Source organism: Vibrio sp. Vb1554, assembly GCF_033344235.1.
The window spans coordinates 1-48,949 of record NZ_JAWPOJ010000032.1; the positions used below are offsets into that span (position 1 = coordinate 1).

The following is a 48,949-nucleotide window of genomic DNA, read 5'->3' on the forward strand; positions in this document are numbered from 1 at the left end:
ATGCCAGGCGACAACGTACAGATGACTGTAGAGCTAATCGCACCAATCGCAATGGACGAAGGTCTACGTTTCGCGATCCGTGAAGGTGGCCGTACAGTAGGTGCTGGTGTTGTTGCTAAGATCTTCGACTAATTCATAACGAATTAAACGAAATCTTGCACTGTTCTTCTTTTTGAAGAAAGCGCATCGAAAAGGGAAGCTTAGGCTTCCCTTTTTCATTTCTAGATTACATTTAGTTATAAGTGTTGAAATAAAAGACGTCACTTTTTCGATTTAAAAACAGAGTTTTACCGACTTTATTTCTTAACGCTTTTACTCACCCCTCTTAACCCTTTGATCTTTTCCTGCAGCGGTAAAATCGTTATAACCAAATATTCTGAGCGGACACCATAATGCGACTGGTAACAAGAACTATTCTTGTTTATATTGTTTGTCACAGATTAGTTTTATAGGTTTTTTGAGTATGTACGTTTGTCTTTGCCATGGTGTCTCCGACAAAAAAATCAGGAAGTTGGCGATAGATGAAGGCGTAACAGATATTAAAGGAATCAAAAAGTGCACGGCATTGGGCAGCCAATGTGGTAAGTGCATCAGACAGGCCAAGGAAATTTTAGCGGAAACTAGTTACACGGAATTTAAACAAGCCAGCTAATTGCTGTAAGTATGCAGTAATTATTTGCCTTACATTTTGACACCTTCTCATTTGCTTCTACATTTAAATGAAGCCAAAGAGGAGGGTTTTGTCATGAAAGGCGATCCAATCATCATTCAACATCTCAATAAAGTGCTCGGTAACGAGCTCGTCGCTATTAATCAGTATTTTCTTCATGCCCGAATGTATAAAGACTGGGGCTTAAAGCACCTAGCAGACAAGGAATATCACGAATCTATCGATGAGATGAAGCATGCCGATCATCTAATTGAGCGTATTTTGTTCCTTGAAGGCTTACCGAACCTACAAGATTTAGGTAAGTTGATGATTGGTGAAGATACCAAGGAAATGCTCGAGTGTGACTTAAAGCTTGAAATGGCGGCTATTCCAGATTTAAAAGATGCGATTGCCTACGCTGAAGACATTCGAGATTATGTGTCTCGAGATCTCTTCCAAGATATTCTTGAAGATGAAGAAGAACATGTTGATTGGCTAGAGACGCAACTTGGCTTGATTGAAATGTCTGGTATTGAGAATTATCTCCAAGCGCAATACGTGGACGAAGAGTAACGATACTTTCTGAGTTTGCATACTCCAATAATAGTAAGAAGAAAGAGCACCTGACTCGAAAATCGGGTGCTTAACCCCGTTATCTGGTCTAATCTCTTTTATTATCGGCTTTTTAAGGATATTGCTCGCAATCTTGCCTATGAAGTTTGATTTCTATCCGATAGAATTTATGCCCCCTTACCTAAAAATAAAAAAGAGAAACGTCCATGTCTGAAGACAACCACCAAGCAGCCACTCCAGAAGAAGAACATCGCCAAAAAGCATTGGATTACCATGCTTATCCAACTCCAGGAAAGATTGCTGTCGAACTGACAAAGCCTGCGGAAACGGCGGGTGATCTTGCCCTTGCATACAGCCCTGGTGTTGCAGAGCCAGTGCGTGAAATCGCACAAAACCCGGATAACGTGTACAAGTACACTGCAAAAGGGAACATGGTTGCTGTTATTTCTAACGGTACCGCTATTCTAGGTCTAGGTAACCTAGGTCCACTTGCATCTAAGCCTGTGATGGAAGGTAAAGCGTTACTGTTTAAGCGTTTTGCTGGTCTTGACTCTATTGATATTGAAGTTAAGCACCGCACGATCGATGAATTTGTGGATACTGTTGCGAGCATTGCAGACACTTTTGGCGGTATCAACCTTGAAGATATTAAAGCACCAGACTGTTTTGAGATTGAAAAACGTTTGATTGAGCGTTGTGATGTACCAGTATTCCACGATGATCAACATGGTACTGCTATTGTAACGGCAGCGGGTATGCTGAATGCAATCGAACTTCAAGGTAAGAAACTTGAAGATTCAACAATTGTTTGTCTTGGCGCTGGCGCTGCCGCTGTAGCGTGTATGGAGCTTCTGATCAAATGCGGTGCAATGCGCGAAAAAATCTACATGCTAGATCGCAAAGGTGTGATTCACACTCGTCGTGATGACCTTAATGAATATAAGCAGTTATTTGCGAACAATACAGATAAGCGCACACTAGAAGACGTAATTGAAGGTGCAGATCTGTTCCTAGGTGTATCTGGTCCAAACCTGTTGCCAGCGGAAGCGTTGAAGTTGATGGCTGATAAGCCAATCGTGTTCGCATGCTCTAACCCGGATCCTGAAATCAAGCCGGAACTTGCTCACGCAGTTCGTGATGACTTGATCATGGGTACTGGCCGTAGTGATTATCCTAACCAAGTTAACAACGTATTGTGTTTCCCATTCATTTTCCGTGGTGCTCTTGATGTGCGTGCAAGTGAAATCAATGATGAAATGAAACTTGCAGCCGTTGAGGCGATTCGCGAGCTAGCAAAAGAGCCTGTACCTGAAGCCGTATTGAAGGCTGCAGGTGTTGATAAGCTAGAGTTTGGTGCGGACTATATTATTCCAAAACCAATGGATTCACGTTTGCTACCGCGTGTTGCAAAAGCGGTTGCTCAGGCGGCGGTTAATTCAGGTGTAGCTCGTATCGAGATGCCTGAAAACTACATGGCAGAGTAATATATCTTTCAGGTGTGATACACAAAAATGGGACGCTATTGCGTCCCATTTTTTATGTCATTCATTTGGCTCGAGGCAAGAGTCATTACCTGAAACCTCTTATCAGGCTTTTTTATTCTTCGTCGAATGACTCAAATTCGATGCCCATTTCCGTCATCAGCGCTTTTACTTCTGTTGGAATATCATCAGGACGGTCTTTACGAAGGTCTTCATCTGTCGGAAGTGGCTGACCTGTGTACGCGTGCAAAAATGCCTCGCATAGCAATTCGCTATTGGTTGCATGGCGTAAGTTATTGATCTGACGGCGAGTACGCTCATCAGTTAGCACCTTTAAAACTTTTAGCGGGATAGAGACGGTAATTTTTTTTACTTGTTCGCTTTTTTTGCCGTGCTCTGCATATGGGCTAATGTATTCGCCATTCCAGTCAGCCATTGCACACCTTCATTTATGTAATCGGTTAAAAATAATTTAGGTGCTGATTTTAGCTGCATTTACCGCCATAAGCAAAGACATATAGACGTCTAGAAGTGTTGACGTCTCATTTTTTGACGAGTAAAGTGAACATAACAGCAAAGGAAGCGTGTTGATCACTTTATGTTACTCATTAGATATAGCGCATTCCTATTTAGAAGTCATTACCCGTGAAAGGATACACCCATGAGCACTCGCAAACCTGCGACCATTGCAGTACGCACTGGTATTGAATCAGACAGCCAATATCATGCTGTCGTTCCACCTATTTATCTTTCCACTAACTATGGTTTTCCTGCTTTTGGTGAAGTGCCCAAGTATGATTACACACGATCTGGTAATCCAAACCGCGGACTGTTGGAAAGTGCGCTATCTGAACTTGAGTCTGGAAAAGGAGCGGTTGTTACTAACTGCGGTACGTCGGCATTAAATTTATGGGTTTCCGCTTTTCTCGGCCCAGATGATCTCATTATTGCTCCTCACGATTGTTATGGTGGTACCTATCGTCTTTTTAATACCCGAGCTAACAAAGGCGATTTTAAGGTTCAGTTTGTCGATCAATCAGACGAACAGGCTTTAGATGCTGCATTGGCACAAAAACCAAAACTCATTTTGCTAGAAACTCCGTCAAACCCTCTGGTTCGCGTAGTGGATATTGCAGCTACTTGTGAAAAAGCGAAACAAGTCGGCGCGTTAGTTGCGGTGGACAATACCTTTTTGACACCCGTGTACCAAAAACCTTTAGAGCTAGGTGCGGATTTTGTTATCCACTCCACAACAAAGTACATCAACGGTCATTCGGACGTAATTGGTGGGGTAATCATCACCAACACAGAAGCGCATGCAGAAGAGCTTGCATGGTGGGGCAATTGTATTGGTGCAACGGGCACACCTTTCGATAGTTATATGACGCTGCGAGGTATTCGTACGCTTGGTGCTCGTATGAAAGTACATGAAGAGAGCTCACAGCAGGTACTGGCTTACCTACAGAAACAAGCGTTAGTTAAAACTATCTATCATCCAAGCCTGCCGGAACATCCAGGTCATGACATCGCTAAAAAGCAGCAAACGGGCTTTGGCTCTATGTTGAGTTTTGAGTTTGCTGGTTCGTTTGAACAGTTAAAGGTGTTTGTGAAAGAGCTCCAACTGTTTTCATTAGCAGAGTCATTAGGTGGTGTAGAAAGTTTGATTTGCCACCCAGCATCCATGACGCACCGTGCAATGGGTGAGGAGGCGCTGGCGGAGGCTGGGGTCTCTCATCAACTATTGCGTTTGTCTGTCGGTTTGGAAGATGCACAAGACCTCATCACAGATTTAGAACAAGCGTTCGCTAAAGCTACCCAGTAATAGGAGACGATAACAATGACTGTACAACGTCAGCTGCATAAGTTTGGTGGCAGTAGCTTAGCAAACCCAGAATGCTACTTACGCGTTGTGGGTATTCTCAAGGAGTATTCGACAGAAAATGATCTGGTGGTCGTCTCTGCTGCAGGAAAAACCACTAACCGCTTGATTGAGTTTTTGGAAGGGTTAAATAAAGATGGCCGAATTGCGCATGAAGCGCTTCAAAGCTTAAGACAGTTTCAAACTGAGCTAATAGAAAGCTTGTTGGAGAGTGAAGCAAAAGAAGAGCTGTTAGCTTTATTACATGATGAGTTCAGTACTCTCTCGGAGCTGACTGCACCACTCACTAATGCGCAAAAATCTGCGGTACTGGGACACGGAGAAGTATGGTCTGCTCGCCTATTGGCCGCGTTATTATCTCAACGTTCTATCCCTGCGGTTGCACAAGATGCACGAGCGTTTTTACGTGCAGAAGCGGGAACTCAACCAGAGGTTGATCGCGCTCGTTCATACCCTTTAATTAAAGAGATCCTCGCGCAGCATAACCATAAACGTGTGGTAATTACTGGATTTATGGCTCAGAACGAGGCAGGAGAAACCATTCTACTTGGTCGTAACGGCTCTGACTATTCTGCAACGGTCATAGGCGCGCTTGCTGAAGTCAGTACTGTCACGATTTGGAGTGATGTTGCTGGTGTCTATAGTGCCGATCCACGTTTGGTGTCTGACGCTTGTTTATTACCGTTACTTCGATTGGATGAAGCCAGTGAACTTGCTCGCTTAGCTGCCCCAGTGCTACACAGTCGTACGCTTCAGCCTGTGGCGCAAAGTACCATGGACCTTAATCTCAAGTGTAGCTATCTGCCAGAGTCGGGTTCTACTCGTATTGAGCGTGTATTGGCATCTGGTCGTGGCGCTAAAATTATTACTTCACTGGATGATGTTTTATTGGTGCAATTGTCTTTCATGCATGGGCACGACTTCGAAAAAACACAGAGTGATGTATTACAAGCGTTGCAGCGCGCGCAATTAGAGCCACTGGCATTTGAAGCTCAATCCGGTCAGCACACGCTACGCTTGGCTTACACCGCAGAAATCGCCGGTGGTGCATTGAAACACTTGCAAGAGCTTGCGGTAGAGGCAGAAATTAAGCTAAAAGAAGGTTACTCGCTCTTAGCTGCGGTAGGTGCAGGCGTTACGAAAAACGCCAATCATTGCTTTGGCTTTTATCAGAAGCTAAAGCACTCTCCGGTAGAATTTATCTCTGAAACAGACTCAGGGCTGAGCCTAGTCGCTGTTTTGCGCCGTACTGATACCGAGACGTTGGTTCAAACGATTCATAGCCAGTTGTTCCAAGCGCAAAAACGCGTGGCAGTGGCTTTATGTGGCAAGGGTAATATTGGTTCTAGTTGGTTAAATTTATTTGCGACGCAAAAAAGTGAGCTCGAAAAACGTCATGGTATGAGCTTTGATCTTGTCGCGGTTGTGGATAGCCAAACCTATTGGTTCGATGAGCAAGGTATTGAGGCGGCGAGTGTTGCTGAACGATTTGATGATGAAAGCATAGCCAACAATGGGGATTGGCTGGCACGTTTGGGAGCGCTTAAAAGCTATGATGAAGCCGTCGTGCTTGATGTTACCGCGAGTAAAGAGTTAGCTCAGCGCTACGTAGAAATCGCACAGCAAGGCATTCATTTGATTTCCGCTAACAAAGTGGCCGGTTCCGCAGATAGTCAGTACTACCATCAGGTTCAAGATGCATTCGCTAAAATTGGTCGTCATTGGCTATACAACGCAACGGTTGGTGCTGGGTTACCGATAAACCATACCGTGCGAGATCTTCGTGAAAGTGGGGATGAAATCGTCGCTCTATCGGGTATTTTCTCGGGGACGCTATCATGGCTGTTCCAACAGTTTGATGGTTCTGTGCCATTTAATGATTTAGTCGATCTTGCTTGGCAGCAAGGTTTAACCGAACCTGATCCTCGTTCTGATTTAGATGGCTCCGATGTAATGCGCAAGTTAGTCATCTTGGCTCGAGAGTCGGGCCTAGATATAGAACCAGACAGCGTTAAAGTTGAGTCTTTGGTGCCAGAAGAATTAAGAGAACTGAGCTTAGATGATTTCTTCGATAATGGAGCGTTGTTGAGTGAAATACTTCAAGAGCGTCTGACAAAAGCACAGAGAAACGATCAAGTGCTTCGCTATGTGGCGCGTTTAGAAAAAAATGGTAAAGCAACGGTGGGAGTCGAAGCGTTATCTCGTGAGCACGCGCTCGCCAACTTATTGCCATGCGATAACATTTTTGCCATAGAGAGCAAGTGGTACAAAGATAACCCTCTGGTCATTCGAGGACCAGGCGCAGGCAGAGAAGTGACAGCCGGCGCTATTCAATCCGACCTCAACCGATTGGCTGGTTTATTTTAAAGTTGCGATTGACCTAAAAACCCTGGAATTAATCCAGGGTTTTTTATTCCCCTATCAGTGCCATACTGAAGTCATAACCCGTGCAAAATGGCGAGATGATGCTCAAGTAGAAACTTGAACTATCTTCATTATTAACTTGAGAAAAATTCATAATTACAAGGTTGACATTAAATCGTATTCAATACATTCTGTAGACATATAGACGTCTAAACGTCGATTTTAAGGATTTGTTTTCGTGGCGGAGTGCCGCAGGGAGAGTAAGATGGGATATACGCACGCAGGCCATATCGACGCCTTGAACCAGAATATTGCTGAGTTATCAGATAACATCAATGTATCGTTTGAGTTTTTTCCGCCAAGCAGCGCTAAGATGGAAGAAACACTTTGGAATTCAGTGCACCGTCTTAAAACGCTTCAACCTAAATTTGTTTCTGTGACTTACGGTGCGAACTCCGGCGAGCGTGACAGAACACACTCCATCATTAAAGAAATTAAAGCCACAACCGGATTGGTTGCCGCTCCCCATCTCACTTGTATTGATGCGACTCGTGAAGAGTTGATTAATATTGCCGATGATTATTGGAACAATGGTATTGAAAATATCGTCGCTCTGCGTGGTGATATTCCTCCAGGTGGCGGTGCGCCTGATATGTATGCCTCGGATTTGGTTGAGCTGCTGAAATCACGCCACGATTTCGATATCTCCGTTGCTGCATTCCCTGAGGTTCACCCTGAAGCTAAAAGCGCTCAGTCTGACTTATTGAACCTAAAACGTAAGGTAGATGCAGGTGCAAACCGTGCTATTACTCAGTTCTTTTTTGACGTTGAGTCTTACCTGCGATTCCGTGACCGTTGTGTCGCAGCAGGAATTGACGTAGAAATTGTGCCAGGAATTTTGCCTGTATCGAACTTTAAGCAAGCGTCTCGCTTTGCGGCACAGAACAATGTGAAAGTACCAGGATGGATGAGCAAACAATTCGATGGCTTGGATGATGATCCGGTGACTCGCCAGCTTGTAGGAGCTAGCCAAGCTATTGATATGGTGCGTGTACTGAGTCGTGAAGGGGTTAAGGACTTTCACTTCTACACACTAAACCGTGCAGAGATGACTTACGCGTTATGTCATACGTTGGGTGTTCGTCCTCGCGCAGTAGTCGGTGCGTAAATCTGGTTTCAAAAGGATAAAAGGCTTGCCAAGTAGCAAGCCTTTTTCGTTTTATCAAAGCAAAAGGAGTTTAACCAATCACTTCAAGTTCAGTTAGAACTTCTTCTGCCCAAGTGATCCAAGTTTCACGTAACAGAAGGTTACGGCGAAGCGTTAGACGTTCTAGGCGAGCTTGTTTATCTAAAGTTGACGGCGTTGCGTAGTAAGCCGCTTCAATTTCTTTGTAGTGAGAAACCAGTTTGCGAGACTCTTCAACTAGCTCGGCGAGTTGGTCACGGAATGGAGCTGCAGGTTGAACGGCACATGCCATCAATTTCGCTGAAAACTCATCACGAACTGTTGGGTGTGCAGTTGGTTGATCAAACCACTCTCCTAAAGCGCTGCGACCAGCGTCTGTAATGGAGTAAACCTTGCGGTCTGGTTTGCCTTCTTGGGGTTCTAATACGCAAGTAACCAGTTCTTTCTCAGCCATTTTGTTGAGTTCACGGTACACCTGTTGGTGGCTTGCTTTCCAGAAGTAACCGATGCTAGCAGAGAATTCTTTAGTGATATCGTAACCGGTTGCGTCGCGAGTGCTAAGAACAGTTAAGATTACGTGTGGTAATGACATGTCTTCAATCCAAATGGTCAATAAACTTGTAAACAAGCTACTTATACTTTCAGCTGCGCTCTTACTGGCACTTGAGTTTTTTAATGTATAAGTAGCACCAACAATGTTGGTCCTGTCACCTTAAAGCCGTTTATCACCTAGAGAGATGGGGAGTCCCATCAAGGCTGGAGCAGGTATGATTGGATTTATGAGCTCTCAGCAGGCAAGTAGTATATAAATAATAAGCATGAAGTGGAATAGTAGGACAAAATTACCCTAAAAAACTAACATAATAATCAATAGTGTTAACTTGTGGTTTTTTGTTCTTTTATTTTGGTATTTTTTGGGTCTCTAGTAGTTTATTAAACTGCTTTTGTTTTGGTGCGATTATCCTGTGATAAAAAAAAGCTGAGCATTTGCCCAGCTTTTTATTAAAAATGAAACGATTAGCCTGTGTTGCGCATACCAGCAGCAATACCAGCAATCGTCACCATCAACGCTTCTTCCAAGTTTGCAGAGGCTTCTTCGGTTTGACGCGTGCGGTATAGCAGCTCTGCTTGTAGCATATTCAATGGCTCAACGTAGATATTGCGTAAGCGAATCGACTCGAGTCCCCAAGGGTCATGCTGCATCAAGTTTTCATTGTTCTCTACATTCAGTACCGCTTTGATGTCTTCTTGAAGCTGAGCACGAAGTTTTTCACCGAGTGGACGGAGCGACTCATCCACCAATCGCTCATCGTAGTAGCGAGAGATATCAATATTACACTTCGAGTACACCATCTCTAGCATGCCGAGACGAGTAGAGAAAAACGGCCATTCGCGGCACATCTCTTCGAGCAATGCTTGGTGGCCTTTATCGATCGAGTATTGAATCGCTTCACCTGCGCCTAGCCATGCAGGAAGTACCAAACGGTTTTGACTCCATGAGAAGATCCACGGGATTGCACGTAAGCTCTCTACTCCGCCCTTAGGGTTTCGTTTTGCAGGACGAGAACCAAGTGGCAACTTGCCGAGTTCGAGTTCTGGTGTTGCTTGGCGGAAGTAAGGCACGAAATCTGGCTCGCCACGAACCACATTTCGGTAAGACTCACAGCTTACTTCTGATAGCACTTCCATCAAGTCGCGCCATTCTTGTTTTGGCTCTGGTGGCGGTAACAAGTTGGCTTCCAGAATCGCACTTGCATATAGGTTAAAGCTGTTTACTGCGACATCTGGGAGTCCCAGTTTAAAGCGGATCATCTCGCCTTGCTCTGTTACACGTAAACCGCCTTTCAAGCTTTTTGGTGGTTGCGACAAAAGCGCAGCATGCGCAGGCGCACCACCGCGACCGACTGTGCCCCCACGACCATGGAATAGAGTTAGCTCAACGCCTTCTTCTTCAGCCACTTTAACTAACGATTCCATCGCATGATACTGAGCCCAACCAGCAGACATAACACCTGCATCTTTCGCTGAGTCAGAGTAACCAATCATGACCATCTGGTGGTTTTGGATAAAACCACGGTAAAGGTCAATCCCCATAAGCTGCTTAATGACCGATTCTGCGTTGTTCAAATCGTCTAGCGTTTCGAACAGAGGACACACATCCATGCGGTAAGGGCAACCTGCTTCTTGTAGCAGTAGATGAACGGCTAGTACGTCAGAGGCGGTACGTGCCATTGAAATAACGTAAGCGCCAAACGCTTCACGCGGTTGTGCTGCAACAATCTTGCAGGTATCCAAAACCTCTTTGACGGGTTCAGACGGTTCCCAATCACGAGGGAGAAGCGGACGTTTAGATGCCAGCTCGTTAGTTAGAAAAGCAATCTTATCTTGCTCACTCCATTGTTCGTAATCACCAATACCTAAGTAGCGAGTTAGTTCAGACAAGACGTCTGAGTGACGCGTGCTCTCTTGGCGGATATCAAGACGTACAAGATGGATACCAAATGCTTTTACGCGGCGTAGTGTATCCAGTAGTGAGCCGTTGGCTATTACACCCATGCCACATTCGTTTAGTGACTGGTAGCAGGCATACAGCGGTTCCCAAAGTTGCTCGACTTTTTGCAGTGGTGCTTTAACGGCCAGTTTTTGACCGTGGATCTTAGCATCGAGAATATCTTTGGTTTCATTGAGCAGAGTGCGTAATTGCTTCAGGATCGCACGGTATGGTTCGTGCTGATCTTCGCCAGCAAGTTCACGTACTTGATCGTTTGAAACTGTCATAGACAGCTCGCTGATCAACTCGTTAATGTCATTGAGATAAAGATCGGCGGCTTTCCAACGAGACAATAGTAAGACTTCACGCGTAACGTTGTGAGTAACAAACGGGTTACCGTCACGGTCACCGCCCATCCAAGAGGAGAAGTGCACTGGGCGAGCATCAATGGGTAAACCTTCTCCAAGGTAAGATTTTAGACGGTCATTCATCTCACGTAGGAAGTCCGGTACTGCTTCCCATAGCGAGTTTTCAACGACCGCAAAGCCCCATTTTGCTTCATCCAACGGAGTTGGGCGTTGTTGTCGAATCACGTCTGAATGCCAGCCTTGGGCAATCAGTTGCTCTAGGCGGCGTTCGGTTTTTCTGCGCTCTTTAGAAGAAAGATCGCTTAGCTCCAACTTTGATAAGCACTCGTTTATCTTGACCAGTTTGTTGATCATCGTACGGCGCGTAATTTCTGTTGGGTGAGCCGTCAATACCAATTCAATATTTAGATCACGAACCGCTTGGGCAGTGTCCAGTTTGCTCACATCGTTTTGTACCAGTTTAGAAAACAGCGAGTTAATCGCGTCTGGTTCACAAATGTGCTCTTCACAATGGCGTGAAATCGTGTGGTATTGCTCAGCGATATTGGTGAGGTTTAGAAATTGGTTAAACGCGCGAGTAACGGGCGTTAGCTGCTCATCAGGTAGATGTTTGATTTCTTCGATCAAGCTGTCCCTGTCTGCTTGATTCCCTGCTTGAGCTGATTTGGATAATTTACGAATGGTTTCCACTTTCTCGAAGATTTCTTCGCCATGGGCATCGCGAATGGTGTTACCCAATAAGTGGCCTAACATGCGCACATTACTTTTGAGTGCGGCGTATTTCTCGTTCATTGTCGTCCTGCCTCGTAAAAAAACTACATCCATTGTCCTTGTTAAGACTCCAATCTAGCGAAAAGCACCAGTTATAGTCAAATAAAGCAGACTAAGTTTGCAATTATTCCGCTGTCTCCTGATTTAGAGCAAATTTACGGCAGCCATAGAGTAAGAAGTGAAAATTAATTACAAAATAACAAGTTAAATAAGTGTTAAGACTAGCGCTAAATTGTGAAGATAAAAAGATGCAGCTCAATCGAGCTGCACAGACTTTTGAGCTTAAACGCGTATTAACAGCAGTACTTGACCATCGCCTTTGAAAGCACATCAATTGTGGGGTCGATAAAGTCGAAGGATAGAAACTCATCCGGTTGGTGGGCTTGGTCGATTGACCCAGGGCCGAGCACCAAGGTTGGACACAACTGCTGTAGAAATGGTGCTTCAGTACAGTAGTTCACGGTTTCTGAACTGGTTTGGCAGATCTCTTCAACACCACCAATAAATGGGTGGTCATGTTGGCATTCGTAACCTGGAATAGGCTCATGCAATGGAATAATCTCCAGTCTCCCAGGCCATTTCGCTTCGACTTCTTTTAATGCTCCGCGCAACATGTTCTCTAAACCATCAAGACTAATGCCGGGAAGAGGACGCACGTCGTAATGCAGTTCGCAGCAACCACAAATACGGTTAGCGCTGTCACCACCATGAATGTGTCCAAGATTTAGGGTTGGGCTTGGAATGGCAAAACCCGGATGGTGATATTCTTTAATCAATTTGTCACGCAGTTGCATCATGGCGAACATGACTTCATGCATGATCTCAATAGCGTTAACGCCAAGCGCTGGGTCCGATGAGTGACCGGACTTGCCTGTTACGCGAATGGCATTTGCCACATGCCCTTTATGACCTCGAATTGGTACAAGGCTGGTGGGTTCACCAATGATGCAGTAATCCGGCTTAAATGGGGCGTTTGCTGTGAAATGTCGCGCGCCCAACATGGTGGTCTCTTCGTCACAAGTGGCTAATACGTAAAGTGGTTTGCTCTGCTTGCTCCAATCGACTTTCTTCACTGCTTCATAAATAAAGGCGAAAAAGCCTTTCATGTCTGCTGTGCCTAAACCGTAGAAGCGGTTGTCTTTTTCCGTCAGTTTATGCGGATCAAAATTCCATCGCCCTTGATCGAATGGCACGGTATCACTATGGCCAGCAAGTAAAAGGCCACCTTCTCCCTCTCCCATACGTGCGATCATATTGTGCTTGCCTGGCTCGACTTCGATCACTTCAACGCTAAAACCCAGATCTTTAAACCAAGATGCGAGTTTTTCGATGACTTTTGCATTGCCCTGATCCCAGCTCGGATCCGTGGAGCTGATAGAAGAGGTGCTGATGAGTCCTTCATAGACCTCTAGAAAAGTTGGTAATTGCATGGATTCTTCAAATCTCCTGTTGACAGACAGACCACAAAAATGTAAAACACATATTAAATCATATTTAATGAATAAAAAATCAAAATAAAGCAAAAATTAAATATGAATAGTCATTTGAGCCTTTAAGTATATGGATGTCACACAATGCTAAAAACCACGATTATTGGAGCCAGCGGTTACACCGGCGCAGAGTTAGCGTTAATGGTTAATAAACACCCACAACTCACGCTATCAGGTTTATACGTTTCCGCCAACAGTGTTGATGCGGGAAAGAGCATCGCGCAGCTGCACGGTAAGCTAGCGGGCATCATTGATATGCCAGTTTTACCACTAACGGATCCACTGCAAATCGCTCAAGAATCGGACGTGGTGTTTTTGGCAACGGCTCACGAAGTCAGCCATAATTTAGCCCCAACTTTCTTGGAGGCAGGCTGTCAGGTATTCGATTTATCGGGTGCATTCCGTGTGAAAAGTGAAGGCTTTTACGACACTTTTTATGGCTTCGCACATCAACATAACAACTGGCTAGATAAAGCAGCATACGGCTTAGCTGAGTGGAACCAAGAATCAATAAAAACCACTCCTTTGATTGCAGTAGCAGGTTGCTACCCAACCGCTTCACAGCTTGCAATCAAACCTTTATTAGAACATGCGTTGCTCGATACCAACCAATGGCCAGTGATCAACGCAACCAGTGGTGTATCAGGTGCAGGGCGTAAAGCCTCCATGGTTAACAGCTTCTGTGAAGTGAGCTTGCAACCCTATGGTGTATTTAACCATCGTCACCAGCCAGAGATTGCTCAGCACTTGGGTTGCGATGTGATTTTTACTCCGCACCTCGGCAACTTTAAACGCGGCATTCTTGCCACTATCACCATGAAGCTTGCGCAAGGTGTGACAGAAGCACAAGTGGCACAGGCGTTTGAACAAGCTTATCAAGGCAAGCCTGCGGTGCGTCTTAAAGGCGACGGTATTCCACGTATTCAGGATGTCGAAAATACCCCTTTCTGTGATATCGGCTGGAAGGTACAAGGCGAACACATCATTGTGATTTCAGCTATCGACAACCTACTTAAAGGTGCATCGAGTCAAGCGATGCAATGTCTCAATATTCATTACGGTTACCCAGAACTGACAGCGTTGCTGTAGTCGTTGAAAGAGGGAAATGCGATGACGCAAACCAATCAAGCTCCTTTAGTCATTAAGCTAGGTGGTGCAGCTCTATCATGCACTCAAACCTTAAGCCAACTTTTTGGTGCCATTGCGGCTTACCAAAAATCGGCACAGCGACAAATCGCCATCGTTCATGGCGGTGGCTACCTAGTTGATGAGTTGATGGCAAAGCTTCAGCTTGAAACCGTAAAGAAAAACGGTTTACGCGTAACACCTTACGATCAAATTCCTGTGATTGCAGGCGCGCTTGCAGGCACTGCGAATAAGTTACTTCAAGGTCAAGCGATTGCGGACGGTCTTAACGCTGTGGGCCTTAGCCTTGCGGATGGTGGTTTGTGTCTTGTTGAAGAACTTGACCCAGAACTCGGCGCGGTAGGCAAAGCATCACCGGGTGACTCAGCACTATTACAAGCGGTGCTAAACACAGGTGCACTGCCGATCATCAGTTCAATTGGTTTAACCAAAGATGGCCAGATGATGAATGTGAATGCTGATCAAGCAGCAGTCGCGGTTGCGGGCGCATTAGATGCGGAGTTAGTCCTGTTATCAGACGTGAGTGGTGTATTAGATGGAAAAGGCCATTTGATCAAAACCCTGTCAGAGCAGCAAGCTAACTCGTTGATCGATGGACATGTGATCACCGATGGCATGATCGTCAAAGTTAAAGCCGCTTTGGAGGCCGCCAATGATCTTGGCCGTCCAATTGAAGTCGCGACCTGGCGTTACCCAGAAAAATTAGCACAGTTATTCGCTGGTGAAAGTATTGGTACTCAATTCTTGCCTCAATAAGCATCAGCAAAAGAATTCAATATTAGGAAGTCGTAGTTGGCACTGACCGCCGAGCGCAGCGCCAGTTAAGTTTGGAGAAAAAACATGAGCAAAGTGAACGTAAATAAAGTGGTAGTCGCATACTCAGGCGGTCTAGATACTTCAGTAATTATCCCGTGGCTAAAAGAGAACTACGACTGTGAAGTAGTGGCTTTCGTTGCCGATGTTGGTCAAGGTGCCGAAGAGCTAGAAGGCATTGAAGCGAAAGCAAAAGCCTCTGGTGCTTCTGAGTGCTACATCGCTGACTTGAAAGAAGAAATGGTCGCAGACTACATTTACCCAACGCTAAAAACCGGCGCGTACTACGAAGGTAAGTACCTGCTAGGTACATCAATGGCGCGTCCAATCATTGCCAAAGCGCAGGTTGAAGTGGCACGTCAAGTGGGCGCGGACGCTCTGTGTCATGGCTGTACAGGTAAAGGTAACGACCAAGTACGTTTTGAAGGCGCATTCGCAGCACTAGCACCGGACTTACAAGTGATTGCACCTTGGCGTGAGTGGGACCTAGTGAGCCGTGAAGAGTGTTTGGATTACCTAGCTGAGCGTAATATTCCTTGCTCTGCGTCTCTTACTAAGATCTATTCACGTGATGCAAACGCATGGCACATTTCGACGGAAGGCGGCGTTTTAGAAGATACGTGGAACGCACCAAACGAAGACTGCTGGGTGTGGACTGTCGACCCAGAGCAAGCGCCAAATGAAGCGGAATACGTCACGCTGAAAGTAGAAAAAGGTGAAGTGGTCGAAGTTGATGGTGAAGTGATGACACCATACAACGCACTGGTTTACCTAAACGAGAAGGGCGCTAAGCACGGTGTTGGCCGTATCGATATCGTGGAAAACCGTCTTGTTGGAATGAAGTCTCGTGGTTGCTATGAAACACCGGGAGGCACCATCATGATGGAAGCGCTGCGTGCTGTAGAGCAGCTTGTGCTAGACAAATCATCATTCGAATTCCGTGAGGAGCTAGGTCTAAAAGCGTCTCACCTTGTATACGATGGCCGTTGGTTTACGCCACTATGTAAATCTATCCTTGCTGCTTCAGAAGAGCTAGCGCAAGACGTTAACGGTGAAGTGGTTGTTAAGCTTTACAAAGGTCAAGCGACAGTCACGCAAAAACGTTCTGACAACAGCTTGTATTCAGAAGAGTTCGCGACTTTTGGTGAAGATGAAGTTTACGACCAAAGCCATGCAGGTGGGTTCATCCGTCTTTACTCGCTATCAAGCCGTATTCGTGCATTGAACAGCCAGAAGAAATAATCCCTTAACATCCATCTTGGATTGAATAAAGACCCGCCATTTATAGGCGGGTCTTTTGGTTTCTAAAAGCGGGTACCTAAATTTGGCTTGAATATATATGTAAAAATATTGAATTTATACTTTATTTTTTATCGAAATTGCCGTAACGTTGACACATAAGAAAAAGTGAGCAAATGACCATCAAATTGGTTACTACTCATTCGAGAACGTTAGAGTAAGCAATAGTCATCAGGAGAGACGCAATGGCATTATGGGGCGGAAGATTTACCCAAGCGGCAGACACCAGATTTAAAGAGTTCAATGATTCGTTGCGTTTTGACTACCGATTGGCTGAGCAAGACATCGTAGGTTCAATCGCATGGTCTAAAGCTCTGCTTTCTGTTGATGTGCTATCGGCAGAAGAACAGCAAAAACTGGAACTTGCTTTAAATGAGCTGAAGTTAGAAGTGATGGAAGACCCTCACCAAATTCTTCGCTCTGATGCAGAAGATATCCACTCTTGGGTTGAACAGCAGCTAATCAGTAAAGTGGGAGATTTAGGTAAAAAACTCCACACTGGGCGTTCTCGTAATGACCAAGTCGCCACAGACTTGAAACTTTGGTGTCGTCAGCAAGGTCAGCAATTGTTGATTGCTTTAGATCGCCTACAAGCACAAATGGTCCATGTTGCTAAACAGCACCAAGGCACCGTATTGCCAGGCTATACTCATCTTCAGCGTGCTCAACCTGTAACCTTTGCTCACTGGTGCTTGGCTTATGTTGAAATGTTCGAGCGTGACTACTCTCGTCTGAATGATGCCTTACAGCGTCTCGACACTTGTCCACTTGGCTCGGGTGCTTTAGCGGGAACGGCTTATCCGATTGATCGCGAACAATTAGCACATAATCTCGGTTTCCACCGTGCTACGCGTAATTCACTAGATTCGGTTTCAGATCGTGATCATGTGATGGAACTGATGTCGGTGGCGTCGATTTCTATGCTTCACCTTTCTCGTCTTGCAGAAGATATGATCTTCTACAATTCAGGCGAGTCAAACTTCATTGAGTTAGCGGATACGGTGACATCTGGTTCGTCATTAATGCCACAGAAGAAAAACCCAGATGCACTTGAGTTGATCCGTGGTAAGACAGGGCGTGTCTATGGCGCATTATCGAGCATGATGATGACAGTTAAAGCTTTGCCATTGGCGTACAACAAAGACATGCAGGAAGATAAAGAAGGGTTGTTTGACGCTTTAGATACATGGAACGACTGCATGGAAATGGCAGCTCTGTGTTTTGACGGTATTAAAGTGAATGGCGAGCGCACACTAGAAGCGGCGAAACAAGGTTACGCAAACTCGACGGAGTTAGCTGATTACCTAGTGGCGAAAGGCATCCCATTCCGTGAAGCTCACCACATCGTCGGTGTCGCGGTCGTTGGTGCTATTGCTAAAGGTTGTGCGCTAGAAGAGCTGTCTATCGAAGAGTTAAAAGCCTTCTCAGAAGTCATTGAAGCGGATGTGTATGACATTCTGACTATCGATTCGTGTTTGGAAAAGCGTTGTGCTTTGGGGGGGGTTTCGCCTCACCAGGTCGCTTACGCGGTAGAACAAGCGGATAAGCGCCTGAGCCAGCGTGACAGCTCGGCGGTGAAAGTGCGTCCTGCACGTTTGACGGACATTGAAACGTTGGAAGGTATGGTTGCTTACTGGGCGAACCTTGGTGAGAATCTTCCGCGCTCTCGTAATGAGCTCGTGAGAGATATTGGCTCTTTTGCGGTGGCTGAGCATCATGGTGAAGTGACGGGTTGCGCTTCTCTATATGTGTATGACTCAGGGTTGGCAGAAATACGCTCTCTTGGTATCGAAGCGGGCTGGCAAGGCCAAGGGCAGGGCAGTGCGATTGTGAACTATTTGGTTGAGAAAGCGCGCCAGATGGCGATCAAGAAAGTCTTTGTTCTAACGCGAACGCCTGAGTTCTTTATGAAGCAAAGCTTTTTACCTACATCGAAGTCATTACTGCCGGAGAAAGTTCTGAAAGATTGCGATCAGTGCCCACGTCAACATGCATGTGATGAGGTAGCGCTTGAGATCAATTTAATGGAGCAAGTGATCCAAAAAACGCATGTGGCATGAACTGAAGTTGTGGAGTGATTTTATTAGCATTCAATGACATAGTCATTTTCCTGTTTACTTACATCAGTATTCGCTAAAAAAATCGAAAAAATTTGGAACCTTTGAGAGGAAGCCCGGTCTATTAAAGTACCACTGCTTTTTCTTAGAAGAATCTAAGAGAGCCCCAGAACTGACATTGGTTTTGGGGCTTTTTTCTATCTGTCACTTTTCTCTTTTTTATTGGCCTTTTTTTGTCCCTTTCGACGTTGCCAAGGCAAGATGACAAAACGCATCCATAAGTGTAGAAACAACAAAACGTTGAAAGCGAAGCCGGCAAAGATCAAAGCGATCGACTCGATGCTTTGTGGATCATCTTTGAGCGTAAACCACCACACAATCCAACACAGTACAGAAAGTACCGTCAATTGATCCAAGCATCGTTGGCAACGTCCAAGTTTTTTCCAAAACCAATGTTCCTCGCAGCGGCGACAAGTCATAGTGTTTTCCAAACCATTAGTGTTGCTTCAGATTATATATCTAACTAAATGGTGGAAAGCGTTTCTTACACGGGCTTAGAGCGCCATGACACAACCAAAAATGGAAAGTTAGCTTTGTAAAAGCTTTGTGGCACGTAATTGATGTATGGTGTGCTGTCAGTCTTTAACAGGAAATATAATGATGTCGACAGAGTTGAAACTTGCGCTGAGTATCGCTGGTGGGTTCTTTATGATCGGTGTTGTCGCGATTTATATGGTCAGCCGCTATGCAATGATGGCAGCGTAAGAGAGATTTTATTGCGCCGAAGTAGCAAAGCAAAGCCTCGTTGATGACGAGGCTTTGCTTTATATTTAGATAGAAGCCTGAAAGCGTTAGCAGCCAGGGCCGCAGTCAAGACAATGTTTCACCATTTCTGGCCCTAAGTGTAGTTTTGCATTCAAATCACGTAGAGCGGTGCGGACGCCTTCTTCAATCACTGGGTGATAGAAGGGCATATCTAACATCTCAGAAATCGTCATCCTATTTTGGTGCGCCCATGCTAAAAGGTGAGCAAGATGCTCTGCATTCGGGCCCATCATTTCTGCACCTAAAAAACGTCCAGTGCCTTGCTCTCCGTAGACATGCAGAATGCCTTTATTACGAAGCATGACGCGCGAACGTCCTTGATTTTCAAACGAGACTTCACCGGTTGCGAAACATCCACATGTGCCTAGACGTGTTTCTAGTTGTTTATATGTTTCTCCAACCATAGCAATTTGAGGGTCGGAGAACACGGCTGAAATTGGTGAGCGACGCAGACCCGCACGAATATCTGGGAAACGGCCTGCGTTGTCTCCAGCAATACGGCCTTGGTCAGCGGCTTCGTGCAGCAGTGGAATTTGGTTACTTGCATCACCTGCGATGAAGATGCTCTCTACCGAAGTTTGCAATGTGTAGTGATCCGCCGTTGGTACGCCACGTTCATCGAGAGCCACATTGGTGTTCTCGATCGCCAGCTTATCGACGTTTGGACGACGACCCGTTGCGGCCAATACGTAATCGACAACGAAAGTTTCTAATTCACCATCATGGTTGATGAATTGGATTTCGACCTTGTCTTCGCCGTCATTGCCTGACGAAGCAATGCGTTTCATACTTTCGACTTTTACATCTGCATCAAGGTAGAACTCTTCCTTAAAGGCTTTATCTGCATACGCCATCACCTCTGGGTCTGTCAGTGGGCCCACTTGTCCTCCAAGGCCAAAGAGCTTCACGTTTACTCCAAGGCGGTGTAAAGCCTGACCCAATTCAAGGCCGATGACTCCTGGGCCAAATACTGCCACTGACTCTGGTAAGTCATCCCAGTCAAATACATCATCGTTAATCACTAGGCGATCACCCAGTTCATTCCAAGCTGCCGGATATGCTGGACGAGATCCTGTCGCAATAACAATGCGCTGTGCGGTGACCTGAGTATGATCATCTATGATGAGAGTGTGGTCATCGGCAAACTTCGCGTAGCCCGATAGTTTGTCTTCAGCGGGAATATCATCGACACTTTCAAGCACAAAGCCAACAAAACGATCGCGTTCGCGCTTTACACGATCCATAACTTCTCGTCCGTTAATTCGTACTTCACCTTGCGGGTGTATCCCAAATCCAGGTGCTTTTTCGATTTGATGAACACTTTCTGCTGCCGCAATTAACAGCTTAGACGGCATGCATCCGACACGAGCACAGGTTGTTCCGTAGGGACCGCCCTCAATCATTACCACGCTGTTGGTATGAGCTTTTGCTGCTCGATAAGCACCAAGACCAGCCGTCCCGCCACCAATAATCGCTACGTCGACATTAACTTGTTTCATCGTGAACTCTCGCTTTTGTTCTAAGCCAAGCTAGCTACATTGAGCTTGGAGAGTGAATTGGATAGTTGAATCTGGATAAGTAGTCACCTTATTGGCAGATAACTACTTATCTAGACTAGTAGAAGAAGTGGTTTAGGGTTGGCCTCCGAGCCAAAGGCACCGGAGACCGAGGGTGTAGGCTATGGACAGCTTAGCCTAGATACGCTTCTAGCTCTTCGCTACCGCCGATGTGCTTGCCACCGATAAAGACTTGTGGAACAGTCGTGCGACCAGATATAGCTCGTAGACTAACTGTTGTTGCGTCTTTACCCAGAATCACTTCTTCATATTGAAGACCGTGGTCAATCAGATTTTGTTTCGCTTTCATACAGAAAGGGCAGCCTGGTTTAGTGAACACCGTGATGGACTCTTGCGTTTTGTAGTCAGGCGCTATGTAGTTCAGCATCGTATCTGCGTCTGACACCTTGAATGGGTCGCCTGGTTCGTTTGGCTCAATGAACATTTTTTCCACTACGCCATCTTTTACTAGCATACTGTAACGCCATGAACGTTTGCCAAAGCCGATGTCATTTTTATCCACTAACATACCCATGCCATCGGTGAATTCACCATTACCATCCGGGATGAAGGTAATGTTTTCTGCTTCTTGGTCTTGTTTCCATGCATTCATCACGAACGTATCATTGACCGAGACACAAATAATCTCATCCACTCCGTGCTCTTTAAATACAGGGAACAATTCGTTGTAACGAGGTAGATGGCTTGATGAACAGGTTGGAGTAAATGCACCCGGTAAGCTAAATACGATAACGGTCTTACCTTTAAATAGCTCATCGGTCGTTACATTCACCCAAGAGTCACCTTGACGAACTGGAAAAGTAACTTGAGGGACTTGTTGACCTTCTTTAGATACAAACATAATGATTTCCTTTAACTATTTTAAATTATGCGTATAGAGCTTAGCGTTTTTCGTCGCTCTGTTTCGTTTTGTTGAGCCCATTATTGTAAAAATCCTTTGATAGCTCTAATCGTTTGGTGTTATGGTTTTGATAGGTATTAGCTATTGTTAAAGAAGCGAAGCGTGAATTATGAATATTCGAGATTTTGAGTACTTAGTTGCACTTGCGGAACATAAGCACTTTCGCAAAGCGGCAGAGGCATGTTTTGTTAGCCAGCCAACATTGAGTGGGCAAATTCGTAAACTAGAGGATGAACTCGGTACCACGCTTTTAGAGCGAAGCAGCCGACGTGTTTTGTTTACCGATTCAGGGTTACAGCTGGTGGAGCAGGCTAAACGCATCTTAAGTGAAGTGAAAACCTTCAGAGATATGGCAAGCGGTCAAAGCGGAGCCATGACTGGACCGATGCATATTGGTTTCATCCCGACGGTTGGGCCTTATCTACTACCCAAAATTCTGCCGCAGATAAAAGAAGCATTTCCTGAGCTGGAGCTATTTCTGCACGAAGCTCAAACACATCAATTAGTGCGTCAATTGGAAGAAGGCAAACTAGATTGCTTAGTTTTAGCTTCGGTTGATGAAACTGCGCCATTTAAAGAGATCGAAGTGTATCAAGAGCCATTAAGTGTCGCAGTGCCATGTGACCACGAGTGGGCCTCTCTCGACCATGTTGATATGTTGGAGCTGAATGGTAAAACCGTTTTAGCGTTGGGAGACGGCCACTGTCTGCGAGATCAAGCGTTAGGTTTTTGTTTTGCCGCTGGTGCAAAAGACGATGAGCGTTTTAAAGCCACCAGCTTGGAGACGTTACGCAATATGGTTGCTGCCGGTGCGGGGATTACGTTATTGCCTCAGCTTTCTATCCCTAATGAGAAGCAAAAAGATGGCGTATGCTACGTACCAGCTGTTAACCCAACCCCCTCGCGTAATATCGTTCTCGTATACCGTCCGGGCTCACCATTACGAGCTAGGTTTGAAGCTTTAGCAGCGAAGATTAAAGAGGTGTTGGCTTCTTATCCATCATTGAATGCTGCAGCATAAAAAGCAGAAATAAAAAAGGGGAGAGCTTGATGCTCTCCCTTGTGCTTTTGTGATTTAGAACAGTTCTTCTGCGCCAGAGCCTGAAGAATAAATACTATCTTCTAAACGGTCGCCAGCGTATTCGGTAGGCTCCGTGCCTTTTTCAAAGTATTCGAACATTGATGTGCTATCTACCTTGTGCGTTAGCATACCGCTGTTGCGATCAATACGAACTCGAATAATATCCTCTGGAATATTTTTACCTTGCTCCGGCGTCCCTTCTAGCGCAACACGCATGAAGTCAATCCAAGCAGGCTCTGCGGTTTTCGCACCCGACTCGGCACCAGAAATTTGGCCTTGCCCTAGGTTGCTGTTAACAGTGGTGCGGCCAAGTGCACGTGAGTGATCATCAAAGCCAACCCAAGCTATCGCAACGACACCAGGTCCATAGCCATTGTACCAAGCATCCTTGGAATCATTCGTTGTACCCGTTTTACCCCCGATATCACGACGACCAAGTTTTTGCGCGCGCCAGCCTGTACCATTCCAACCTGTGCCTTCACGCCAGTTACCGCCACCCCAAATGTTGCTGTACATCATCTCACGCATTAAGAATGCATTCTGTTCGGAGATAACTTGCGGTGCATATTGAGGTTCATCATTTTCAAGGGCATTGTCTGTTGCAAGGCCGTCAATTGCGACGTCTTGTTCGCCAAATTCATCAGCGTAGCGATTTTCTGGCTGCTCGCTCATTTGTGGACAATCCTTATGACAAACACTCTTTGGATTGGCTTTAAACAGTACTTCACCGAATGCATCTTCCACGCGTTCTACATAGAATGGTTCAACGTAATAACCACCGTTTGCAAACACAGAGTAACCTTGTGCCACTTTCATTGGTGTTAAGCTGCCAGCTCCGAGTGCGATGGTCTCAGAGCGTGGTACTTGGTTAATATCAAAACCGAAACGAGTAAGGTACTGACGTGTCTCCTCGAGGCCAACTTCACGGAGTGTACGCACTGCCATGACGTTTTTTGATTGAGCTAAGCCGAGGCGAAGACGCGTTGGGCCACCATAAGTTGGTGGTGAGTTTTTTGGTCGCCAAGCTGAACCAGAACCTGCATCCCACTTGTTAATTGGCGCATCGTTAATCAAAGTCGCTAGAGTCAGCCCTTTGTCAATTGCTGCCGAGTAGATGAAAGGCTTGATACTTGAACCAACCTGACGCACTGACATGGTTGCACGGTTAAACTTGCTGTGAACAAAGTTGAAACCACCAACCAGCGACAATATCGCGCCATTTTCTGGGTTCATCGCAACAAACGCGGTGTTTGCTGTCGGCACTTGGCTCAGTTTCCAGCTCAGTGTTGTGTTGTCATCTTCATCGGTTTCACTTACTTCGCGAACCCAAACTTGTTGACCTGTCGCTAGCACATCATGCGCTGACTTTGGTGTTGAGCCTTGGCGGTTATCAGTAATGTACTTACGCGCCCAGTGCATTCCAGTCCAAGGGATGGTTTGCTCTTCATGGTTCTTAACCCATACTTGCGCCGTCTTATCATCGACTTTCGTCACAACCGCAGGGTAAAGGTCACCATAAGTTGGCTGTTTCTTCAGGTGTTTTTCTATTTGATCATTGCCCCAGGCCGCTTCCCCTTCTTTCCAAAGCACACTTTCTGCACCACGGTAGCCGTGACGTTCATCGTATGACAAGAGGTTATTTACCGCAGACGTATTCGCAGCATCTTGCAGTTTAGAATCCACAGTCATGTAGATATTCAAGCCAGAGGTGTAAGCTTCTTCTTCACCGTACTCTTTTACTGCCCATGCACGAGCCAACTCTGCTACGTAAGGTGCGGAAAGCTCAATCTCAGCGCTATGATAACGCGCCACGATAGGTTCATTGCGTGCTTCGTCATACTGCTCTTGTGTAATGTATTTCTCATCAAGCATTCGCATTAATACAACGTTACGGCGTTTTGTTGCGCGCTCAAGAGAGTAAATTGGGTTCATGGTTGATGGCGCTTTTGGCATACCAGCGAGTGTTGCAATCTCACTTAACGTCAATTCATCAAGGCTCTTACCAAAATACACTTGAGCGGCAGCACCAAAGCCATATGAGCGGTAACCAAGGAAGATTTTATTGACATAAAGCTCCATGATTTCTTGCTTACTTAAAAGCTGCTCAATATGGATAGCAATAAAAATCTCTTTAATCTTACGCATGATCTTCTTCTCATTAGATAAGAAGAAGTTACGAGCTAGCTGTTGCGTAATCGTACTTGCACCCTGTTTAGCCGAGCCTGAAACCGCAACAACAACAGCTGCACGAGTGATGCCGATAGGGTCGATACCAGGATGCTCGTAGAAACGGCTATCTTCGGTTGCGATGAGCGCGTGAATTAAGTCTTGAGGAATTTCGTCATAAGTAACAGGAATACGACGCTTTTCACCGAACTGTGCGATCAGCTTCCCGTCTTGACTAAACACCTTCATAGGTGTTTGTAATTCAACGTCTTTTAGAGTTGCAACATCTGGCAATTCAGGCTTCACATACTGATAGAAGCCAAATATTGTGGTGACTCCAAGAATTATGCAAATCAATGTTAAAAATAATAAACGCTTTATGAACTTCACCGGAGAATCCCTGATTGGTTGAGGCTGTGTAACGGCAAACCCTTGTACTCTTAGGTCAAAAATTTAGCACATAAGAGATATTAACTCTTATTTGGATGCTAATAACAACCTTTGCACGAAGAAATTTCGGAGCGAGAGTAAGAGATGGATAAGCTAATCGTTACCGGCATCGATATAGGCCATAACAGCCTCAAAGCCGTAGTACTTAAACCCACAGGCAACAATTACGCTCTGTTGGGTTACAAAGAAATATTACTAAAGGAAGGTATTGTCGCTGAAAATAACACCATAAATCATCAAGAAATTGTAAAGACCCTCAAGCAGATAAAAAAAGAACTGCCTTTTGGCGCTAAAAAAGTTGCGATTTCAGTTCCTGATAACTCGGTAATTAGCAAGAAACTGCAAATAGAACAAAATCTTGAAGAGAGTGAAGTTGAGTTTGCAGTGATACAAGCCTTTTCTCATCAATCGCCATTCCCTGTCGAAGAGCTGAGTTTAGACTTCGTTCGTCTTCGCGCTGAGGGCGGGCAGAGTGGCAGTGATAGCTATCAAGTGTTTGCGACAAGAAAAGATGTGGTAGAAGGCCGAGTCGATGCATTACAAAAGTCCGGACTAAAACCTGTTTTAGTGGACGTGCATTCGCAAAGCCTTGGTCATATCTGGAAGCTCACCGCCGATCGCTTTCCTGACAAAAACAAATACTGCTTACTCGATATTGGCACCTTATCGAGCTCCTTCACCATGTTTACCGAACAAGGTGAACTGTTTCACAAAGAGTTTGCTTACGGCACACGCGGAGCAAACAGCGCTTCTCCAGTCGATTTTCTGTCCGATGATGCTCAGGAGAAAACAGAGCTGTTTAACCGTCAAATCATAGAGCGAGTAAAGCGCCAGATGCAGCTCTATACCTCAATCAATGGCTCACAAAACATCAAGGGTATCTGGTTATCAGGGGAAGGGGCCTCCACTCCCATGCTCGCAGAGGAGTTGTCTCAACAATTGTCGTTAGAGTGTGAATTGCTAAATCCGCTAGGGCTATTTGAGATGAAGGTGTCTAAGCGTAAGCGTCGTGCTGTGGATTGGCAGCATTTCTCAACAGCAGCCGGACTGGCCGTTCGTGGCATTCATTGGCTAGGAGGCGCCCGTGCTTTATCGCATTAATTTACTTCCTTGGCGAGAGAATCAAAGAGAAGAGCACCGACGTCGTTTCATCAGTTTGGTCGCATTAGGCATGTTGGTCGCTGTTGGCATCCAGTGGGGTATTGGAAAGTTTTTTGAGTACCAACAAGATCAACAACAGGATCGGCTCGATTACCTCACTCACTACATTGCCGAACTCGACCAGCGTATTGAAGCAATGAAAATTGCAGAGCAAGAGCACAGCAAAATCCTCGAACGCCTAAAGGTTGTTGAAGGTTTACAAAACGGACGAAACAAAACGACCGAGTTCATGAACTTAATGCCTGCCGTTATCCCTGAAGGTGTATATGTCGACAAGATCAAAATGAATGATCTGGAAATTGAGATCTCTGGGATCTCTGATAGCACTCCAAAACTTGCCACGATGCTGGACAACATGGAGCGCTCGGCCAAGTTGAACGACGTAGAAATGCATTCCATCGTTCACGGCAAAGCCCGTTTTGGGAAAGAGTTTCAAACATTCAAAGTGTCTTTCATGTTCAAAGTAACGGAGAAGAAATTGGAGGCTCAACGTGGTTGATTGGCAGGATCTCGAAATCGATGAAATGGCCGAGTGGCCATTGTTGCCCCAGATTGTAGTAATCGTACTTCTGATCATGGCGATTCAAGGCTTAGGTTATTGGTTTTACCTTAAACCGAAAGAAGAACAGTTGAATCACTTGATTCAGCAGGAGCAGACACTCAAGGTGGCATTGAAGATCAAAGCGAACAAAGTGGCAGCGTTGCCTCAGCTTCAATCTCAATTGGATGAACTTACCACTCGTTACGAGTTATTACTGCAACAACTGCCTGCGCAAAAAGAGCTGGCTACAATGCTCGCTTCAGTGAATGAGCTTGGCATCGACAATAAGCTGACTTTCACCCGAATCGACTGGGGCGAAAAACAATCAGAGCACTTCCTTTATCGTCTTCCTTTAAACATAGAGTTAACGGGCGACTTTCATGACATCGGCCATTTTTCTCAGGCGATAGCGACGCTACCTCGAATCATCACGTTTAAAGATGTGACTTGGCAACGTGTCAGCCAAGAGAGCGAAACCCTGCACTTTCGGGTGCGTGCTAATACCTATCAGTTTAAGCCGGAGGAGGCGAAAAATGACAAGTAAGTCTTTGTTGCTGGTACTGATGGGTTCTCTATTGATGGGCTGCCAGGCGAATGATGAATCATTGACGGATTTTATTCGAGGAGTGGAAACACAGGCGCGTCGAGAGGTCGAGAAGCTTAAGCCCGCAGACAAATATGTTGCAGTCACGTACGCACCGGAAGTACAGCGTGCACCCTTTGAATTACCCAAAGAAGCCACTATCGCGACTCAGCCAGTTGCAAGAAAAGATTGTTGGCAACCGCCCTCAAGAAGGCGAACTGGTAAATTAGAAAAATTCCCATTAAGCCAATTACGTTTGAAAGGTGTCATGGGCATGGATAACACGGTTTCTGGCCTTGTTCAGGCTCCCAATGGCACCGTCTATAAAGTTAAGCCGGGTCAATACCTCGGACGCAATAATGGCAAAGTGACCCATGTCAGCCACTCCTATTTGTTGATTAATGAAACGTTGCCCGACGGCTTAGGATGTTGGCAAAAACGTATAGTTAAGTTGGCTTTGAGATAGCCCCATTTATTTTTGATATTGAGTAATGAAAATGAGACAAGGATTAACACGTACACCAAGGATACTTACTGGGCTCTTCTCCTTATGGTTGTTTGTATTTTTAGCCCCTTTAGCGGCAGCTGAAGAAGTTTCGTCCAATGCCCTAAAAAGTATCGACTTTCGAACTAATAAAGATAAAGACGCCGTGATTGTCGTCGAATTGGCGTCACCGGCCGCGATTGTAGATATCAAGCGTGTACAGGAAGGGTTAAGTATCGATTTGCTTAACACTTCAGTAAAAGACGAGCAATTGTATCTCCTAGACGTGAAAGACTTTTCGACTGTGGTTGAGAGCGTAGAAGTGTTTCGCGATACCTCAACTACGCGCTTGGTTGCGCACATCAATGAAGAATACATGCATGATTACCGTTTAACGGGGCGTTTTTTGGAAATCAAAGTAGCGAAGATCAAACCCAATGAGAAAGCCCCAGATAAAAGCATTTTAGAAAGAGAAGGTAAGCTTATTTCGATTAACTTCCAAGATATTCCTGTGCGAAACGTCTTGCAGCTTATTGCTGATTACAACCAATTCAATTTGGTTGTCTCCGACTCTGTAGAAGGCAACCTCACGCTTCGTCTTGATGGTGTCCCTTGGCAGCAAGTGCTGGATATTATTTTGCAAGTTAAGGGGTTAGATAAGCGTGTTGATGGCAACGTGATTTTAGTTGCTCCGACTGATGAGTTGGACTTGCGTGAGAAGCAGCAGTTAGAAAAACAAAAATTGACGGAAGAAATGGGAGAGCTTTCATCTGAAATCATCAAAGTTAATTTTGCTAAAGCATCAGACATTGCGGAGATGATCAATGGAGAAGGAAATATCAGCATGCTGTCAGAGCGCGGCAGTATGACCATTGATGAGCGAACTAACTCGTTATTGATTAGAGAGTTACCTGAAAACATCGAGGTGATTCGAGAAATTATTGAGTCTTTGGATATTCCAGTTAAACAGGTTCAAATTGAGGCGCGTATTGTTACCATCAATGAAGGTAACATGGACGAGTTAGGGATTCGTTGGGGTTTTACATCTATTAATGGCAGTAATACAGTGGGCGGTTCTATTGAGAACAACCTCGCCACGATCGGTCTTTATAATGGAGAAGGGGGCGACGACGGTGGTGACGGTGATGGAGTGGGGATCGATGACTTCCTAAATGTAAACTTAGCTGCAACCAGCCCGAATGCGACCAGCATTGCTTTTCAGGTCGCAAAGTTAGGTTCAGACACCTTGTTGGATCTTGAGCTTTCTGCTCTGCAACAAGAGTCTAAAGCTGAGATTATCTCGAGCCCACGTTTGATCACTACCAATAAGAAGCCTGCCTATATTGAACAAGGTACAGAGATTCCTTATCTTGAGTCATCATCAAGTGGTGCAACGACGGTGACGTTCAAAAAGGCGGTATTAAGTTTGAAAGTGACCCCGCAAATCACACCGGATAACCGCTTAGTGTTGGATTTAAGTGTCACGCAAGATAGACCTGGACAAGTCGTGAAGACAGGCACTGGTGAAGCTGTTGCGATTGATACTCAACGTATCGGGACGCAAGTGTTAGTGAATAACGGTGAAACGGTCGTTCTTGGTGGTATTTTTCAGCACAGCATTACTAACTCGGTGGACAAAGTACCTTTGTTGGGCGACCTGCCGCTATTAGGTGCTCTTTTTCGTCGAAGTTATGAGAATGTTGGCAAAAGTGAGCTGTTAATTTTCGTCACGCCTAAGGTGGTGATTCAGTAGTTCTGTCTCGGGAAAAACTGATTAAATCAAAAATAAAGTTGCAATAGTGGCACCATGCTTGGATAATTTCGGGTCTTATCACGAATTATCTGTGAGGAACTGGTGCCACAAGCCTTGTAGAACAGCAGTTTAGCTGTGTTTTCTTGTGGCGATCTTATTGAATCAATGTTGTAAATTACTGCTAAACATGGCTGAGAAACGTAATATTTTCCTTGTTGGCCCAATGGGCGCCGGCAAAAGTACAATTGGTAGACATCTAGCACAGCAACTGCATATGGAGTTTGTTGACTCCGATACAGTGATCGAAGAACGCACTGGTGCAGACATCTCTTGGGTTTTTGATGTAGAAGGTGAAGAAGGCTTCCGCAAGCGTGAAGAAGCGGTACTTGAAGACCTAACACAAGAGCAAGGCATCGTGCTTGCGACTGGCGGTGGCTCTGTTAAGAGCAAAGAAAACCGCAATCGTCTTTCGGCACGTGGTGTTGTTGTTTACTTAGAAACGACGATTGAAAAGCAACTTGCGCGTACAAACCGCGACAAGAAGCGTCCTTTACTTCAAACGGATAACCCTCGCGAAGTACTGGAGCAATTAGCTGAAGAACGTAATCCTTTATATGAAGAAGTAGCGGATTACACTGTTCGCACTGACGATCAAAGTGCAAAAGTGGTAGCCAACCAGATCGTAAAAATGCTAGAAGAGAGATAAGTCTTTATCTTTTTTTTAATTGGAGCAAACCGATGGAACGGATTACGGTCAACCTAGCTGAGCGTAGCTACCCAATCTCTATTGGCGCCGGGTTATTTGAGGACCCGGCGTACCTCTCTCAAGTTCTCTCAAACAAAAATGCAAAACAAAAAGTTGTTGTGATCAGTAATGTCACAGTGGCGCCTTTGTATGCAGACAAAATTTTAAAGCAACTCGAGCAGCTCGGTTGTAGTGCATCCTTGTTAGAATTGCCTGACGGTGAACAGTACAAAAACTTGGATGTATTTAATCAAGTAATGAACTTCTTACTGGAAGGGAGTTATGCTCGTGATGTTGTGATCATCGCGTTAGGTGGTGGTGTTATTGGCGACCTTGTGGGTTTTGCGTCTGCCTGTTACCAGCGTGGGGTCGACTTTATTCAAATACCGACCACATTACTATCCCAAGTGGACTCTTCGGTTGGTGGAAAAACCGCGGTTAACCATCCGTTGGGTAAGAACATGATAGGTGCGTTTTACCAACCTAAAGCCGTGATCATTGATACGAACTGCCTGTCGACGTTGCCTGAACGTGAGTTCGCTGCGGGTATCGCCGAAGTCATTAAGTACGGCATTATTTACGATGCAGATTTTTTTGTATGGTTAGAAGACAATCTTGAGCGCTTGTATGCGTTGGATGAAGAAGCACTAACTTATGCGATCGCACGTTGCTGTGAAATAAAAGCGGAAGTGGTGGCTCAGGATGAGAAAGAATCGGGCATCCGTGCTTTGCTTAACTTAGGTCACACCTTTGGTCATGCGATTGAAGCGGAACTTGGCTATGGCAATTGGCTGCATGGTGAAGCGGTATCTTCCGGCACTGTTATGGCGGCCAAAACGTCGCATCTACGCGGTCTGATCTCGGAAGAGCAATTTGAGCGTATTGTTGCGATTTTGCGTCGTGCAAAACTGCCTGTGCATACTCCAGACAGTATGAATTTCGATGACTTCATCAAGCACATGATGCGAGATAAGAAAGTCCTCTCTGGTCAATTACGATTGGTTTTGCCTACAGGCATTGGCACTGCCGAGGTAATTGCTGATACGACGCAAGACGTACTCAAACAGGCGATAGACTTCGGTCGCGATATTTAACCTTGTAATGGCGCCTTTGGGCGTCATTCTTGTAGTGTATTAAGGTTATTAGATGAGTGTTGCTCACGTACTGGAATTAGATTCTCAAATCGAGTTGCTTGATAGATTAGGTCTACTGACTAACTTTGGTTCCAATCTCATTGCGATTAATGGTCATGATGGGTACGGGAAATCTTGGCTAGCGCAGCGATACCTTGAAGTGGGTGCCAGTAACAAGAATCAATGTTTGTTACTTTGTCATTCTAATCAAGACGATGTGCAGCATCGCGTCCTTATTTTGAGTCAACTGGTTTCAGACGCATTGTTTAATCAGCAAGAGCCTTTACTTGATAGCCTTGAAAGGCTTTTAGGTGATGAGCCGTGTGACATTGCAATTGTTGTAGATGATGCGCATTTATTGAGTGAGACACTTATCTCTGAGCTTTGGATGCTGGTCTTAGAGGCGCACCATAAGCCAAATTGGACCATCAATATCCTACTGTTTACACAGTCTGGACGTTTAGAAGGTTTGCTAGCACGTCTCAGTTATGGACAAGAGATAAAGCCTGTTGAGCTTGATATTGATATGTTGTCCGAAGTGGAAGCTCGTCGTTTCTTTGAGTCACTTGTTGCGCGCTACGTCGATGATGAGTCTGAGAAACGGGTTAGAGATGCATTTAAAAAAGTCGACCCAGTACCGGGTGACATCATGGCGTTAGGAGAGATGAAAGTGGAAAAAAGGATCATTATCCGCTCGATTGTCGGTTCACCCCTGAATATTGCGTTGGTGGTATTAGTATTACTGTTGCTTGCTGCTGGTGGCTATTGGTGGATGCTTAGTCAACCAAGTCCTGATGATAAGGCGCAGCAAATTGCTGGCAGTTTAGAGCAAACGGCTATTCCAACTTTTGAAGAGTCAGGAATCAGTGCAGCGCAGTCTTCACTGCAACCTGTAACCGATGGTTCTAGCAGTCCTGATAAGTCTGGTGCGGTTGATGATTCTGATTCATTACCGCCAGCAGTGACAGAAGAAGTAGCGAGCGTAGGCAGTGATGACAATCAACAAAGAGTGGTGATTGAGTCGAATGTGGTCGATGCATTGCTTGAAGGTAAAACTGATTCAGCAGACACAAAAGCGATTGATGACGTCGTAGGTATAGAGAAGACAGAAACCGCCGATGAAACTAGCTCTCCTTTGATTAAAGTCGTAAAACCGAATCAAGATATGGCGCAAGCACCTGCTCAGTCAGAAGAGGGTGACGTAAACCAACCTGTTGTGAAGTTTTCATTTGCCCGTGAAGAACTAAAAGCGCTATCGCCAAGAGCTTATACTTTACAACTCGCAGCTATGACCTCAATGGAAGATGTACAATCCTTTCTCAATGAGCATCAACTGAATAATCAAGTGCGAATTTATCCTACCGTTCGTAATGACACCGAGTGGTATATCATCACATATCAAGATTATCCGACAATTCAAATGGCTCGTGATGCCGTCGCAAGCTTGCCAGATTCGGTTAAGTCGGTGAGTCCTTGGGCAAAATCACTCCGTCAGGTTCACCGTGAAATTGAACGAGTGAAATAAACCTGAGCTTCCCTGAAAAATATGTTACATTCCGCAGCCTTAATTTTTGGTCGATAGATAGAGCAGTAGATGAAAAAGCAACGAGCCTTTCTTAAATGGGCAGGAGGAAAATACGGACTGGTTGAAGACATCCAACGTCATTTGCCGCCGGCTCGAAAGCTAGTTGAACCTTTTGTTGGTGCGGGCTCAGTGTTTCTGAATACCGATTATGACCATTATCTACTTGCAGATATCAATCCAGATTTGATCAATCTGTACAACCTGCTGAAAGAACGCCCTGAAGAGTATATCTCTGAAGCGAAGCGTTGGTTTGTCGCTGAGAACAACCGCAAAGAAGCCTACCTACACATTCGCGCTGAATTTAATAAAACCGATGACGTGATGTACCGCTCTTTAGCGTTTTTGTATATGAACCGCTTTGGTTTTAATGGCCTATGCCGTTACAACAAAAAAGGTGGCTTCAATGTACCGTTTGGCTCTTACAAAAAGCCGTATTTCCCTGAGGCGGAACTGGAGTTTTTTGCAGAAAAAGCCAAAAAAGCTACGTTCGTTTGTGAAGGTTATCCTGAAACATTTCGTCGTGCGCGCAAAGGGAGCGTCGTGTATTGCGATCCACCTTATGCGCCGCTTTCAAATACGGCAAATTTCACCTCATACGCAGGTAATGGTTTCACGTTGGACGACCAAGCTGCATTAGCCGACATTGCTGAAAGAACAGCGACTGAACGTGGCATTCCTGTGTTGATTTCTAACCACGACACTACCTTGACACGTCGGTTGTATCACGGTGCGGATCTTAATGTGGTAAAAGTAAAGCGTACCATTAGCCGTAATGGTAACGGTCGTAATAAAGTTGATGAGCTACTTGCGCTTTTTCATGCCCCAGACATGGATAAATCAAACTCTTAATTCTCACACTATTATATCTAAATAGTGGATCTCCCCACTGGCTTCGGTAGAATTGCGCGCAGATTGTTTGCTCATTACTACTGAGGTCAGGTATGAAAGATTTTCTTATTGCTCCATCCATTTTATCGGCAGATTTTGCTCGTCTCGGTGAAGATGTAGAAAAAGTACTCGCAGCGGGTGCGGATGTGGTGCATTTCGACGTTATGGATAACCACTATGTACCAAACCTGACTTTTGGTGCGCCTGTGTGTAAAGCACTACGCGATTATGGCATCACAGCGCCAATCGATGTTCACCTAATGGTGAAACCCGTTGACCGTATTATTCCTGATTTCGCAAAAGCGGGTGCGTCGATGATTACGTTCCATGTAGAAGCTTCTGATCATGTAGACCGTACACTGCAGTTAATTAAAGAGCACGGCTGTCAGGCTGGTGTGGTACTAAACCCAGCAACGCCACTTGCAAGTCTTGAATTTATTATGGATAAAGTCGACATGATTCTACTGATGTCGGTAAACCCTGGTTTTGGTGGTCAATCATTCATTCCTCATACACTAGATAAACTGCGTGCCGTTCGTAAGATGATTGACGAGTCTGGTCGTGATATCCGCTTAGAAATCGATGGCGGTGTGAAGGTTGACAACATTCGTGAAATTGCAGAAGCGGGCGCAGACATGTTTGTTGCAGGCTCGGCGATTTTCGGTGAGCCAGATTACAAACAAGTGATCGATCAAATGCGCGCTGAACTGGCTGAAGTTAAATAAGCACCGATAAGCCAGCGCAATAACACGCTGATTTTAAAGGCTGCCAGCTTGTTGGCAGCCTTTGTGTTTTCTAGTATTAGAAGAAATTAAATATCCACTGCGCTGAGCAAATAACCACTTGCCTATTTTACGCCCTTTCTGTACTATTCGTGCTCCTTAAACTCAGTCAATTATCTTTAGTTCCTTGCTTCCTCTGGACGACTGAGCCATTTGTGGAAGCTGAATAATCCGTAAGGAGCAACCAATGCGTCATTACGAAATCGTATTCATGGTGCACCCAGATCAAAGCGAGCAAGTTGCTGGCATGATCGAGCGTTACACTGGTTCAATCACTGAAGCTGGCGGTAAAATCCACCGTCTAGAAGACTGGGGCCGTCGTCAACTGGCTTACCCAATCAACAAGCTTCACAAAGCTCACTACGTTCTTATGAACGTTGAAGCTGACCAAGCTGTAATTGATGAGCTAGAAACTGCTTTCCGTTTCAACGATGCAGTTCTACGTAACATGATCATGCGTACTAAAGCAGCGATCACTGAGCAATCTATCATGCTTAAGCAAAAAGAAGAGCGTGCTCCACGTCGTGAAGAGCGTTCTGAAGCTAAGCCTGAAGCTAAGTCAGAAGCTGCTGAGTAAGTTTTCTTATGGCCAATCGAATGGAGCTGAGCGGCACCATTGCCAAACCGCCCATTCGTAGTAAAAGCCCTGGTGGCATTGAACACTGTCGGTTTTGGCTGGAGCATCGCTCTACTATTATCGAAGCTGACTTACCTCGACAAGTTTATTGTCGTATGCCGGTAGTCGTCAGCGGGCTTGGGTCACAAGCACTAACTCAGAATTTAGTTCAAGGCAGTAACATTAAGGTAAGTGGTTTTGTCACTTATCAAACCGGCCGAAATGGCGTGGGAAAATTAGTGTTACACGCCGACAACATTACTCAAATTTAAGATCAGGAGATAGCCCATGGCTCGTTTCTTCCGTCGTCGTAAATTCTGCCGTTTCACTGCAGAAGGCGTACAAGAGATTGATTACAAAGACGTAGCAACTCTTAAAAACTACATCACTGAAGCTGGTAAAATCGTACCTAGCCGTATCACTGGTACAAGCGCTAAGTACCAGCGTCAACTAGCACGTGCTATCAAGCGTTCACGCTACCTAGCTCTACTACCGTACACTGACAAGCATCAGTAATCGGTTCATTTTATTAAGAAAGAGGATTAAGCAATGCAAGTTATTCTACTTGATAAAATTGGTAACCTAGGTGGTCTTGGCGATACTGCAAACGTTAAATCTGGCTACGCTCGTAACTTCCTTATCCCACAAGGTAAAGCAGTTATGGCAACTAAAGCTAACGTTGAAATGTTTGAAGCTCGTCGTGCTGAACTAGAAGCTAAAGTTGCTGAGCAACTAGCTGCTGCAGAAGCTCGCGCAGAGAAAGTTAACGCTCTAGAAGCGGTAGTTATCGCTTCTAAAGCTGGTGACGAAGGCAAACTATTCGGTTCTATCGGTACTCGTGACATCGCTGACGCTATCACAGCTGCAGGCGTTGAAGTTGCTAAGAGCGAAGTTCGCCTTCCTGAAGGTGCTCTACGTAACACTGGTGAGTTCGAGATCAGCGTTCAACTTCACTCTGAAGTTTTCGCGACAGTTAACCTACAAGTTGTTGCTGCTGAGTAATTCAGTATCAAGACGAAATACTAAAAAGCACCTCCTTGGAGGTGCTTTTTTTATTTCTAAAACTGAGAGAAAAAGGGTTAAAAAGCGAAAAGTAAATTAACGGAAAATACGCTGTCCGCTTTGCTTAAGCCTTCAGGCACTTTATCGTGATACTGACGAGAGTGCGCCAGTTTCAGTGCAATATCTTCAGTAATATCATTGGTTACACTGAGTTCACTATCAGTACGTGTGTTACTTCTACCTGTTACCAACGTAATATCAGCTGCGAAACTTAAATTATCCAACGCATGCCAAGTTGTGTTGATATTTCCTCGAAAAATGCCTTCTCTAACGATATCGGGAAAGACAATATCGTCATCATCTATTTCGTCTAAGTTTGGCTCTTGATAGCGAAAACCAGGGCCTACCTCTACCTCTAAAATGAAGTTCTCAGTGTAGGAGAACTGGTAACCCAAACCACCTGACAACGTATAGTCTTTAAAATAAGCACTGTAGCGAGAATCCACCCCTTTAAAGCTGCCATACAAATACGTCTTAGGGCCTAACTTGTAGTCACTCTGTAGGGAGTAGGTGGATGAGCGTTTGTCTTCTTCACCGTCTTTGTACAAGTTGTAGTACTTCCATTCACCATTAGAACGGTGTCGACCTGACGTATATTCAGCACTCAAACGAGCATTCAGGGAACGAGAGTCCGTGTTACCTGTGTGAGCTTGATAGCCGAACTCCACCTCGGTTTTTAGTGGGTCGGGTACATCAATATTTTGCTCTGGCTGTACTGATTCGTCAGCATACGATGCACTAGCGCACAGTAGGCTAAAGCTAAGTAACCAGTATCGGGACACATCAACCTCGAACGTAATCAAAAAGGAGGGGCATGATACTGATACAGATATTTGGTTGGGTCAATGGTAGGTTAATTTTTATTAGAGCTAGGCGGAAGAACCAGGCTATTACCTGGGTGGTTCACATGATGATTTCTTAACAAGTAATTGTCGCTTCGGGGAAGCATCTCAGTTAGGTTAAGGTTATAATCGTGGGTCAATAGTAGTTATCGAGCAAAGTCATGGCGGAAAACAGAAATCGCAAACCTTCAGACAGTCAGGTCGACGCAATCAAAGTGCCACCTCACTCACTAGAAGCCGAGCAATCAGTAATTGGTGGTCTTTTACTGGATAATGAACGTTGGGACACCGTTGCCGAACGTGTTGTGAGCAGTGATTTCTATAGTCGTCCACACCGCCTGATTTTTGAAGGTGTAAAAACCATTCTTGAAGCGGGTAAACCTCTCGATCTTATTACTTTATCGGAATATCTAGAGCGTCACGAGTTGTTAGAAGATGTAGGCGGTTTTGCTTACCTCGCTGACTTGGCGAAGAATACGCCAAGTGCAGCTAACATCAATGCGTATGCTGATATTGTCGCTGAGCGTGCGATTGTTCGTGGCCTTATTGGTGTCGCGAATGAAATTGCGGACGCGGGCTATGACCCTCAAGGTCGCAGTTCTGAAGATTTAATAGACATGGCGGAGAGTAAAGTTTTTGCTATCGCCGAGTCTCGAACTAGTGAAAATGAAGGACCACAAAACGTCGACAACATCCTCGAAAAGACGTTAGAACGTATCGAGTTGTTGTATAAAACGCCACAAGATGGTGTTACCGGGGTCGATACCGGTTTCACCGATCTCAATAAGAAAACCGCAGGTTTGCAAGGCTCTGATTTGGTGATTGTCGCAGCACGTCCATCGATGGGTAAAACGACCTTTGCGATGAACTTGTGTGAAAATGCGGCCATGCAACAAGAAAAGCCCGTACTTATTTTCTCGTTAGAGATGCCAGCTGAACAGTTGATGATGCGTATGTTGGCCTCTTTGTCTCGTGTTGACCAAACCAAGATCCGTACGGGTCAGCTAGATGACGAAGATTGGGCGCGTATTTCTTCTACTATGGGTATCCTGATGCAGAAGAAAAATATGTACATTGATGATAGCTCTGGCCTAACTCCGACCGAAGTGCGTTCGCGCGCTCGCCGTATTGCTCGTGAACATGGCGGTCTATCGATGATCATGGTCGACTACCTTCAGTTGATGCGCGTGCCTTCGTTAACCGACAACCGTACTCTTGAGATTGCTGAGATCTCTCGCTCTCTTAAGGCGCTGGCAAAAGAGCTAAATGTGCCTGTTGTGGCACTGTCGCAGCTAAACCGTTCCCTAGAGCAACGTGCGGATAAACGACCAGTAAACTCGGACTTGCGTGAATCCGGTTCCATCGAGCAGGATGCCGACTTGATCATGTTCATCTACCGTGATGAGGTTTATCACCCAGATAGTCCGTACAAAGGTACGGCCGAAATCATTATTGGTAAACAGCGTAACGGTCCTATCGGCTCTGTTCGCCTCACTTTCCAAGGTCAACATTCGCGTTTCGACAACTACGCGGGTCCTGCATTCGATATTGATGATGAGTAATCCCATGAGCTATATGAAAGCGGCCAAGGCGTGCATTGATTTGTCTGCGTTGCAGCACAACTTACAGCGCGTAAAAGCTCAAGCGCCACAAAGTAAAGTGATGGCTGTCGTCAAGGCCAATGGTTATGGTCACGGATTACGTCATGTCGCAAAACATGCTAACCATGCGGATGCGTTTGGTGTGGCTCGTATTGAAGAAGCATTGCAACTGCGCGCTTGTGGAGTAGTAAAGCCGATTCTATTGCTAGAAGGTTTTTACTCTCCTGGTGACTTACCTGTTCTTGTGACGAACAACATCCAAACCGTGGTGCACTGTGAAGAGCAGCTTATCGCCTTGGAGCAAGCAGACCTTGAAACTCCGGTTGTCGTGTGGCTGAAGATTGACAGTGGCATGCACCGCCTTGGGGTTCGTCCTGAACAATATGACGAGTTTGTAACGCGGCTGAAGGAGTGTCCAAATGTAGCGAAACCGTTGCGTTACATGAGCCACTTTGGCTGTGCAGATGAGCTGGATAGCGATATTACCCCACAACAGATTGAGCTGTTTAAATCGTTGACTTCTGGTTGCCAAGGGGAACGTTCACTGGCGGCATCTGCGGGGTTATTGGCATGGCCTCAAAGCCATTTAGATTGGGTTCGTCCGGGTATTATCATGTATGGTGTGTCGCCATTCGATGACAAAACGGCGCAAGATCTTGGGTATCAACCTGTTATGACACTTAAATCCCACCTTATTGCGGTACGTGAAGTGAAGCAGGGCGAAAGTGTTGGCTACGGTGGTATTTGGACCAGTGAGCGAGATACAAAAGTTGGTGTCATCGCTGTAGGGTATGGTGACGGTTACCCAAGAAGTGCTCCAAACGGTACGCCGGTGTGGGTTAATGGCCGTAAAGTACCTATTGCAGGTCGAGTTTCCATGGATATGCTGACGGTCGATTTGGGACCAGACGCAACGGATAAAGTCAGCGACGAAGCGATTCTTTGGGGGAAAGAGCTCCCAGTAGAAGAAGTGGCGGGTCACATTGGTACGATTGCGTATGAACTCGTGACTAAGCTAACGCCTCGCGTCGAGATGGAATACTCAAAATAAACAACGAAAGGCTAACCCAAGGTTAGCCTTTGTTTTATCTACTCACCGTTAATCGTAGCAATAACGCGGCGGCCGCCACCAAAGTCTCGATGCTCACCCAAGTAAATACCTTGCCATGTTCCTAAAGCTAATCGACCATTTTGGATTGGTACCGTCACACTACTGCCAAGCAGTGATGCTTTAATATGTGCCGGCATGTCGTCGTCACCTTCATAGGTGTGCTGATAATAAGGAGCACGCTCTGGCACAAACTTATTGAAGTGCGCTTCCATGTCCATACGCACGGTTGGATCAGCATTCTCATTTAAGGTCAAACTGGCGGAGGTGTGCTGAATAAATAAGTGTAATAAACCTACTGAAAGTTCGTTTATTTGTGGTAATTGTTGTTCAATTTCATCAGTTATCAGGTGAAAACCGCGGCATCTCGCTTTTAATTGCAGTGTTTTTTGTGCCCACATACGTGTTCCTTTGGAAATTTATAAATTGGCGTCTATCCTATTCCAATTAGAGCCAGTCATTAGTAAATGATATGATTCTTGTCATCGTAAATGAATTGTTCAATTTCAGGGCAGGGAACGTGACCTAACTCAATGTGAGTGTAAAAGCTCTCGGTCATAATTGGCGCCTGAAAAAAAATTACAAAGACTTGTTTTGTGGCAATTTGCCCAAACATCTAATTTATATTCTATTTGCTAAATCGGGGATTCCACAGTTTTCGCTAGACTGTAAGGAATGGAACCTACTGTAACATCGGGATAAAGACCATGTTGAAAAATATCAATCCAACGCAAACACAAGCTTGGAAAGCGCTAACGGCGCATTTCGAATCTGCACAAGATATGGATCTTAAAGAGCTGTTTGCTCAAGACGCAGCACGTTTCGACAAATACTCTGCACGTTTCGGCTCAGACATCCTAGTCGATTACTCAAAGAACCTCATCAATGAGGAAACTCTGAAGCACCTGTTTGCTCTTGCGAAAGAGACCGAGCTGAAATCTGCAATTGAAGCGATGTTCAGTGGTGAAGCGATCAACCAAACAGAAGGTCGCGCTGTTCTTCACACTGCACTACGTAACCGCGCTAATACTCCAGTTATGGTAGATGGCGAAGACGTAATGCCAGCAGTGAACGCGGTTCTAGAAAAAATGAAATCATTCACTGAGCGCGTTATCGGCGGTGAATGGAAAGGTTACACAGGCAAAGCAATTACCGATATTGTGAACATCGGTATCGGCGGTTCTGACCTTGGCCCTTACATGGTGACAGAAGCTCTAGCGCCATACAAAAATCATCTAAACCTTCACTTCGTATCTAACGTTGATGGTACACACATCGTTGAAACGTTGAAGAAAGTTAACCCAGAAACGACGTTATTCTTGATCGCGTCTAAGACGTTTACAACACAAGAAACCATGACTAACGCGCACACTGCTCGTGATTGGTTCCTAGAATCTGCGGGTGATCAGGCTCATGTGGCTAAGCACTTTGCTGCGCTTTCAACAAACGCGACAGCCGTGTCTGAATTTGGTATCGATACAGCGAACATGTTTGAATTCTGGGACTGGGTTGGTGGCCGTTACTCACTATGGTCTGCGATCGGTCTATCAATTGCACTAGCAGTAGGTTTCGACAACTTCGTTGAGCTGCTTGATGGCGCTCACGAGATGGACAAGCACTTTGTATCAACAGATCTAGAAAGCAACATCCCTGTGATCCTTGCGCTTATCGGTATTTGGTACAACAACTTCCACGGTGCGGAATCAGAAGCTATCCTACCTTACGATCAGTACATGCACCGTTTCGCGGCGTACTTCCAGCAAGGTAACATGGAATCAAACGGTAAATACGTTGACCGTGACGGCAATGCTGTAACTTACCAAACTGGCCCAATCATTTGGGGTGAACCAGGTACCAACGGTCAGCACGCGTTCTACCAGCTAATTCACCAAGGTACTAAGCTTATCCCATGTGACTTCATTGCACCTGCAATTAGCCACAACCCAGCTAGCGATCATCACCAAAAACTGATGTCTAACTTCTTTGCGCAAACTGAAGCACTAGCGTTTGGTAAGAGTGAAGAAACGGTGAAAGAAGAGTTGGTGAAAGCAGGTAAGAACGCTGAAGAAGTGGCAGCGATTGCGCCATTCAAAGTGTTTGAAGGTAACCGTCCAACAAACTCTATCCTAGTGAAGCAAATCACGCCTCGTACGCTAGGTAACTTGATTGCGATGTACGAACACAAAATCTTCGTACAAGGTGTTATCTGGAACATCTTCAGCTTTGACCAATGGGGCGTAGAGCTAGGTAAACAACTGGCTAACCAAATCCTACCTGAGCTTGCAGACGAGTCTCAAATCAGCTCGCACGACAGCTCAACAAACGGTCTAATCAACGCATTTAAAGCGTTCAAAGCTTAGTGAATGTTTGAGTAGAAGAAAAAGAAAAGGTCAGCAAATGCTGACCTTTTTATTGCCTGAGGCAAAAACAAAATAGGTTGGCCAGTGCCAACCTATTTTTTCTCTTTTATTCGAAGCAGATTTCGATAAAGGCATTTCCCCACTGGGAAGAGAAAGGCATGATAATAATTGAGCCTTCACACTTGTGGCGAATCGTATGACCTCGGCCCGAAACCACAACCGGTGTTGCCATATCAAAGTCAAAACCACTTTCCGCCAGAATGCGTTTCGCACCACCAGTAACCATGTTGGTGATCTCACCCACCATATCGGTCACTTCTTCATTGAGCCCATTTGGACGTTCACCAAGCATGTTCTGCATGATTTCTAGGGCGAGTGCTTCATCAAAGGTGATCGACATTGAACCACGAGTTTGTGGGCCTACCATACCAATCAGACCAGAAACGTCACCTCGTGCGATCTCATCTTTTTTGATTCGCGGTTTTTGTGGCTTCAGCTCAAGAGAAGCCATAGTTTTTAGCACGTTCATTAAAGATGCTAAAAACGGGTTTACAAATTCAGCGCGCATAACGTTCTTCTATACTTTTTCTTTCGTCTCGGAGGAACAGGCCTGGCATTCACCATGAGTTTCAATAACTTGGTTGGTCAGTTTGAATCCATGCTTCTCGGCGTTTTCGGCTAACAAGGATATCAGCGTCTCATCTTCGAGTTCAACGACATCACCACATTTATCGCAAATTAGTAATTGGAAAAAGTGCTGCTGAGTATTGAAAGAACAACAAGTAATAAAGCTATTTGTCGATTCCACTCGGTGGATGAAGCCTTGCTCTAGGAGAAAATCTAATGCTCGATAAACAGTGGGCGGCTTAGCCTGAGGCTCACTCTCTTTTAGTTGCTCCAATAGCTCATACGCACTTGAGGCGCGGCGATTAGAACAAATGAGTTCAAATACGCGTCGGCGTTGCGGAGTCAGTCGTACTCCACGCTCTGCGCAGATACTTTCAATTTGTTCAATGATTGTTGGGTTCAAACCTTTCACCATAACTATCGGACGTGCTCTATGATAAATCATTTCTATACGAAGTTCGTTTAGAAATGCTTCATTTTACCCACTATCAGAACGAAAATCATGAATTAAAGCAAGTCGGTGGTGGTGTGAAGGCGGAATAATCATCACAGAATGAATCAACGAATGACAGATTCGTATTACTTCTGCGTATTCCTAAGCACTTGGCTAGTCAGCCAACCAAATCATTCTCGCTGAAACTAGCACCCAGAGGTGCTTGGGTATACAATACCCGACTTATTTTTTGAGCGTACTGCTGCGCTCGACCTTGGCAACATAAAAACGGGTGTTTATATCATGACTCATTCTTGCAGGCTCTCCGTAGCACCAATGTTAGATGGGAGTGATTGTTTGCTTAAGGCTCTGAAATAATTTTGTTTTTTCTTTTTGAGGGACACATAGGGGGGCACGTTAACTTTCACATGTGAAAGTGGGACAGATAGTTACGCTAATCAAAAACTTGATGACAGATAAAACAAAACCCGCTGATAACGGAGTTGGAGCTCCTCACGGGTTTAGTCTTTCATTCGAGGATTAGTGTAGCAAAATGTGGATTTTTAACAAGTCAAATTTGTTGAGATTGCACTACTTCTCCAGAGCGGGGAAGTGCCAAGGTGTATTCTAATAACGTAAAATTAGCAGGAAGGGGAGCGAGCTCTCACTCCAATGGCTTGTGTTGTAAAAGTACCAAACGCAAGAGAGGAACTCACAGCACCTGTTGTTTAAACCCAAAGCCCATTTACGTCCGTCCTGCATCTTGGAAGAATTTACCGGGTGAGCTGGGTAAAACGTTCAACTTCTGTCGTAAGCGCGACATTTCCCGCGATCCCCACTTTGTTCACTTGCGTCAGGCTGCTGGCCGTCAGCGTGACTTTAAACACGTGCGCCGCAACCTTATCAATCCTATGTTTCAGTTGTGCTTATCACGCCACGATTTGGTGACGGGTATCATTGAACTCGATCTGGAAGATATGGCCGCCGAACTGTCCAAAACGTGGGTAACAGACCCAGAAACGGGTGAGCAGTACCTTACTGAAAGCAAAGTAACCGTAAGCCGGATTAGTCGTTTTATTGATGAAGTCATGATACCGTTCGGTTTAGCTTATGTGCATTCTGATGGCGACCAATCCAGCCCGAAAAGTGGCATGGTATGGGATCAGGCTAATGGCTTTTGGTTCCCTAAAGTTCTGGTGCTTACTGATGAGTTTTATCGCTTGGCGGGTGCCAACCTTGAAAAGCTGAACTTACAGAGAGAACAACAGCTGGCTTTGCGCAATGAAGGCATTACCGATGAGGGCGAGATCATCACGGTAGCAGTAGCGAGAATGCGTAAACGTAAACAAATTTTCAAACGTGCATGGGAGTGCCGTAAGCAGAACGCTGGCGCTCAACGCCGCCGGAACAAGCTAGCATCCAAGAGTTTGGACGAACGCAAGCATGAAGTGGCTACGTCCCTCACCAAGTCTATGCCAGCCCATGAGCTTGCCCAACTAAGCAGTGAGCAGTTCAATAAGCTAGTTTGGGAGCGCATGAACAGTATGGATATAGGCATTAGTCACCCGCCACCTGATATCGTTCAATAAATCCAATCGGATTAAAACCTAGCTGGGCACATGTCCGGCGTTTGTCATTCCTGCAAGCCAAGATCCGGCAGGATCTCCCCACCTTTTAACATTACTCACTGTTATTTTTGACGCGCTCAGGTGCTTCCTGTGGCTTTCCTTGTGGATTAATTTAGTTATCCACTCTTATCTGCAAGTGGGTAGATTTGTCTATCTGCGCACACAGGAAAGTTATGCGCAAAACCCGCTCTATTCATTAAAATCATTAAGATACAAACTATTTCTATAGATCACTTTGTGTGAGTTATGAGGAAAAGAAAATAATGCCTGGCCATTTCCTAGCTCGCGCTAGGGGCCAGTGATACCCCCCTCCGCCCCCCAAGGGGGGAACCCCTCGCCGCCGGGGACTCAGGAGGATGGCGCGGCCTTCGGCCTGAAGCCAACCTCCTCAGTCAAGGCTATTACGTTGCAATCCAGTCAAGGGGTGGCCGCTTTAGCTCATAGTTCGCGTTTAGTTCATTTTTCCATAGCAGAGCAAGGCTGGCGCTTTAAAGCCCGTATTCGGCCACTGGAACCCTTGACAGGCTTTCCACTTAAACACGGCTTTGTTGCGTAATTCGGTCAGAGAACCAAACTGCCTGCAATTGGTTGATTCTTATACAATACACTGAGTTTCAGGCATACCAAGCCCTGTAAGTTTGTTCAGCGCTTTAATCATCGCGTAAGTTTCACCAACCTGAGCATTGTAGTTTCTCAGACTTAATCGCCCACCTAACAACTGCTTCACTCGATACATTGCTGTCTCTGATAGTGAGCGTTGATGATAGCCGTACCGCTTTTTCCACTTATTGTTGGAGCCGTAGAGCTTCTGGCAACCTACCGCTAAATTCCTAGGGTGACCATTCTCCCAGAAGGCTGCCCCTTCTCTTGGAGGGATGAGTGGAACAGCTCGCTTGAACCGTATGGCATCGTAGCAATCCCTTGTGTCATAAGCGCCATCGCCAGATATCTCGATAATTCTTCGGCGGGTTTGCTTGAGCAAGTTAGGGAGGACTTCTGCATCGGTAACATTAGATAAACTCAGTTCTGCCGCGACGATTTCGTGAGTGCTGGTGCCTACCGCTAAATGCAACTTTCTCCAGACTCTACGCTTCCCGTCAGTACCATGCTTCTTGACCTTCCATTCACCTTCGCCATAAACCTTGAGACCTGTTGCATCAATAGCTAGATGCTGTATTGCACCTCTACTCTTTGGTTTAAATGAAACCTCGACTTGCTTAGCTCTTCGACTGATACAACTGTAATGTGGGCAGACTATAGGGACGTTAGCCAATGAAAAAACAGAATCGATAAACCCTTGCAATGCTCTCAACGGCATTGAGAAAACTCGTTTCACCATAAGCGCAGTAGTAATGGCTAAGTCGCTGAACTGACGAGGTCTACCTCGTTTATTTTGTTTGCTCTGCTTCCACTGGCGAATGGCTTCTTCATCAATCCAGAAAGTGAGTGAACCGCGGTTGATTAAGGCTTTGTTGTACTGTTTCCAGTTCGTTGTTTTGTAGCGAGGTTTCGGCATGAGACTAGGATGATTAACTTACTTAGCCGATCAGATCGCAACCTTCTGATTTAGTTCCCTCGAATTACACATCAAAGCCCTTAAACACTTAAAAAACGTCTCTAAGTGCCCGGAAAGGGCAGATCCACGTTATATGTTGCACATTAAAACGCACGATAATAATTGAGTTCAGATTGGAAATGGAGGAGTTTACTTTGAATACACTTTTTTTGTTGATGGCTGAATTTAATACAGCTGTAGTCCCATTGAGCCAGATTTCTGAGAAATACTTTGGCTTGGCTCCAAGGACTGCTAAGGATCGAGCGACAGCTAATCGACTACCAATCACCGCTTTTCGTGAATCTCAAAAGTCAGAGTATTTAGTAAGCGTAATCGATTTAGCTAATTATATTGATGAAAAAAGAAAGGAGGCAAATTTATGATTAATATGCTGAGCTTTTGGTTGGCTGGACGATATGTTGAGATTCAGTTGCCAGATATTTTTACAAGCTTAAAATTTAACGCTAAAAATGATTTATTACATTTGTTGCAACGCACACGGCGTGAATTTAAGTTTGATGAAAATAGTAGTTCACTTGTTGCACGTAACCTGTCGAAAGTGGCGTTTGATTACAATGTTGATGAAATAAAAAAGAAAGCTGAGCACTTTGCTGATCAGCTAGAAAAAGTTTTGATTAAAAATGGCCAAGCTTTTGTTTGTGTGAAAGTCGCGGCTGGCAAAACGAATAAAAGTATAAAAGCGACAGTGAAAACTAGATATAAAAGCTCTTGTGACGAAGGAGGAGAATTCTTTGGTTCATCAAGCTTTTATGCTCCAGTTTCAATGTTGATAAATGAAAAATACTTACCCATTTGGTTTGTTAACAAAAAAATCAAAGAAAACTCAGCTAGAACTAAGCGTAAATATAATGATGTGAGAGTATGTAATGAGGAACCATGCTGGCCTAAAAAATCTGATTTTTTAGCATACTTTTTTGATTCGATTGAGCTTGAATCACTTATGGCTAATGAAAGTAAATATCAAAGATTGATTAAAAAAGCGAATGCAATCGAGGCTAAAAATGTATTAAAACGTCAAGTCAAGCGTCAGGAGGAGCGTGATCAGCAAAAGTTAGTTCGTCAAAAAAGAGAGGAAGAAAGAGTCTTGCTAGAAGAAAAAATCGAGTTATCGCGATGGAAAAAATGGAAAAAATGGAAAAAATGGAGACGATTCATGATGTTGATATTGAATATAAAAAATGGCATACCGGTAAAAACTTCAAGTCAACAATTGAAAAATTGAATGGTGTAACCCTACGTTATAGTTCAAGCCGTATCTGGGTGTGGATTGGAAACAAATACGAAAAAGGATTTAAAGTAAAGGCTGCTAATGTGAAAATTTTAAATAAGTAATTTCTATCAAATGTTTATTTTGATGTTGTTAAATATTGTAGTAGATCTATAAAGTGGTAATGAATATTTTTGAAATATTTCTCGGTACTGATTTTTATTATCGAGAAGGAAAACAACTCTTACATGTTCCATATCACTTGTCGTTAAAATCGATCGTAGCCAACCAGCAAGCGAAGTATCTAATAGAGCGTCGCAGTTGGTAAACCAAACCCAAGTCGGTTGTTCATTGTTTCTGATAATATTTAAGATTTCTGACTCATTTCTATAATTATCGCCTAAGGTAAGAAGGTCAATGTAAACCGTATTTACACCTATTCTATGATTAATTTCATTGTACGTTTCCTGGAGCGTTTCGCCACACTCATTGGTGAACGTATGGAGCCTCATAATGTTCAACAGCCAGCATCCATATATTAATCGTTCTGGCGAAAATACAGGCCACATATCAAGATTAGGGAGAAAAAAGGCTTTGTTGCGTAATTCAGACGAGAAACCAAACCTCCTAAAGTTGAGCGACTTTTATACAATATACTGAGTTTCAG

At 45.0% G+C, this 48,949-nt stretch carries 44 protein-coding genes and 1 pseudogene; 32 read left to right on the plus strand and 13 right to left on the minus strand.

Translation table 11 applies throughout. From position 1 onward, the window contains the following. The 4 genes and pseudogenes from tuf to R8N28_RS20010 form a co-directional block, all read left to right on the plus strand. Window positions 1–132: pseudogene (tuf, locus tag R8N28_RS19995) on the plus strand (elongation factor Tu); the annotation flags it as partial. Between the two features lie 331 nt (window positions 133–463). Then, window positions 464–652, plus strand: coding sequence for a (2Fe-2S)-binding protein (locus R8N28_RS20000; protein ID WP_005381360.1), 189 nt, complete (start codon window positions 464–466; stop codon window positions 650–652). A gap of 93 nt (window positions 653–745) precedes the next feature. Next, window positions 746–1,222: a bacterioferritin gene (gene bfr / locus R8N28_RS20005; protein WP_005381359.1), complete on the plus strand. Its 477-nt coding sequence runs from the start codon at window positions 746–748 to the stop codon at window positions 1,220–1,222. A 206-nt stretch (window positions 1,223–1,428) separates the two neighbouring features. Then, a complete protein-coding gene (locus R8N28_RS20010) occupies window positions 1,429–2,706 on the plus strand; it encodes a malic enzyme-like NAD(P)-binding protein (RefSeq protein ID WP_005381358.1) in 1,278 nt (425 codons plus the stop codon). 112 nt (window positions 2,707–2,818) lie between these two features. On the opposite strand, the gene metJ is transcribed toward R8N28_RS20010, so the two are convergent. Next, window positions 2,819–3,139: a met regulon transcriptional regulator MetJ gene (gene metJ / locus R8N28_RS20015; protein WP_005381353.1), complete on the minus strand. Its 321-nt coding sequence runs from the start codon at window positions 3,137–3,139 to the stop codon at window positions 2,819–2,821. 225 nt (window positions 3,140–3,364) lie between these two features. On the opposite strand from metJ, the gene R8N28_RS20020 reads away from it, so the two are divergent. From R8N28_RS20020 to metF, 3 genes are all read left to right on the plus strand, one after another. Beyond that, window positions 3,365–4,525: an O-succinylhomoserine (thiol)-lyase gene (locus R8N28_RS20020; RefSeq protein WP_005381350.1), complete on the plus strand. Its 1,161-nt coding sequence runs from the start codon at window positions 3,365–3,367 to the stop codon at window positions 4,523–4,525. A gap of 15 nt (window positions 4,526–4,540) precedes the next feature. Next, on the plus strand, window positions 4,541–6,949 hold the full coding sequence (locus tag R8N28_RS20025) for a bifunctional aspartate kinase/homoserine dehydrogenase II (RefSeq protein ID WP_065274917.1): 2,409 nt from the start codon (window positions 4,541–4,543) through the stop codon (window positions 6,947–6,949). Window positions 6,950–7,211: 262 nt separating this feature from the next. Beyond that, window positions 7,212–8,114, plus strand: coding sequence for a methylenetetrahydrofolate reductase (metF, locus tag R8N28_RS20030; RefSeq protein ID WP_005381345.1), 903 nt, complete (start codon window positions 7,212–7,214; stop codon window positions 8,112–8,114). 70 nt (window positions 8,115–8,184) lie between these two features. On the opposite strand, the gene R8N28_RS20035 is transcribed toward metF, so the two are convergent. The 3 genes from R8N28_RS20035 to argE form a co-directional block, all read right to left on the minus strand. Continuing rightward, window positions 8,185–8,724 (minus strand): PadR family transcriptional regulator, encoded by a 540-nt coding sequence (locus R8N28_RS20035; protein ID WP_005382791.1) that lies wholly within the window; start codon window positions 8,722–8,724, stop codon window positions 8,185–8,187. A 425-nt stretch (window positions 8,725–9,149) separates the two neighbouring features. Beyond that, complete coding sequence (gene ppc / locus R8N28_RS20040) at window positions 9,150–11,783, minus strand: phosphoenolpyruvate carboxylase (RefSeq protein WP_005381336.1); 2,634 nt, start codon at window positions 11,781–11,783, stop codon at window positions 9,150–9,152. Window positions 11,784–12,055: 272 nt separating this feature from the next. Further along, on the minus strand, window positions 12,056–13,192 hold the full coding sequence (gene argE, locus R8N28_RS20045; protein ID WP_005381335.1) for an acetylornithine deacetylase: 1,137 nt from the start codon (window positions 13,190–13,192) through the stop codon (window positions 12,056–12,058). 144 nt (window positions 13,193–13,336) lie between these two features. Between argE and argC the strand changes: the two genes are divergently transcribed. The 4 genes from argC to argH all read left to right on the plus strand — a co-directional run bounded on the left by argC (window position 13,337) and on the right by argH (window position 18,570). Then, window positions 13,337–14,341 (plus strand): N-acetyl-gamma-glutamyl-phosphate reductase, encoded by a 1,005-nt coding sequence (argC, locus tag R8N28_RS20050; protein WP_005381334.1) that lies wholly within the window; start codon window positions 13,337–13,339, stop codon window positions 14,339–14,341. 21 nt (window positions 14,342–14,362) lie between these two features. Then, on the plus strand, window positions 14,363–15,154 hold the full coding sequence (argB, locus tag R8N28_RS20055) for an acetylglutamate kinase (protein ID WP_005381333.1): 792 nt from the start codon (window positions 14,363–14,365) through the stop codon (window positions 15,152–15,154). A gap of 84 nt (window positions 15,155–15,238) precedes the next feature. Beyond that, a complete protein-coding gene (locus R8N28_RS20060; RefSeq protein WP_025768084.1) occupies window positions 15,239–16,453 on the plus strand; it encodes an argininosuccinate synthase in 1,215 nt (404 codons plus the stop codon). Between the two features lie 242 nt (window positions 16,454–16,695). After that, window positions 16,696–18,570 (plus strand): argininosuccinate lyase, encoded by a 1,875-nt coding sequence (gene argH, locus R8N28_RS20065; protein WP_005381331.1) that lies wholly within the window; start codon window positions 16,696–16,698, stop codon window positions 18,568–18,570. A gap of 194 nt (window positions 18,571–18,764) precedes the next feature. On the opposite strand, the gene R8N28_RS20070 is transcribed toward argH, so the two are convergent. The 3 genes from R8N28_RS20070 to R8N28_RS20080 all read right to left on the minus strand — a co-directional run bounded on the left by R8N28_RS20070 (window position 18,765) and on the right by R8N28_RS20080 (window position 21,810). Beyond that, the gene (locus tag R8N28_RS20070) at window positions 18,765–19,046 is read right to left on the minus strand and encodes a DUF3624 domain-containing protein (protein ID WP_025768083.1); all 282 of its coding nucleotides are present in this window, start codon (window positions 19,044–19,046) and stop codon (window positions 18,765–18,767) included. 372 nt (window positions 19,047–19,418) lie between these two features. Beyond that, window positions 19,419–20,891, minus strand: coding sequence for a dihydrolipoyl dehydrogenase (locus tag R8N28_RS20075; RefSeq protein WP_047104141.1), 1,473 nt, complete (start codon window positions 20,889–20,891; stop codon window positions 19,419–19,421). A gap of 190 nt (window positions 20,892–21,081) precedes the next feature. After that, on the minus strand, window positions 21,082–21,810 hold the full coding sequence (locus tag R8N28_RS20080; protein ID WP_005382781.1) for a redoxin family protein: 729 nt from the start codon (window positions 21,808–21,810) through the stop codon (window positions 21,082–21,084). 169 nt (window positions 21,811–21,979) lie between these two features. Between R8N28_RS20080 and oxyR the strand changes: the two genes are divergently transcribed. Continuing rightward, window positions 21,980–22,891, plus strand: a complete 912-nt coding sequence (gene oxyR / locus R8N28_RS20085) for a DNA-binding transcriptional regulator OxyR (RefSeq protein ID WP_005381326.1) — start codon at window positions 21,980–21,982, stop codon at window positions 22,889–22,891. A 54-nt stretch (window positions 22,892–22,945) separates the two neighbouring features. Here oxyR and R8N28_RS20090 read toward each other — a convergent pair whose 3' ends face one another. Continuing rightward, window positions 22,946–25,507 (minus strand): penicillin-binding protein 1A, encoded by a 2,562-nt coding sequence (locus R8N28_RS20090; RefSeq protein ID WP_065274916.1) that lies wholly within the window; start codon window positions 25,505–25,507, stop codon window positions 22,946–22,948. A 144-nt stretch (window positions 25,508–25,651) separates the two neighbouring features. Between R8N28_RS20090 and pilM the strand changes: the two genes are divergently transcribed. From pilM to rplI, 14 genes are all read left to right on the plus strand, one after another. Continuing rightward, window positions 25,652–26,668 (plus strand): type IV pilus biogenesis protein PilM, encoded by a 1,017-nt coding sequence (gene pilM / locus R8N28_RS20095; RefSeq protein WP_017821733.1) that lies wholly within the window; start codon window positions 25,652–25,654, stop codon window positions 26,666–26,668. Continuing rightward, window positions 26,652–27,227 carry a PilN domain-containing protein gene (locus R8N28_RS20100; RefSeq protein ID WP_054577259.1) on the plus strand — a complete coding sequence of 192 codons (576 nt, stop codon included), beginning with the start codon at window positions 26,652–26,654 and terminating at the stop codon, window positions 27,225–27,227. The genes pilM and R8N28_RS20100 overlap by 17 nt, the downstream gene beginning before the upstream one ends. Then, window positions 27,220–27,813: a type 4a pilus biogenesis protein PilO gene (locus tag R8N28_RS20105; protein ID WP_042523672.1), complete on the plus strand. Its 594-nt coding sequence runs from the start codon at window positions 27,220–27,222 to the stop codon at window positions 27,811–27,813. Before R8N28_RS20100 ends, R8N28_RS20105 begins: the two co-directional genes overlap by 8 nt. Further along, a complete protein-coding gene (locus R8N28_RS20110; RefSeq protein WP_065274915.1) occupies window positions 27,803–28,318 on the plus strand; it encodes a pilus assembly protein PilP in 516 nt (171 codons plus the stop codon). The genes R8N28_RS20105 and R8N28_RS20110 overlap by 11 nt, the downstream gene beginning before the upstream one ends. Window positions 28,319–28,343: 25 nt before the next feature. Beyond that, window positions 28,344–30,089: a type IV pilus secretin PilQ gene (locus R8N28_RS20115; RefSeq protein WP_005382765.1), complete on the plus strand. Its 1,746-nt coding sequence runs from the start codon at window positions 28,344–28,346 to the stop codon at window positions 30,087–30,089. 187 nt (window positions 30,090–30,276) lie between these two features. After that, window positions 30,277–30,795, plus strand: coding sequence for a shikimate kinase AroK (gene aroK, locus R8N28_RS20120; protein WP_005381319.1), 519 nt, complete (start codon window positions 30,277–30,279; stop codon window positions 30,793–30,795). A 32-nt stretch (window positions 30,796–30,827) separates the two neighbouring features. Further along, window positions 30,828–31,928, plus strand: a complete 1,101-nt coding sequence (gene aroB / locus R8N28_RS20125) for a 3-dehydroquinate synthase (RefSeq protein ID WP_005381318.1) — start codon at window positions 30,828–30,830, stop codon at window positions 31,926–31,928. A gap of 52 nt (window positions 31,929–31,980) precedes the next feature. Then, a complete protein-coding gene (locus R8N28_RS20130) occupies window positions 31,981–33,492 on the plus strand; it encodes an SPOR domain-containing protein (RefSeq protein ID WP_065274914.1) in 1,512 nt (503 codons plus the stop codon). 69 nt (window positions 33,493–33,561) lie between these two features. Next, window positions 33,562–34,401 carry a Dam family site-specific DNA-(adenine-N6)-methyltransferase gene (locus tag R8N28_RS20135; RefSeq protein ID WP_005381301.1) on the plus strand — a complete coding sequence of 280 codons (840 nt, stop codon included), beginning with the start codon at window positions 33,562–33,564 and terminating at the stop codon, window positions 34,399–34,401. Window positions 34,402–34,493: 92 nt separating this feature from the next. Then, on the plus strand, window positions 34,494–35,165 hold the full coding sequence (gene rpe, locus R8N28_RS20140; RefSeq protein ID WP_005381300.1) for a ribulose-phosphate 3-epimerase: 672 nt from the start codon (window positions 34,494–34,496) through the stop codon (window positions 35,163–35,165). Between the two features lie 244 nt (window positions 35,166–35,409). Beyond that, window positions 35,410–35,799 (plus strand): 30S ribosomal protein S6, encoded by a 390-nt coding sequence (gene rpsF / locus R8N28_RS20145; protein ID WP_005381299.1) that lies wholly within the window; start codon window positions 35,410–35,412, stop codon window positions 35,797–35,799. Between the two features lie 8 nt (window positions 35,800–35,807). After that, on the plus strand, window positions 35,808–36,110 hold the full coding sequence (priB, locus tag R8N28_RS20150; protein ID WP_005381298.1) for a primosomal replication protein N: 303 nt from the start codon (window positions 35,808–35,810) through the stop codon (window positions 36,108–36,110). Window positions 36,111–36,126: 16 nt separating this feature from the next. Continuing rightward, window positions 36,127–36,354, plus strand: a complete 228-nt coding sequence (gene rpsR, locus R8N28_RS20155; RefSeq protein WP_000090472.1) for a 30S ribosomal protein S18 — start codon at window positions 36,127–36,129, stop codon at window positions 36,352–36,354. A 33-nt stretch (window positions 36,355–36,387) separates the two neighbouring features. Then, window positions 36,388–36,840 carry a 50S ribosomal protein L9 gene (gene rplI / locus R8N28_RS20160; protein ID WP_005382760.1) on the plus strand — a complete coding sequence of 151 codons (453 nt, stop codon included), beginning with the start codon at window positions 36,388–36,390 and terminating at the stop codon, window positions 36,838–36,840. A gap of 77 nt (window positions 36,841–36,917) precedes the next feature. On the opposite strand, the gene R8N28_RS20165 is transcribed toward rplI, so the two are convergent. Further along, window positions 36,918–37,682 carry a DUF481 domain-containing protein gene (locus R8N28_RS20165; RefSeq protein WP_005381276.1) on the minus strand — a complete coding sequence of 255 codons (765 nt, stop codon included), beginning with the start codon at window positions 37,680–37,682 and terminating at the stop codon, window positions 36,918–36,920. A 221-nt stretch (window positions 37,683–37,903) separates the two neighbouring features. Between R8N28_RS20165 and R8N28_RS20170 the strand changes: the two genes are divergently transcribed. Together R8N28_RS20170 and alr are read left to right on the plus strand one after the other, a co-directional pair. Beyond that, the gene (locus R8N28_RS20170) at window positions 37,904–39,304 is read left to right on the plus strand and encodes a replicative DNA helicase (RefSeq protein WP_005382759.1); all 1,401 of its coding nucleotides are present in this window, start codon (window positions 37,904–37,906) and stop codon (window positions 39,302–39,304) included. Window positions 39,305–39,317: 13 nt separating this feature from the next. Further along, window positions 39,318–40,394 (plus strand): alanine racemase, encoded by a 1,077-nt coding sequence (gene alr / locus R8N28_RS20175; protein ID WP_065275090.1) that lies wholly within the window; start codon window positions 39,318–39,320, stop codon window positions 40,392–40,394. Between the two features lie 38 nt (window positions 40,395–40,432). Here alr and R8N28_RS20180 read toward each other — a convergent pair whose 3' ends face one another. Then, window positions 40,433–40,852, minus strand: a complete 420-nt coding sequence (locus R8N28_RS20180) for a secondary thiamine-phosphate synthase enzyme YjbQ (RefSeq protein ID WP_042523680.1) — start codon at window positions 40,850–40,852, stop codon at window positions 40,433–40,435. Between the two features lie 306 nt (window positions 40,853–41,158). On the opposite strand from R8N28_RS20180, the gene pgi reads away from it, so the two are divergent. After that, entirely contained in the window at window positions 41,159–42,811 is a 1,653-nt protein-coding gene (gene pgi, locus R8N28_RS20185; RefSeq protein WP_065274913.1) for a glucose-6-phosphate isomerase, read from the plus strand. A gap of 106 nt (window positions 42,812–42,917) precedes the next feature. Here pgi and R8N28_RS20190 read toward each other — a convergent pair whose 3' ends face one another. Together R8N28_RS20190 and zur are read right to left on the minus strand one after the other, a co-directional pair. Further along, window positions 42,918–43,379: a chemotaxis protein CheX gene (locus R8N28_RS20190; protein ID WP_005381269.1), complete on the minus strand. Its 462-nt coding sequence runs from the start codon at window positions 43,377–43,379 to the stop codon at window positions 42,918–42,920. Between the two features lie 9 nt (window positions 43,380–43,388). After that, window positions 43,389–43,853, minus strand: coding sequence for a zinc uptake transcriptional repressor Zur (zur, locus tag R8N28_RS20195; RefSeq protein ID WP_005381268.1), 465 nt, complete (start codon window positions 43,851–43,853; stop codon window positions 43,389–43,391). A gap of 638 nt (window positions 43,854–44,491) precedes the next feature. Between zur and repA the strand changes: the two genes are divergently transcribed. Further along, entirely contained in the window at window positions 44,492–45,460 is a 969-nt protein-coding gene (gene repA, locus R8N28_RS20200) for a plasmid replication initiator RepA (RefSeq protein ID WP_258512503.1), read from the plus strand. 634 nt (window positions 45,461–46,094) lie between these two features. On the opposite strand, the gene R8N28_RS20205 is transcribed toward repA, so the two are convergent. Beyond that, a complete protein-coding gene (locus R8N28_RS20205; RefSeq protein ID WP_262635494.1) occupies window positions 46,095–47,015 on the minus strand; it encodes an IS5-like element ISVpa3 family transposase in 921 nt (306 codons plus the stop codon). 194 nt (window positions 47,016–47,209) lie between these two features. Here R8N28_RS20205 and R8N28_RS20210 point away from each other — a divergent pair, with 194 nt between their 5' ends. Then, window positions 47,210–47,437 (plus strand): pyocin activator PrtN family protein, encoded by a 228-nt coding sequence (locus tag R8N28_RS20210; RefSeq protein WP_225484611.1) that lies wholly within the window; start codon window positions 47,210–47,212, stop codon window positions 47,435–47,437. Next, entirely contained in the window at window positions 47,434–48,297 is an 864-nt protein-coding gene (locus tag R8N28_RS20215; RefSeq protein WP_318183402.1) for a hypothetical protein, read from the plus strand. The genes R8N28_RS20210 and R8N28_RS20215 overlap by 4 nt, the downstream gene beginning before the upstream one ends. Window positions 48,298–48,949 lie beyond the last annotated feature (652 nt).

Coding starts and splice junctions, on each gene's coding strand:
- metF (WP_005381345.1), top strand. CDS start 7,212: ATGGGATATACGCACGCAGGCCATATCGACGCCTTGAACCAGAATATT.
- R8N28_RS20190 (WP_005381269.1), bottom strand. CDS start 43,379: ATGCGCGCTGAATTTGTAAACCCGTTTTTAGCATCTTTAATGAACGTG.
- R8N28_RS20025 (WP_065274917.1), top strand. CDS start 4,541: ATGACTGTACAACGTCAGCTGCATAAGTTTGGTGGCAGTAGCTTAGCA.
- aroB (WP_005381318.1), top strand. CDS start 30,828: ATGGAACGGATTACGGTCAACCTAGCTGAGCGTAGCTACCCAATCTCT.
- R8N28_RS20115 (WP_005382765.1), top strand. CDS start 28,344: ATGAAAATGAGACAAGGATTAACACGTACACCAAGGATACTTACTGGG.
- R8N28_RS20060 (WP_025768084.1), top strand. CDS start 15,239: ATGAGCAAAGTGAACGTAAATAAAGTGGTAGTCGCATACTCAGGCGGT.
- R8N28_RS20130 (WP_065274914.1), top strand. CDS start 31,981: ATGAGTGTTGCTCACGTACTGGAATTAGATTCTCAAATCGAGTTGCTT.
- R8N28_RS20110 (WP_065274915.1), top strand. CDS start 27,803: ATGACAAGTAAGTCTTTGTTGCTGGTACTGATGGGTTCTCTATTGATG.
- R8N28_RS20075 (WP_047104141.1), bottom strand. CDS start 20,891: ATGAAACAAGTTAATGTCGACGTAGCGATTATTGGTGGCGGGACGGCT.
- argE (WP_005381335.1), bottom strand. CDS start 13,192: ATGCAATTACCAACTTTTCTAGAGGTCTATGAAGGACTCATCAGCACC.
- oxyR (WP_005381326.1), top strand. CDS start 21,980: ATGAATATTCGAGATTTTGAGTACTTAGTTGCACTTGCGGAACATAAG.
- R8N28_RS20135 (WP_005381301.1), top strand. CDS start 33,562: ATGAAAAAGCAACGAGCCTTTCTTAAATGGGCAGGAGGAAAATACGGA.
- priB (WP_005381298.1), top strand. CDS start 35,808: ATGGCCAATCGAATGGAGCTGAGCGGCACCATTGCCAAACCGCCCATT.
- R8N28_RS20020 (WP_005381350.1), top strand. CDS start 3,365: ATGAGCACTCGCAAACCTGCGACCATTGCAGTACGCACTGGTATTGAA.
- R8N28_RS20080 (WP_005382781.1), bottom strand. CDS start 21,810: ATGTTTGTATCTAAAGAAGGTCAACAAGTCCCTCAAGTTACTTTTCCA.
- zur (WP_005381268.1), bottom strand. CDS start 43,853: ATGGTGAAAGGTTTGAACCCAACAATCATTGAACAAATTGAAAGTATC.
- alr (WP_065275090.1), top strand. CDS start 39,318: ATGAAAGCGGCCAAGGCGTGCATTGATTTGTCTGCGTTGCAGCACAAC.
- R8N28_RS20010 (WP_005381358.1), top strand. CDS start 1,429: ATGTCTGAAGACAACCACCAAGCAGCCACTCCAGAAGAAGAACATCGC.
- bfr (WP_005381359.1), top strand. CDS start 746: ATGAAAGGCGATCCAATCATCATTCAACATCTCAATAAAGTGCTCGGT.
- rpsF (WP_005381299.1), top strand. CDS start 35,410: ATGCGTCATTACGAAATCGTATTCATGGTGCACCCAGATCAAAGCGAG.
- ppc (WP_005381336.1), bottom strand. CDS start 11,783: ATGAACGAGAAATACGCCGCACTCAAAAGTAATGTGCGCATGTTAGGC.
- R8N28_RS20215 (WP_318183402.1), top strand. CDS start 47,434: ATGATTAATATGCTGAGCTTTTGGTTGGCTGGACGATATGTTGAGATT.
- pilM (WP_017821733.1), top strand. CDS start 25,652: ATGGATAAGCTAATCGTTACCGGCATCGATATAGGCCATAACAGCCTC.
- R8N28_RS20170 (WP_005382759.1), top strand. CDS start 37,904: ATGGCGGAAAACAGAAATCGCAAACCTTCAGACAGTCAGGTCGACGCA.
- rpsR (WP_000090472.1), top strand. CDS start 36,127: ATGGCTCGTTTCTTCCGTCGTCGTAAATTCTGCCGTTTCACTGCAGAA.
- R8N28_RS20070 (WP_025768083.1), bottom strand. CDS start 19,046: ATGACTTGTCGCCGCTGCGAGGAACATTGGTTTTGGAAAAAACTTGGA.
- metJ (WP_005381353.1), bottom strand. CDS start 3,139: ATGGCTGACTGGAATGGCGAATACATTAGCCCATATGCAGAGCACGGC.
- rpe (WP_005381300.1), top strand. CDS start 34,494: ATGAAAGATTTTCTTATTGCTCCATCCATTTTATCGGCAGATTTTGCT.
- aroK (WP_005381319.1), top strand. CDS start 30,277: ATGGCTGAGAAACGTAATATTTTCCTTGTTGGCCCAATGGGCGCCGGC.
- argC (WP_005381334.1), top strand. CDS start 13,337: ATGCTAAAAACCACGATTATTGGAGCCAGCGGTTACACCGGCGCAGAG.
- R8N28_RS20035 (WP_005382791.1), bottom strand. CDS start 8,724: ATGTCATTACCACACGTAATCTTAACTGTTCTTAGCACTCGCGACGCA.
- rplI (WP_005382760.1), top strand. CDS start 36,388: ATGCAAGTTATTCTACTTGATAAAATTGGTAACCTAGGTGGTCTTGGC.
- R8N28_RS20205 (WP_262635494.1), bottom strand. CDS start 47,015: ATGCCGAAACCTCGCTACAAAACAACGAACTGGAAACAGTACAACAAA.
- argB (WP_005381333.1), top strand. CDS start 14,363: ATGACGCAAACCAATCAAGCTCCTTTAGTCATTAAGCTAGGTGGTGCA.
- R8N28_RS20000 (WP_005381360.1), top strand. CDS start 464: ATGTACGTTTGTCTTTGCCATGGTGTCTCCGACAAAAAAATCAGGAAG.
- pgi (WP_065274913.1), top strand. CDS start 41,159: ATGTTGAAAAATATCAATCCAACGCAAACACAAGCTTGGAAAGCGCTA.
- argH (WP_005381331.1), top strand. CDS start 16,696: ATGGCATTATGGGGCGGAAGATTTACCCAAGCGGCAGACACCAGATTT.
- R8N28_RS20180 (WP_042523680.1), bottom strand. CDS start 40,852: ATGTGGGCACAAAAAACACTGCAATTAAAAGCGAGATGCCGCGGTTTT.